The organism is Streptomyces sp. HSS9-12, from assembly GCF_054963655.1.
Map to the genome: position 1 here is coordinate 1 of NZ_JBUEGC010000038.1, position 55,635 is coordinate 55,635.

Consider the following 55,635-nt stretch of genomic DNA (forward strand, 5'->3'; position numbering starts at 1 on the left):
TGGTACAAGGTCGCCTCCTGGACCGACGCCGGTCCCGGGCCGCTCACCGACGCCCCTGTCCGCGGCTGTGCCAAGGCCAAGGGCGCCGAACCCGCGCGGGTGACCGTCTCCGTCGATGCCGCCGCGACGCCCACCGAACTCCCGGGCGTCTGGAACCGGATGATCGGCGCCGAGCATTTCTCGCTCCTGATCTGGGACGAGGAGGGGCCGGGCGGCGCGGACGTCGCGCAGGAGTATGCGGAGGCGCTGGGCATCATGCGCGACGAAATCGGCGTCCGCACCGTCCGTGCCCACGGCACGTTCCTGCCGGAGAACGTCTCCGTCCGCCCCGACGGCACCTTCGACTTCTCCGGCCTCGACAAGGTCTACGACCGCTTCCTCGCCACCGGCCTCAAGCCGGTCGTCGAGCTGTCGTTCATGCCGCGCGATCTGGCCGCGCAGCCGGAGGCCACGGTCTTCCAGTACAAGGGCATCATCTCCGTCCCCCAGGACTGGGACCGCTGGGGCGAGCTGTGCCGGGAGCTGACCGTGCACCTGCGAGAGCGCTACGGCGCGGACGAGGTGGCCGGCTGGGAGTTCGAGGTCTGGAACGAGGCCAATCTGGAGGTCTTCTGGACCGGCACTCAGGCCGACTACCACCGTTTGTACGAGGCCGCGGTCCGCGCCATCAAGAGCGTCGACCAGCGCATCCGGGTCGGTGGCCCGGGCTCCGCCGCGGCCAAGTGGGTCGGTCCGCTGCTGGAGTTCTGCCGCGAGCACGACGTGCCGGTCGACTTCGTCTCCACGCACACCTACGGCAACGCCCCGCTGGACTTCCGGCCGCAGACCCGCTCCTTCGCGGAGGCGACGGGCAAGCCGGAGCCGGAGATCCTGTGGACGGAGTGGGGTGTGACCCCGACCCACTTCCACCGGGTCAGCGACTCCGTCTTCGCGGGGCCCTTCGTGCTGCGCGGCATGAAGTCGGCCCTGGCGTCCGCCGATGCCCTCGCCTACTGGGTGGCCACCGACCACTTCGAGGAGCTGGGCTGGCCGCCGAAGCTCTTCCACGGCGGCTTCGGCCTGCTGACCGTCGGCAACCTGCGCAAGCCCCGCTTCTGGGCGCTGTATCTGCTGTCGCAGCTGGCCGGCGGGCGCATTCCGGCGCGGGTCGCGGGCGATGGCGCGGAGGCGCTGAGCGAGGTGCTGGCGACGCGTACGGAGGACGGGGCTGGCGTCGACGTCCTGGTCTGGAACGGCACCATCGACCAGACCAAGATCGATGGCGCGGCAGTGCTGGACCGTACGGCGGTCGTCGAGGTGACCGGGCTGGAGGCGGGGGCGTCGTACGGAGTCTCCGTGCGGCGCGTCGACGAGGGACACGGCAACATCAAGGCCGTCTGGGACGGCCTGGGCGGCGGGGCGTGGCCGGACGAGCAGCAGTGGGAGAAGCTGCGGGCGGCGGATGCGCTGCCGAGCGAGGAGCTCGCGCCGGTGATGGCCGACGCGGACGGCCGGGTGTCGCTCACCGTCGACCTGCCGATGCCGGGCATCCGCGCCCTGCGTCTGACCCGGGCGTGACATGTTCCGGGTGCGGCGGTGCCGCCGTGGGCGCGTGGGCCGGGTCGCGCCGCACCCGGGATACGCGGGCGGGGGCTTCGGGAAAGACACTACCTATCACGGGAGTTGGATCACCATGAAACGCCGTACTCTCCTCGCAGCCGGCGCGGCCTCGGCCGCCGCGCTCACCTTCGGGGGATCCCCGGCCGTGGCCGCCGCCGCGGTGCGCGGCCACGGCCGCGATGTCGAAGCGCTGCTGCGCGGCTGGTTCGCCGACACTTACCGGTCGCTCGAAGCGATGGTCGCGGACACCGGCCTCCCCGCCGACAACATCGATCTCAGCGGCGGCGGCGAGCCGGTCCGCACCGAGAACACCTCCGTCACCAACATCGGCTGCTGGATGTGGTCCACGGTGGCCGCCGCCGGCCTCGGTGTGATCACGGAGGCCGAGATGCACCGCCGGCTGGAGCGCACCGTGAGCACCATCGAGCGGATGGAGCGGCTCCACGGCTTCTGGTACAACTGGTACGAGACGTTCACCGGCAACGTCCTGGAGAAGTGGCCCGGCAGCGGTGATCCGGTCAATCATCTGCTGTCCACCGTGGACAACGGGTGGCTCGACGTCGGGCTGCGCATCGCCGAGGACGCCGACCCCCTCCTCCGCCCCCGCATCCGCGCGCTCCGCAAGGACATCGACTGGTCCTTCATGTACGCGCCGTACGACCCGGCCGACCCGGTCGCGGGCCCCGGCCACATGCGGACCGGATTCCGGGTCAAGGACAACGCCTTCACCCCGTACTTCTACGGCGCGCTCGTCTCCGAGACCCGGATCGCGGGCTATCTGGGCATCGCCGACGGCACCGTGCCCGGCGAGCACTACTGGCGGATGCTGCGCACCTTCGCCCCCGGGCAGAAGCAGGAAATGCCGCCCGCCGGCGAGTGGGTGACACGTGACGGCGCGCGTTACTTCAACGGGCATTACACCTACCGGGGCCGCAACCACACCCCCGGCTGGGGCGGTTCGATGTTCGGTGCGCTGATGCCGGAGCTGTTCGTGCCGTCCGCGCAGTGGTCGCCCCACTCCTGGAAGGTCAACCTCACCCACCACGTGCTCGCCCACCGCGACCACGGCCTCCTCGACGCCGAGTACGGCTACTGGGGCTTCTCCCCCGCCAATGTGCCCGAGGGCGGCTACCAGGAGTACGGCGTGCAGTGGCTCGGCATCTCCCCCGAGGGCTACTGCTCCAACACGGACCGCACCTACGTGCCGTACGGGGAGCCGATGCCGGATCCGTCGGCGTACACCAACGGGGTCGTCACCCCGCACGCCGCCTTCCTCTCCATGCTCATGGCCCCGCGGGCGGCGGTGACCAACCTGAAGAACATCGCCCGGGACTTCGACGCGTACGAAGAGGGCATGGGCTTCTACGACTCGGTGAACGTCCGCACCGGCAGGGTCAGCGACCGGATGCTGTCCCTGGACCAGGGGATGGTCGCCGCCGCGCTCGCCCAGGTGTTGCGGCCGGGGCTGCTGCAACGCCCCTTCCGTACAGGCGGTTTCGCCCGCAATCTCAAGCCGCTTCTCGCCAAGGAGGACTTCGGGCTGTGAGCCAGCGCGACCAACGCCCCAACATCGTTCTTTTCATGACGGACGACCACGCCACCCCGGCCATCGGCGCGTACGGCAGCGTGATCAACCGGACCCCGTCCGTGGACCGGCTCGCCGCGGAGGGCATGCGGTTCGACAACTCCTTCTGCACCAACTCCATCTGCTCCCCCGCCCGTGCCACCCTGCTGACCGGCGCGTACAGCCACGTCCACGGGATGACGACGCTGGAGCAGCCGGGGCAGAAGTTCGACGCGAGCCAGCCGAGCTTCCCGGAGATGCTGCAGGCCGTCGGCTACCAGACCGCGATCGTCGGCAAGTGGCATCTGGGGCACGGAGGGAGGAGCGACCCGCACGGCTTCGACTACTGGGAAATCCTGCCGGAGCACGGCGTCTACCGCGACCCGGTGCTCCTCACGGCGGACGGCGAGACACAGTACACCGGCTATGTCACCGACATCATCACCGACCTGGCGCTGAACTGGCTGGACAGGCGCGACCCTGACCGGCCGTTCGCACTGCTGATCCAGCACAAGGCCCCGCACCGGGCGTTCGAACCGGCGGAGCGGCACCGGCACCTGTACGAACAGGAGGACATCCCGGCCCCCGCCACCCTGCACGACGACTATGCCAACCGCTCGCGGGCCGCCGTCGAGGCCCGGATGCGGATGTCCGACCTCCAGCCGGAGGATCTGAAGGCGCCCGTGCCCGAGGGGCTGAGCGAGCGCGAGGAGCGGGAGTGGCGCTACCAGCGTTACATCAAGGAGTACCTGCGGGTCGTCGCCGCGCTGGACGAGAACGTCGGCCGGGTGCTGCACTACCTCGACGTCACCGGCCTCGCGGACGACACCGCCGTCACGTACACCTCGGACCACGGCTTCTACCTGGGTGAGCACGGGTGGTTCGACAAGCGCTTCATGTACGAGCCGTCGCTGCGCATCCCGCTCGTCGTCCGCTGGCCGGGGGTGGTGCCGGCCGGGTCGTCCTCCGACGAGCTGGTGATCAACGTCGACTTCGCGCAGACGCTGCTGGATATGGGCGGGGTGGCCCCGCACGAACGGATGCAGGGCCGCAGCCTGCTGCCGCTGCTGCGCGGCGAGGAGCCGGACGACTGGCGGCGGTCCGTGTATTACCGCTACTACGAGCACCTGGACGTCTGCCACAACGTGCAGGCCAGCTACGGCATCCGCACCCACACCCACAAGCTGATCCACTACCCGGGACACGGCTCGGGGCAGGTGGGGGCGCAGGACGAGACGCGGGAGCCGGAGTGGGAGCTGTTCGACCTGGAGCGCGACCCCGATGAGCTGCACAACCGCTACGACGACCCGGAGTACGCCGAGATCGTCAAGGACCTCAGGGAGCAGCTGACTGCCCTGCAACTGCACTACGAGGACACCACCGAGCATGTGAAGGTCTGACAGCACAGTTAGGGCTGGCCTGTTTCGAAAGCAGCGCCTTCCGCCCGAAGGGCGGGACCGGGGCGTCTGGTGCGTGCGACCGCAAGCGGAGGCTCGCCCTCGTACCGGGTGTACTTGGGCGATCCCGACAACGCAGCGAGCGTGCGTGCCAGGCGTCGCGGGGCATGCGGGACTTTCGGAACAGGCCCTACGGCCATGCCCCATGGTGGGGGCCGGCCCCGGGCCGGCCGCCGACTCACCCACACCCCCACAACACCGGAAGGGCTCCGCCCGCATGACGTCACAGCGCCCGGCCACCGAGTGGCTGGCCGAAGCCGTCCTCTATCAGATCTATCCGCAAAGCTTCGCCGACTCCAACGGAGACGGTATCGGCGACCTCGCCGGGATCGAGGAGAAGCTGGACCACCTCGAGTGGCTGGGCGTCAACGCCGTCTGGCTCAACCCCTGCTTCGCCTCGCCCTTCAACGACGCGGGCTACGACGTGGCGGACTACCTCACGGTCGCCCCGCGCTACGGCTCCAACGACGACTTGGCCAAGCTGGTCGACGCCGCCGGGCGGCGCGGCATCCGGGTCATGCTCGACCTGGTGGTCGGACACACCTCCGACCGGCACCCGTGGTTCACCGCGTCGGCCGACGACCCGTACGACCACCGCTTCATCTGGGCGGAGACGGACAAGCGGCCGGACGGCTTCGTTGCCTCGCCAGGCACCCGCGAGGGCTGGTACAAGCCGAACTTCTTCGAGAGTCAGCCCGCCCTCAACTTCGGCTACGCCCGCACCGCCCACCCCGCCGAGCCCTGGCGGCAGCCCGTCGACGCCGAGGGCCCGCGCGCCAACCGGCAGGCGCTGCGTGAAATCATGGACCACTGGCTGCGGCTGGGCCTGTCCGGCTTCCGCGTCGACATGGCGGGCTCGCTGGTCAAGGACGACCCAGGGCATGTGGAGACTGGCAGGCTGTGGCGCGAGATGCGCGGCTGGCTGGACCGTACGCATCCGCAGGCTGCGCTGCTGGCCGAGTGGGGCGACCCCGCGACATCGGTGCCGGCGGGCTTCCACGCGGACTTCTTCCTGCAGTTCGGCGGGCCCGACGACGGCCTGCCGCTGCGCTCGCTGTGGAACAACGGCACGGGCACGGTGCACGAGGCATGGGAGCCGCGCGACGCCTACTTCGACGCCGAGGGCAAGGGGTCGCCCAGGCTCTTCCTGGACGCTTGGCAGGCCGCGCAAGCCGTCATCGGCGGGTCAGCCGGTGCCATCGGCGGGTCAGCCAGTGCCATCGGCGGGTCAGCCGGTGCCATCGGCGGTGCCCCTGGTGCCGTCCGCGAGCCGGGCGCCAGGGGCGGGACCGGCACCACCAGCGGGGCCGGTTTCATCTCGTTGCCCAGCAGCAACCACGACTTCTCGCGGCTCGCCTGCGGCCCGCGTACCGCCGAGCAACTGCCCGCCGCCTTCGTCTTCCTGCTCACCTGGCCGACGCTGCCCGCCATCTACTACGGCGACGAGATCGGCATGCGCTACGTCCCCGACCTGCCCGACCACGAGGGCAGCCGCCTGGGCCCCCGCTACAACCGGGCCGGTTCCCGTACGCCCATGCAGTGGGACACCACCGAGAACGCCGGCTTCTCCACCGCCCCCGCCGAGCGCCACTACCTCCTCGTCGACCCGCACCCCCGCCGACCGACGGTCGCCGGTCAGCGGGCCGACGAGAGCTCTCTGCTGCACTTGGTGCGCCGCCTGATCGCGCTGCGCAAGGCCAGCCCGGAACTGGGTGCCGCGGGCGGCGTCGAGGTGCTGCACCCCGGGTATCCGCTGGTGTACGTGCGCGGCGGCCGCTACGTGGTCGTGGTCAACCCGCGGCGGGACGCGGCCGAGGCCGCCGCCCCGGCGGCGGTCACGGGCGTCCCCAGAGCACTGGAAGCCGCGGGCGTGACCGTCGAGGACTGCGGCCGGATCCGGGCCGACGGCTTCTCGTACGGGATCTTCGAGCTGAGGTGACGGGTGTCGTACGCCCGCCGTCGGATCAGCGGACAGCAGCCGCGATCCGACCATCTCCCGTACGGGGCCGGGAACTACGCAAGGAGATGACGATGAGCACCGGAGAGTCCTCCGAGCAGCCGGCGGCTTGCTGTGCCCCGAAACGCGGAAGCGGGGACGTGTCGCCGGGCCCGGCGGCATCCGCGGCACCCACCGCGCTCGCCGCGGCGACCGTTACGGCGGCCCCCGCGCCGCACGGGGGCTGGCGGGCGCTGGAGGGCGGGACCTTCCTGATGGGCTGCGAGGACAGCCCGTACCCGAAGGACGGCGAGGACCCGGTGCGCGAGGTGACGCTCAACCCGTTCGAGATCAGCGTCACGGCAGTCACGAATGCGGAGTTCGCGGCTTTCGTCGAGGCCACCGGCCACACGACGGACGCCGAGCGCTTCGGCTGGTCCTTCGTCTTCGCAGGCTTCCTGCCGCGCGGCTTCCCGCCGAACCGCGCTGCGGCGGCGGCCCCGTGGTGGCGCCAGGTGCACGGCGCCGACTGGCGGCACCCGGAAGGCCCGGGGTCGGGCCTTCGCAAGCGAGGGGATCACCCGGTGGTGCATGTCTCCCACGCGGACGCCCTCGCCTACTGCCGGTGGGCCGGGGCACGGCTGCCGACGGAGGCGGAGTGGGAGTACGCGGCCCGCGGCGGCCTGACCGGCAAGCCGTACCCCTGGGGCGACGAGCGCGAGCCGGGCGGCGAGCACCGCATGAACGTCTGGCAGGGCACCTTCCCGGATCACAATACCGCCGCCGACGGCTACACCGGCACCTGCCCGGTGGACGCGTTCCCGCCCAACGGCTACGGCCTGTTCAACATGACGGGCAATGTATGGGAGTGGTGCGCGGACTGGTTCAGCCCGGGCTTCCACAAGAAGGGGCCGCGGAACAATCCGACGGGGCCGCGGTTCGGCGAGGCCCGCGTCCTCAAGGGCGGCTCCCACATGTGCCACGAGTCGTACTGCTTCCGCTACCGCACCTCGGCCCGCATGGGCAACACCCCCGACAGCTCCAGCGGCAATACGGGCTTCCGCGTGGCCCGCTGACCGGCCGCCGGGGGCCGCGAGGCCGTCAGGCCTTCCGGACCGTGAACTCCCGGCGCCGTACGCGCAGCACCGTACGGCCGCCCTCGTACGAGGACTTGGCGCCTTCGCACCGTGCGCGGCCGTCGATCGCCACCGACCGCGGGATCGTCGCCGACCGCGGGATCGTCGCCGATCGCACGGAAGGTACCGCGGCGTCGCCCATGCCGCTGATCTCGGCGGTGGCGTACGCGATGTGCAGGCCGCCCGCCGCGAGCCCCAGCGGCAGCATCGCCGCGCTGCGGCCCGGCAGGTGGAGGGGCTCGCCGCCGAAGAGGGGCTTGCCACGTTCCGGGACGGTGGGTCGGGGCGGGCCATCAAGCGGCACCGGATGGAGATCCGGGGCGCGTTCGGCTTCCGTGAGTGCACGGAGGAGGACCAGGTCCAGCTCGCCGAGTGGCTGGCGGCCGAGCTGTGCGGGGTGGAGCTGAACCGGGACCGGCTCGCGGAGGCGGTGGTGGCCCGCTGCCGCAACGACCGGCTGGAGCCGCCGACGCCCGGGCGTATCGCCCGGCTGGTGGGCTCGGCGGTCAGCACCTTCGAGGAGCGGTTCTGCGCGGCCACCGTGGGCCGGCTGTCGGCGGCGACCCAGTCCCGACTGGACGACCTGATCGCCGAGGACGCCGGCACGGATGAGGAGAGCGCGGGCGGCGGGGGCACCTTCTTCACCGAGCTGAAGGCGGACCCTGGTGCACTGGGGCTGGACAGCCTGCTGGCGGAGGTGAACAAGCTCCAGCGGGTGCGGGCGCTGGAGTTGCCGCCGGAGCTGTTCGGGGACGTGTCGGAGAAGCTGGTGGCGGCCTGGCGGGCGCGGGCGGCCAAGGAGTACCCCTCGGACTTGCGGGCGGCGGCCGGGCCGGTGCGGTACACGCTGCTGGCCACGCTGTGGCACGTACGGGAGACGGAGATCACCGACTCACTGGTGGAGCTGTTCATCCAGCTCGTGCAGAAGATCAACACGCGGGTGGAGAAGAAGGTCGAGGGCGAGTTCAACAAGGAGCTCAAGAGGGTCCGCGGCAAGGAGTGCATCCTGCTGCGGCTGGCTGAGGCGGCGGTCGCGGAGCCGGGCGGCACGGCCCGCAAGGTGATCTATCCGGTGGCCGGGGAGTCCACGCTGAAGGCACTGGCGGCGCAGGCCGCGGCGAACGAGGCCCGCTACCGGGCGCGGGTGCGCACGGTCTTGCGCTCGTCGTACTCCAACCACTGGCGGCAGGTGCTCTCGCCGCTGCTGAATGCGCTGGATCTGAAGTGCAACAACACCGCCTACCGGCCGGTGATGGACGCCATCGACCTGCTCAAGCGGTATCTGGACCAGCCCATCGCCAAGGAGGGCGCGTTCTTCGACGAGGCGGAGAAGATCCCGCTGGCCGGGGTGGTGCGCGAGGAGTGGCGCAAGGCGGTCGTGGACGAGCGCGGCCGGGTCGAGCGCATCCCGTACGAGCTGTGCGTGCTGGTCAGCCTGCGGGACGCGTTGCGGCGGTGAACGCTCCGGCTATCTTCCGGCGCGGCCAGGGGGCAGGAAAACGCGCCCTGACAAAGATCTTCACTACTTCCCCATAGCCACTCTTGTCAAACGCCTTACAGACTGAAGTGATGGGCCGTTACTTTGTAAGTTCCAGTCACGTCACATTCAAGGGGGGACCACCGTTGGAGAAGATCAACCTGGAGCGCACGGACTACCCGGACGACAAGATCGTTTTCTTCGCCATGCCGTACGAGACCAAAACCGTAAGCGATGGGAGTCAACAGAACTTCAATGAGCTCTTCGACACCGTCTACGCTCCGGCGATGGTGGACCTGGAGCTCATCCCTGAGCGCGCCGACCGGATCTTTGGCACAAGCCAGGGCGTTCTAGAGGCCGCCTGGCGCGGGATCCAGCGTGCGGGGCTCGTCGTAGTCGATTTCTCCACGCGGTCCGCAGACGTGGCACTGGAGTTCGGTTGGGCGATGTGTCTGCACAAACGCGTGGTTGCCCTCGCCGAGAACATCGACGATGTACCGACAGACGTTCGGGGGCTCCTGCGCCCCATCACCTACTCGTTCTCATGGTCAGGCACATCCAAGATGCGCATGGAGCTCATGGACCGGGTGCGGCAGGCACTCAGCGAGCCCACCTCGGCTGAGATGACCTTCAAACCACTGGAAGGCCACGCGGAACCGAGTCGTGCCCAGATCGTGGCAGTCGACCCGGAGTGCGTAATCGTCCGCGATCTCCGCACACGCCGGTACGCCGAGCTCCGCAAGGACGATGTCGACTATCGACGCGAGATCCCGGGCGACATGACGGCCCGCTTCAAACAGGATCGAGAGATCGACGGAACGATCATCATTGAGTCAGATGGCCGCTGTCGGTTCTCGCAACGCGTGGGTCAGCGAAACCCTTGGCCCGAGTTGAAGGCTGGGTTTCCGCAGGGCCGCGTCTTTACAAGCCGCGTCGTGAACCGCACGCCCGGGGGCGTATTCGTCGCCGTTGCCCACGACGTCAACGGCTTCGTTCCCCGAGCAGACCTGCAGCTCGGCGCCGAAGTTGAAGTTGTCGTCATCAACGTGGACCCGGACCGGCAGAGGATCGTTCTCGCCCTGGCCCAGCAGCATGCCGTACCGGCCCCCATGGCCCCTCAGGACGCCTACCCGCAGCAGGGCGACCGCGGACCCGGTACGGTGCGTCGGATCGAGGTCTCACGCGGCTTTGTTCTCGTTGAGCTTGACGCGTATCCCGGCAAGAAGGGGCTCCTGCACTACAGCAACATGTCCCCGGAGCTATGGTCGGCGTTCCAGGTCGGCTCGGTTGCCGAGGGCCACAGGCTGACGGTCCAGGTACGGGATGTCCGCCCCAGCTCGAAGAATCCTGCATTCATGGAATTCGCATTGCAGGAGGTAGAACCGCCCGAGCCCGCCGCGGCGGACGCGACGGCTGTCGACGTCGTGGAAGCGGCCGACGAGCTAGTGGAAGCGGCTGTCGACGTCGTGGAAGCAGCCGTCGACGTCGTAGAAGCAGCCGTCGAAGGTGAGCCGACAGCGTGACCACATCGCCTGTAGTGCCAGGAGCCTCAACCGGCCCTTCGGGTCTCGCCGGGCGGCTGTGGAACAGTGCCGTCACCCCCCAGGACTACGCAACGGCGGGAGGGGAGAAGTATCAGGCGGCCGTGTTGGAGCAGTACAAGCTTTACGTCGAGATGGCGGACCGGGTCAGCGCACGTCGGAGTTTGACGAACACCTTCTTCCTGACCATCAACGCTGCCCTTCTCGCCGCAACGGGCGCCGTCAGCCGTTCGGTGCTGGGGGAAGTGCCTGCCTGGGGCCTTGCGCTAGTCACCCTGGTTGCTCTGTGTCAGTGCGCGGTGTGGTTCCTGCTGATCCGTTCCTACAAGCAACTCAACGGGGCAAAGTACAAGGTCGTTGGTGAGTTGGAGAAGCGACTGCCGGCGCTGCTGTACTCGGACGCCGAATGGGCTGAGCTCGGCGAGGGGAAGTCGTTCCGGGACTACGCACCCCTTACGCATGTTGAGCTGTGGGTACCCGTATTATTCGCGGCTCTCTACATCGTGGCGATGGGTGTCGTACTCATTGCAAGGTGACGTCGGCTGGTGGGCCGGTGCTGAGAGCTGGCCCGCCTGCCCAAGCACCTATGGTCGAGCAACAAGCGCCGTGACTTGATCTGGGGAAGGCGTAGGCAGAGTGAGCACAACAACTCGACGGGACCGGCTTCGCATCCAGATGTCACAAGATGTCCGAGCTGTCGCGCGGGAGATCATTACAAAGCAGGGGGTAGAAGCGCTCACTCTCGCCGAGATCGCGCGCAGGGTGGGAGTGACGCCAGCAGCGCTTTACCGGCACTTTATGGATTTGGCAGACATTGTCCGGCACACAGCCCGGGACATCACCGACGAAGTCACGCGTGAACTGCAGGCGGCAGTCGACGCCGAGAATGAAACCGACTTCGCCGCACGCATGATCGCGCCCACCCGTGTATTTCGCAGCTGGTCCCTTGCCCACCGGCAGGAGTTCAGTCTGCTGTTCGGGACGCCTACATCCGCTGCAGGCGATGCACAGGCCGAAATGACCAGCGAGTGGGTACGCAAGCTCGCCGGGGTGTGGGGGCCGGTGTTTGTACAGCTCTGGGCCACACGGCCCTATCCGATCTTCGAGGACGATGAGCTTGACCCGCGTCTGCGGCAGCAGATGACCGAGTACCGTGACGCCACCGGGGTGGAGATGCCGCTCGGCGCACTCGTCGTCATGCTCTCCTGCTGGCGCTCGATCTACGGCCAGGTCGCGCTGGAGGTCTTCGATCATTTCGCCCCCCTGATTACCGACCAGGAACCCATGTTCGAGCTGCTGATGCAGGAGTTGATGTCCAGGATGGGGCTCGCCGCGGAGTACCGGCCCCCCATCCGAACGGGCGTCACCCCGGTATCAGCCCAGTAGCGTGCCGGTGAGAACGCTGCTGCCAGCCGCAAACGACGGGTGTCACGTGCGGCGACGTGCGGCGGGGTCGCGTTCTTTACGACACGACGAAGCGATTCACCTTCATCCTCACCGAGCAGGCTGTCAGATGACCGCTTCTGCCACCTGCCGCGATGGCGTTGCAGATTGACCGGCTGGCTTCACTGACCCACCTGGCGAATGTGAAGCTCGGCGTGATCCCGATGGTCGGATACAAGCCGATGGCTCCGATGGACACGTTCACCGTCTACGACAACACCCTGGCCACCGTTGAGAACACCACCGGTGTCGTGATCCTGAGAGATCCGAGAGACATCGAAATGCATCTGGATTTGTTCTCTACACTGGAGGGCTATGCGCTTTTCGGCGAGGAAGCCAGGACCCTATTGGCATCATGGACGACTGCCTGCCGTTCATGATCTTTAGTCCATGACGGGAAAGAACTACACAGCCGCCGCTTTCCAGGTCAATCATTTCCCCCATGACAGCGACCGAGCGAAACGAAATGTGGGTACGCGTCGGCGTGGGCCGGGGGCTGGAGTACCGCCGGACGTTCGGCTCTGACGATGGCGGGCGCTCATGACGACCGTATGACTCTGCGGGTGTCACGTGATGGCGGCCGTACGTACGGCCCGGTGCGCACCGTGAAGGTGGCCCCGTGCAACGCGGTGATCTTAGGTGCGCCCACCAAGTACCCGCCTTGCGGTTGCGCTCACTGCACGGGGCGGCTGACCCCGCAGGAGTCGGCGTGATGTCCGGCTTAGGGCGGTGGGTACAACCCTTGCGCTCCAGTAGCTCCCGCACTCGCCCGCTGTCCCTTGCTTCCCGCCGGGCCCCGGCGGGAGTTCCCGAGAAGAGAGGTAGTCCGATGGTGGAAGAGAACACCGGTTCGGTGGCCCCCGAGCAGGGTGGCCTGCTCGTCGCGAAGCGGAAGATCGTGGCCGCGCGCACCCGCGCCGAGCAGGAGTCCGATGTCAGCAGTGGCCGTTCCGACGGCAACGACTGACGGGAGCGCCCACGGTGCTTGCAGCGCCTCGTGGGCGGGGCGTCTGGGCGGGGAGACGTTCCTCGCCCAGACGTACCACCGCTCTTACGCACACTTCCCCGGCGCCGCCGACGCGGCGGGCCTGTTCTCCTGGGGCCACCTGAACCGGATCATCGCTACGCAGCGGCTGGAGCCGCCCCGGCTGCGCCTGTCGGTCGACGGCGAGATGGTCCCGCTCCACCGCTACGCGATCCCGACCACGAACCGCCGCGCGGTCACCTGGTCCCGCATCCAACCGTCCGACTTCCACGCCCAACTCAGGGACGGAGCGTTGCTGGTCCTCGATGCGGTCGAAAAGATCCACCCCGCCGTGGGCGTGGCTGCCGAGGGCTGGAACGCTTCCTCGGGACTTCCGTGCAGGCCAACGTGTATGCGTCGTGGACCGAGCGGGAGGGCTTCGGCCGGCACTGGGACGACCATGATGTCGTCGTGGTCCAATTGCACGGCTCGAAGCGGTGGCGCTTGTACGGGATGACCCGTGAGGCTCCCACCTTCCGGGCCGTGGAGTCGCCGGAGGAACCGGAGGGCGACCCGGTGGCGGACCTCGTTCTGTCCCCGGGTGACGTGGTCTATCTGCCGCGCGGCTGGTGGCACGCGGTAACCGCTGACCAGGGGACAGAATCCCTTCACCTCACGTTCGGCATGGTCCCGCACACAGGGGCCGACCTGATGCTCTGGGCGTCGATCAACTCCGGGCGTCCCTCGCGCTGCGCAAGGACATCCCGCGCTTCGGTTCGCTGACAGAACAGTCGGACTTCATCGACGCCATGCGCAGTGAGGTGGCCGACATGATGGCTGACCGACGCCTCGTGGAGCGGTGGGCGGATTCGATCGACACGACCGATCTGGGCCACGCGATTCCCTCGTTGCCGTACGTGGACGGGCTCCCCGCACGGAGGGAGATCACGGTCAAGCTCACCGCTCCGAGGGGTTGCCTGACGCCGAACCGCGCACATGGCACGGTCACCTTCTCGGCGGCCGGTACTGCTTGGGACTTCGCCGAGTCCGCAGCCCCCGCGCTGGGAACACTGCTGACCAACCAGCCGACCACGCTTGGCGAGATGGCCGACTCCGCCGGGCTGGAGGTCAAGGACGTGGCCGAACTGGTCTCCGCCCTCATCGACGGCCATGCCGTCGCAGTCGTGGGGACCGCGCTGTGACGGCCGCGCTCTCTCTGGGGACATACCGCGTGCTGCCGTCAGCCAGGCGGCACGCACCGCCCTGGCTGACGGTAGCCCATGGGTGGACACCGCACCCAACTACGCACACGGCAGGGCGCACGAGGAGTTGCGCCCGATTCTCGGGGAGTACCCGACCGTTCGGGTAGCCACGAAGACGGGGTTCTTCAACGGAGGAACAAGGCCGCGCCGCCCTGGCTGAGGACGTGCTCGCCCAGAAGAGGCAGCCGGTAGGCACAGCCTTGAACTGGGCTTCGTCCGGTGGCAGACGGAGCGCTCGTTGGCCGTGGTCGGCCCCGTGGACCTGGTCTTCGTGCACAACCCCGAGCACCACAGGCACAACCTTGACCGTGCCCGGAGCTTCCGGCTGCACGACTGGCGGCAGCGCAAGATCCTCCGGGTGGTCCCACCATCTCCTCGTGAGAACCGGCTGCCACAGCCCGAGTGGCTGTTCGCGGACTGCTCGAGGAGGCTGCTGGCCGCGCGGCGGGTGCGGGTGATCAAGATGTCCCGCAGAACCTCACCGGCGGTGGACGCTGACGGCATAGCCGCCTCCGTCATAAGGATCAGCATCCCAGGTGGCGAAGCGGTCGACGAAGGTGAGGTCGGCCGCGGCGCAGCACTCGTCGTACTCTGGCAGGGTGATGCTGGGCGGCACCGGCAGGTGGGCCTCGTCCAGGCCGAAGCCGGCGACGATCAGACCGCCCGGGCGCAGAGCCGCGGCCAGGCGCTCGACCACTGTGGCCTCGGTGCCGGCAGCGAGCAGCGGGAAAACGTTGCCTGCCGCGACCACGAGATCGAAGTCGGCGGCGATGCCGAGCAGGTCCGGGTCGAACCCGGCCAAATCGACCTGGAACCAGGGCAATCCCGGCGCCACCTTCTGCGCCACCGCCAGCATCGACGCATCAAGATCCACCCCGACGCAGTCGTACCCCAGCTCCGCAAGCTGGATCATGACCCGTCCGGTACCGCACCCGGCGTCCAACACCCGCGCTCCGGCAGGCACGAGCGCCGCACAGAACCGCGCCTCACCGTGCATATCCTTCCCGCTACCGGCCAGGGCCGCGAACCGCGCAGCGTAGTCCTGCCCGGACGTTCCCCCGGTCAACTCCTCCCAACGGCTCATGACAGCAAGCATAGGCCGACCGTGTGCCGCCCGAAGATGCGACTCAGCTCGCGGCGCTGGAGGACGTCGCAGTGGTTCCGTATCCCACCCGCCCTGCCACATGCAACAATGCAGCGCTTGGTGAAGAGTGCACTGGTTCATGGGAACGCTGGCAGCTTTTCTCAGTCGGCGGCGCGGGCTGTGGCGAGGCCGGCGAGGAGTCGCTGTCCGTCAACGTCGTGCGGTCAGCCAATCACCTCGAACCGGGTGACGCTGCGCTCCGCCAGCTCGGGCAGGGCCTCGCCGAGGACGTAGGACTTGAAGGTCTCGGTCTCCCGGTGCTCCTCGTAACCGGACGCGTCGGTGTACTTCTCGTACAGCACGAAGGTGTCCGGATCCTCGACGCTCACGTGCGCCTCGAACTGCAGCATCTTCTCCTCGGCGCGATTGAGCGGCGCCACCGTCTCCAGGATCTTCCGGATGCGCGCGGCCCGGCCGGGCTTGGCCTTCCAGGTCGCGATGACCACGTGGGGCATGACTGTGTCCTTTCTCGTCAGAAGTGGGTGAAACCGACGGCGCGGAGCTGATCGCGGCCGTCTTCGCTGATGTCGGCCGGCCGCCACGCCGGCAGCCAGGACCACTCGATGTGGAAGTCCGGCACGAGAGGGGACTCCTCCAGGAGCACCGTGCGGATCTGGTCCCGCATCACCTGGGTCAGCGGGCAGGCGGCCGAGGTCAGGGTCATCGTGATGATCGCGTCACCGTTGGCGGCCACCTGGATGTCGCGGACGAAGCCCAGATCCACGATGTTGACACCGAGGTCCGGGTCGATCACCTCGTACAGGGCGTCACGGACCGCGGCGGCACGGATGTCGGGCGGACCGGCCGCCGACGGGGCGGGTGGCGCTTCCTCTCGCGGGGCCGGGTCCGCATCGACATCCTCGGGAAGACCGTGCAGCCCTGCCGGCCGCAGCTCGATCCGCACGTCGGAGGTGGGACTGCTGATCCAGTCAGCCTTGCCGTGTGCCTTGCGGCGGACCCGAACGATGTCCTCGGCCGTGTCCGCGGTGCCGCCGAGCACGACCAGCTGCTCGGCGCCGAGGCCGGCCCGCCCTGCCCGGGCGAGTGCCTTGTCGATCAGGCGTGCCACCGGTTCACAGGTCCGGCCGGGGCCGAGCCTCAGCTTCGCCACGGCCTGGACGGCCGTCAGCCCGCTGACCGATTCGAGCGCGGCGCGGGCGTCGGCCGCGGCGACCCGGGCCTGCCGCTCGTGGACTGTCAACACTCCGACACTGGTCATGATGGTTCCTTCTCCGGTCGTGGGATCAGACTCGGGCGGGCGGCCCCGCGGGTCCGCGGCACCAGCCGCTTGAGCGGGACCGACTCGTCCCGCAGCTGCTCGGCGTTCACCTGGTGCGGCTCGAACAGCAGGCGCCGCACCGCCAGCACGTCGCCGGGCCGGTTCAGCGAGATCACGCCCCGGATCCGGTCGCCGGACAAGGAGAAGGCGGAGAAGCTCCGCTCCGCCAGCGAGCCGCGGATCACCAGGCCGGCCGGATCCCGCGGCCGGCCTGCCGCCTGCAGGCTGTGCTCGTACTGGTCGGACCAGAACCAGTAGGTGTCGGCGTGCCCCTCGCTCGCGCCGGTCAGCGTGGCGGCGACGTTCGCGCCCTGGCGCAGCGCGTTGTCGTGGTGCTCGACGCGGATCCGGCTGCGGTAGACCGGGTGGTACTGGGCGGCGACGTCCCCGACCGCGTACACGCCGGGCGCCGTGGTCCGCCCGTACTCGTCGACCACGATCCCGTTGCCGGTGGCGAGCCCGGCCCGCACGGCGAGCTCCACATTGGGCTCGGATCCCACGCTCACCAGCACCAGATCGCATTCCACCCGCTCGCCGAGGTTGGTGGTCAGCAAGAGCCCGTCCCGGGTGCGCGTGAGCGAGGTGGCGTACTCGCCCGGTCGGACGTCCACGCCGTGCTCCCGGTGGACCTCCGTCAGAACGGTCCCGATCGCCGAACCGAGAGCCCGCTCCAGCGGAGTTCCGGCCGGCTCGAGCACGGTGACGTGCTTGCCGAGCCCGGCCGCGGTGGCGGCGACCTCGCAGCCCACGAAGCCCGCGCCGAGGACGACGAGGCGCTGCGACCACGCGAGTTCGGCATGCAGCCGCCTCGCGTCCGCGGCGGTGCGCAGATGGTGCACGCGTTCACCGTCGAACCCGGGCAGCTTCCGTGGCCGCAGGCCGGTGGCGAGCACCAACGCGTCGTAGCCCAGCCGCTCGCCGGTGGACAGCGTCACCGACCGCGCGCCCGGATCGAACGACGCGACCCGGGTGCCCAACCGGAGCTCGACCTCGTGCTCGCCGTACCACGCGGGTTCGCGGGCCTGCAGCTCGCCGAAGTCCGCGGCCCCTGCAAGGAACCCCTTCGACAGCAAAGGCCGCTCGTACGGCGGGTCCGGCTCTTCGCCGATCAGCACGATCTGCCCGTCGAACCCGCGCCGGCGCAGATGGGAGGCGGCCGACGCGGCCGCGACGCCGCCTCCCACGAGCAGGTAGCGCCGCGTGCTCATCCGACGTCCACCAGGATCATGCCGTCCTCGCTCACCCGACACGGGAAAGCGGTCAGCCGGCAATTGTCCGGATTGACGCCCCGGCCGTCGCGGGCGTCGAAGACCCACATGTGGCGCATGCAGGTGATCTCCCGTCCGTCGAAGTCGGCTTCGTCGAGCGCCCACGCCTGGTGCGGACACTTGTTCTCGTAGGCGCGGATCTCACCGTCCACGTTGACCAACAGGATCTTCTTGCCACCGATCTCGACGGGCTCCTTCTCGCCCTCCCAGAGGTCCTCGAGCGCCATGGCTTCCTGCCACTGACCGGTCATCGCGCTGCTCATCGCCATCCCTCGAACACCCTGGCGTGGAAGGCCTCGCGAGCGGCCCGGGCACCGGCGGCCACCTCCCCGGCGTCGCGACCGCGCTCCGGCCGGGACTGCAGGAGCCCGCCCAGCCCCGCGGCGGCTTCGTCGGCGATCGGGGTCCAGCGCCTAATCCAGCGCCGCAGCGCCTCCTCGTTGCCCGGCTGCTGCCCCACGCAGAACGACCCCAGTGCCGCGCTCCACCGGTTGCGCCGGTCGTTGTCCGCCTGCAGGAACGAGGCCAGCAGCCACGACAGTTGGTCGCCGTTGTCACGGGAGACCTCCCGGAACTGGCGGATCAGCACGTCGTCCAGGGTGGGCGCGAGCACCAGGTTGAGCGCCGTGAACGCCTCGCCCCAGTCATAGGCGATCAGCGCCTTCTCGATCGCCCGGCGGGCCGGTTGCCAGCTCTCGTCCGTCTCCCAGGCCCGCCGCTCACTCTCGCCGATCCCCGAGTCCGGGTGGGCGAGCTGCAACTCCCTGGTGCGGTACGCGGTGAGCGTGACCCGCCGCAGGAAGTCCGCGGCCGCGAACCCCGCGGCGTTCGTGATGTAGGACGTCGGCGCCATGTACCCGACGTAGGCCTCGATCTGCTGGCAACCGTGGACCAGGTACCGGGACGGGGTGTACAGAGAACCCAGCAGCGCCAGTTGCCCGGGCGAGAGTGCGCGGTCCGCCTCCGCCTCGGCGTACTCCTCGAGCACGCCGCCGGTCTTCGCCTCGGCGTCGGCCTGCATCGAGACGTAGGCGCGGTAGGTCAGCGAGTCCGGGTCGCGGAACTGCTCCCAGTCCTCGGCCCGGAGCGGCGAGTTCTCCCGGTAGGTGAGGAACCACAGGTTCGCCGGCGACGACGGGTTCTGCTCGAACGCGGCAAGCCGGTTCGACCGGGTCGTCCAGTTCTGGGCGTGGGTCATCACCTCGTACTCGCTCGGCATCCTCCGGACGTCGCCGAAGGCGCTGAACGTACGGCGGGGACGCGGCTTCTTCGCCGGAACGGTCATCGGTCACTCCCTTCCCGCCAGGGCGTCGCGGCGGGCGGACACCTTCTCCCAGGTGATCGAGTCGCTGGTGGTGATGATTCGGCCGTTGAACGAGGACATGATCGCCTCGAGCGAGCGGATCGCGTAGTCGGCGCCCAGGTAGGCGCGCAGGGTCTCCTGGGTGAGGGTGATGCGGTCCTCTGCCTGCACCCGGACGTAGGAGCCGCGGTCGATGACCTCGATCTCCTTTCCGGGGTTGTCGTCTTCGATCGCCGCGACGACCTTGTCGATCTCGTCCCCCATGCGCAGGATGGGGCCGACAGGATTCTTCACTTCGTTCCCTTCGGCAGGTCGTACTCCACGCGGACGTGGTCGTGCGGCTCGATTCCCGCCTCGGCCACCGTCATCTCCGGGGGCAGACGCCGGCCGCGGTGGAAGACCACCTTCTCGTAGGGCAGGGCCCGCACCCGCTTGCCCTCGACGTGGTGCGCGACCGCCGCGGCGACCTCCCGGACGGTGTTCGCGGTGGTGACCGGCACCAGGATCTGAACGAAATCGGTGGCGAAGATCGCGTTGAGCGGTACCAGCTGCGGTGGCCGGTCCTGCAAGTCGCGTTCGGCGGAGGCCTTGTCGGTCATGACTCCTCGCTCTCGGCCGAAGCCAGGGCCAGACCGGTCGCGGAGCGGCCGACGTAGTCCTTCGTCCAGGCGGCGTAGTCCGGGTCGTCGCCCATCACGTCCGGGGTCAGGCCCATGTAGCCGAGAATGCCGCCGACGTCCATGGGCTGGATCTGGCCGGCCAGGAACCGGTCGATCACCGTCTCGTGATTGACGTTGTCGCGGTCCTTCCACCAGATCTGCCGACAGGCGTTGGTGCAGAAGTGGTAGGTCCTGCCGTCGTACTTCAGCGACCAGTCACGTACGCGCCAGCTGCCGTCGCGCGACTGCGTCGCGTTGCACGCCGGCAGGTGGCACATGTTGCACAGCCAAGGCAGGGTCTCCGGCAGCGTCGCCTCGACGTTGTTGGCGTTGATGTTGTCGATGATGACGTCCCACTTGTCGCCGTAGACGCCCTCCCAGTTCGGGTACTTCTCGCGCAGCCACTCACGCTCGTCCTTGCTCACCCCGGCCTTCGGCCGCCACCAGATGGTCGGCCGCCAGAACCACAGGCCCATGTGCAGCGCGTGGTGCCAGGTGTCGAGGCCGCGCATGAACTCGTCCCAGAACCACGGCTTTTTCAGTCCGTAATCCTGGATGGTCCGGATGTACTGGTCGATGATCCACTCTTCCATGAACTCCCGGTAGGACTGCTTACGGTGCTCCAGCGGGGTGTAGTAGTCCATGGCCGGGCCGGTGAGCGCGGCGAACGCGCGGGCGGAGCCCCAGAAGCTCTTCTCGATGACCCACTGGGCGCGCACCGGGTCGTGCTCGACCAGGATCTCCAGCGTCGGGCCGCCCTGCTGGGAGTGGCGTGCCTCGTCGGTCTGGATCGAGGAGATCATGTTCGCGAAGTTGACGTCGCCGGACTGCAGCGCGTCCGCCGACAGGGCGACGAACTGGAGGTTGGTGAAGCCGGTCTCGAAGGTGAACGGCAGCTCGATCGCCAGGTCGACCACGTTCGGCGCGATCATCATGCCGTCGAACAGGTTCCGCAGCGAGATCGGCACCCAGCAGTTGGTGTGGAACGTCTTCTGTGTCCAGTCGTACTGCGGGTCCTTGCCGATGAACTCGTGGCCGAAGAAGGTGGTGATCTGCGAGTGCCGCAGTTCGTCCAGTTGCCCGAAGGTGGCCATGTTCCGCCAGGCGCCGTTGAGCCCGAAGCGGGCCATCTTCAGCTCACCCAGCATCGCGGCGTACTCGACGAGGGCGACCCCCCCGAAGTGCATCTTGGTGGAGGACTTCCAGCCCTCGTCGAGAGTGTCGAACGAACTGGACCGCTGCAGCGCCGCCTTCACCGCGTAGGCCGCGGACTCCTTCTCACGCTGGGTCGCTACGTATTCGGGGTAGGTGACCTTGTAGTCCTCCTCCCACTTCAGCCAGGCCTCCCGCGGCACCTTTCCGGTGCCGCTGTGCCATTCCGGATACACCGCCTCGTCGTCGACGTAGGAGAAGGTCCAGTCGACGTCGCGGACGAAGTGCTGCCACTCTTCTCGCTTCAGCAGGCTCATCTGGTGTCCCTCGGTTCCTTTCTCAGTCGACTTCGAGATGCCCGAGCTGGGTGTTGATGCCGGCGTTGTTCCAGTAGGCCTTCACCTTGTCGATGAGTCCCGACTCGTCGACGTGGAAGAGGAACAGGTGGGGTTCACGGAACTTCTTGCCCTGCGGGGCGGCCAGCGCCCACGCGATCTGCTGCGTACCCCCGATGTCGCAGGTCACCACGACGTCGCCGTGCTCGTTCGCATCGACGGTGTGCACCTCGTTGAACAGATCGGGGAAGGAGTTGATCAGCCCGGTCCAGATGACCTTGCCGATCGTCCGCACCTTGCCGTCCCCGCGCAGCACGCGCTGCTTTCCCCACAGTTCGAAGGGGACGTAGGAGAAGTCGGCGTTGTCCGTGCACTTCTCGACCATCGCCTCGACGTCGTGGCGCCGGTAGGCGTCGAAGAAATCGGAGACGACCTGGGCGGCGGTCCGGCTGCGACTCGTCATGTCCGTGGTTGTCATCTTCGTCCTCACACGATCGCGATCTGGTCGACCCGTTTGACGGCGAGGCGCCGGTAGAGCTGGCCCTGGCACCAGTACACGCCGACTGCTGTGATCCGCCCGGCGGCGACGGTGAACCGCCACGCCTGGTCGAGGTCGAGGTGCTTCTCCTGGTTGACCACCCCGAGGTAGTCGCGGGCCTGGGTCCCCTCGACCTTGAGCTCGACGGTGACCACGGAGCCCGTCGGGATGACGTTGAGCACGGTCACGCGCAGGTCGGGGAACGCGGCCACGATCTCGCCCAGGAGGCCGCGCAGGTCGTCGAACCCGCCCGCCCGCACGCCGAGCGGGAACACGTCGGCCTGTACTGAACCGTCCACTACCGACATCGCGGTCTCCACGTCACCGAGTTGGAACGCGGTGAGGAAGGCCTGCACGGTCTGTTCCGGTGTCATGTCCACTTTCTTCCGCTCCTGGGTGTCGGTCGGCCGGGGGCGACGCCTGAACACCCTCACCGGATGCCCAGGGCCTTCAGCACGGCATCGGCGGTCGCCTCGGTCGAGCCCGGGTTCTGGCCGGTGATCAGGTTGCGGTCGACCACGACGTGCGAGACCCACGCCGAAGGGGCGTCGTCGAACACGGCGCCGGCGTTCTTCAGCGCGGCGTCCAGATACCACTGCATACCGATCCGGCCCGGCGCCGTCTGGTCCTCCTCCTCGTCGGTGAAGCAGGTCATGCGGTAGCCGTCGAACAGCCACTGGCCGTCCTCCCGCTCCGGCGCGGACAGCAGCAGCGCCGGGCCGTGGCACAGCGTCGCGATCGGCGCGCCCTTGTCGTGCAGGATCTTCAAGAGCCGTCCGGCGTCCGGGTTGTCCGCGAGGTCGACCATCGGCCCGTGCCCGCCCGGGGCGAACACCGCGTCGAATTCGGCGAGTCGGGAGTCGCTCAGGCCTGCCAGCGAGACCGGGGCGCGAAAGCCGGGGATCGCGTCGAGCTTGCGCTTGCGCTCGGCCGACAGCGCACGGGCGTCCTCCTCGAGTTCGTCCACGGCCGCCTGGATCTCCGCCCGGGACAGTCCTCTGTCGAGTGCCTCGGTGACCATCACCTCGGGCAGTTGGCGATCCTCCCGCCACGCGATCTTCGCCGCCTTGCTGACGAGCGCGTGCGCGTCGGCGGAGGTGGCACCGCGTTCCCTGAGCCGCTCGGCGATGCGGCGGCCGGCGACCAGGCCCAGCTCCGTCGTGTGGTGCAGCGTGATCCAGATGTCGTCCGGGTCGTGGTGGAACGTACGGGTCACCGAGGCGAAGAAGTCCAGGTCCTGCTCGGGATAGTGGAAGAAGTACTCGAGCCCATAGGGGTCGGCCGTCGGCGGCCGGCCGTCCGGAGTGAGGACGACGACGTCGGCTCCGGCGGCGATGAACTTCTCGTAGGGCTTGATGGCCTCCTCGGCGAAGTAGCCGGTGGGATGGGTGGCGCCGTCGGCGAGAGCGATTTCACTCGCACTCGAGACGAGATAAGCAATACGGGGCATGGCAACTCCTGTCCAGCAGTGAGCGGCGACCGTTGAGGAACGGTATCCGCGCTGTCGCGTCCGCCGAATCAAAGATTCCTGCGGGAGTCGTGCGTATTCCGATACGGCGACGGCGGAGTGTGCGGGATCCGGCTGAGCTGTACCGGATTCCGGTTGAAGAAGCCCGTCCGGCGGCATTGTGCGGTTACCGTCGGTCCCGGTTACCTCATTCGGAACGAGGGACCTCCGAGCCATCCGAAGCAGAGAGGGCTTTTCATGACACGCGTACTTTTCGCCGTGTCCGGCGTGGACTATTGGACGCTCGCAGACGGCACCCGGCACCCGTGCGGCTTCTGGCCCGAGGAACTGGCCGTCCCGCACGAGATCTTCCGCCGGGCCGGCTTCGACCTCACGATCGCCACTCCCGGCGCGGCCATGCCCACAGCGGACGAGGCCGGCTTCTCGGCCGCGATGAACGCCGGTTCCGAGGAGCCGGGCCGGCGTTTCCGCGCCTACCTGGACAGCATCTCCGACGAACTCCGCGCGCCCGCGGACCTGGACCGGGTGGACGTGGCTGCTTTCGACTTCGTCTTCGTGCCCGGCGGGCACGGCCCGATGGAGGATCTGGCCGTGTCCGAGGCGTTCGGCACACTGCTACGCGGGTTCACCGAGGCGGGCAAGGGCGTCGCGGCGGTGTGCCACGGCCCCGCCGCCTTGCTGCCCGCCCGGGACCCGAGCGGGAACTGGCTGTTCGCCGGCCGACGGGTGACCGGTTTCAGCAATACGGAGGAGGCACAGGTGGGCCTGGCGGAGAAGGCCGCCTGGTGCCTGGAGGACCGGCTCCTGAGCTCCGGAGGCAGGTTCGAGCAGAGCGGTACGCCGTGGCAGCCGCACGTCGTGGTGGACGGAAACCTCTACACCGGACAGAACCCGGCGTCCTCCACTCCCCTCGCCGACCGGCTCGTCGCCGAGCACGCCGCGCTCGGCGCCGCTCGCTAGCAGCGCCGGGGTGCCCGTTCTCCGGGCACCCCGCGCGGCGCGCTCACGCTTTCCGCACGCGCAGGTCCCTCCTGAGCGAATCGAGGTCGCAGTACGCACGGGGGCTGGCGCCGAACCGGTCGCGGAACTCGTTGATGAAATGCGAAGTGCTCGAGTAGCCGACCGCGCGCGACACCTGCGTGACGCTCAGCTCGCCCTCGAGCAGCAGCTCCCGCGCACGGTTGAGCCGCATCTCCTTCACGAACCGGTACGGCGACTTCCCCGTCACGTCGCGGAACAGATGGGAGAACGCCGACGGACTCAGCGCCACCCGCTCCGCGAGGTCACTGACCGTCAGCGGCTCCGACATGTTCTCCTGCACGTAGGAGATGACCTCGCTGAGCGGATTGCTCGCCACCTCCATGGCCGCCACTTCCAGGAGCCGGGCATACTGCTCGGCCTGCAGTACCCGGTACACCATCTCCTGGAGGTACACCGGGGCCAGCACGCGCCGGTCCGCTCCGGAGTAGGTGGCGCGGAGGAACCGGACCATCGCGCCCACGAGGCTGCGGTCGAGCGGGGTGACGAACGCGCTCTCGGGTTTTCCCTGCGGTGGCCGGCCGAAGGTCGTCGTGCGCCGGTCGAAGATGTCGGCCGAGATGCGCCGCACCAGGTTGGGATCGATCTGCAGCACCAGCGACAGGAACGGCTTCGCCTGGGTGGCTTCGAGGACCTCGGCGGTGAAATTACGGCTGTTGCTCAGAACGAGGTAGTTGAATGCGTCGTAGACATACTCCTGGTCGTCGACCACGACGCACTTCCGGCCCTGCGCGACGATGCACAACGACAGCGACATCACCTCGTCCCAGTGAGGCGCGGTCGGCTGGGTGAACCGATAGAAGGTCAGCCCCGGCCATCCACCCGGGTTGCCGCCGATCTCCGGGGCCCGGGTGCGGATCTCCGCGAGCAGGTCTCCGGGTGTGTGGGTCTCGTCGAGCAGGTGAAGCGCATCAGTCACGGTCGCGTTCCTCCGACGTCATCGACGGGTACGATACCGGCCTCCAGGCGGGCGTTCGCGCTAGCCGTAACGGCAGGTGACTCAGAAGCTACGACAACGCGGCGGCTGTGACGATGCCGGTTACCGCTGAATTACTGCGGATTCCACCGGCGTTGCGCGACGCAGAACCAACCGCGAGCGAACACCCGGTCGGACGTCCCGCCCTGGTACCCCGCACCACCGGGACCGTCCGTCGCGGGCCCGCGCCGAGGTGTGTGCGAACACCGGGACGGCAGCGGCCGGCCGTCATTCAGCGGGTCGTGGTCGCGCGCTCGATGTCGAGCGCGCCCATCCGCGCTGCGACTCCTGCCCCACCTTGATGGCACCGAGGGAACCCCAGCACGGCGCCGGTGAGATTCCGGTCGACCGGAGATGGACACCCCCTGCGGAGGTCTCCCCGGTGTCGCCACGGGACGTCGTGGAGTATCCGCCCAGCATCTCCGCCGACACGCGTGTGACGAGCACGGAGTCGACCTGCGGCACGAAGAAGAGAAACGGCTTCTCGCGACATGCCCCGAAAATCTCCACCTGGAACTTCATTCCCTCGCTCAGCACGAGACAGTGGAACGGGGCGTAGTGACAGCCACGGCCCCCAACCCATTCGGATTTGTCGGGGCCGCCACGGGGTGCGCACCTGGCGATATCGGCGACCGGCTCTCCGCCCGGCCCGCGTTTCTCGCATCGAATGGGCACGTTCGCAGCAGGATTCCGCATAGCCGTGAAGCCGCCCGACGGCTAGTGTCCTTCTGCGGTAAGGGGCAGCCACCGTCTCGAGGTTGACCCGTATGCGGCTCCGGGAGATGAAGAGGTATCGATGAGCATCGAGAACCGCCCGAAGATCGAGGGCGTGCACCACTTTTCGCCGACCGTGACCGACATCGACCGCAGCCTCGAGTGGTATCAGCGCGTCTTCGGCCTCGAACGTGTTCCGGTCAAATTCCCGCATTACGAGGACGAGGACGCGGGATACGCCGTCCTGTTGACCGACCCGCACTCCAAATTGGCCATCGGGTTGCACCATCACGACGAGAACGCCGGCGAAGGCTTCGACGAGCGACGCACAGGGCTCGACCACATCGCGTTCTCCGTGGCGGGCCGGGACGAGCTGACCTCGTGGGTGAGCTGGCTGGACGAGCTGGGCGTCGATCACTCGCCCATCACCGACATGACCGAACCGTTCCATTATTCGGTCCTGGTGTTCCGAGACCCCGACGACATCCAGCTGGAGCTCTTCGCGCTGGGTTGACCACACCCACCCGGCAGCCGTCCGAGGCGCCGGGCGTCGTCCCGTTCGTCAACAGGTCAAGGTCGTCCCGTTCGTCAACAGGTCAAGGAGGCCATCCATGCGAGCCGATTTCGACGCCGGATTGGCTGCCCTGTCGTTCGAGCCACTGACCCCGACCGCATACCTCGACAGGGCGGCAGCCGCGCATGGTGATCGGGTCGCGGTGATCGACGGCGACCAGCGCTGGACGTACGCGCAGCTGCACCGTCGCTGCCGACAGTTGGCGGGCGCGCTCCACCCGCTCACCGGCGGCCGCCCGGTCGCCGTGCTCGCTCCCAACACCCACGTACTGCTCGAGGCGCATTTCGGCGTGCCCTGGGCGGGGGTACCACTGGTCGCGATGAACACCCGCCTGTCCGCGGGCGAAATCGGTTACATCCTCGGCCATTCGGAGGCCGCCGTACTCGTCTACGACCCGGCGCTCGAGCCCCTGGTCGGCCCTGCGCTCGCACGGGCGAACACGGCGCCGCTCACGATCAAGGCGGGGGCGGAGTACGAGGAGCTGCTCGCCGGCGCCACTCCTCGTCAGGCGAGGGCCGAAGACGAGCGGTCCCTGCTGTCCATCAACTACACCTCGGGCACCACCGGCATGCCGAAGGGCGTGATGTATCACCACCGTGGTGCCTACCTCCAGGCGCTGGCGATGGTGGGGCACACCGGGCTGTCGCCGTCGGCGGTGCATCTATGGACGCTGCCGATGTTCCACTGCAACGGCTGGTGCTTCCCGTGGGCGGTGACGGCGGCCGCTGCCACTCATGTGTGCCTGCCGAAACCGGAGCCCGCCGAGGTGTGGCGGCTGATCCACGAAGAGGGGGTCACCCACCTCAACGCCGCACCGACCGTCCTTTCCATGCTGGCCTACGCGCCGGAGGCCGAACCCGTCGGGACGACCGTGCGGGTGGCGACGGGAGGCTCACCGCCCAGCCCGGCAATACTGCGCCGGATGCGGGAACTCGGCTTCGAGGTGACGCATCTCTATGGGCTGACCGAGACGTTCGGCCCCGCGATGATCTGTGACTGGCGTCCGGAGTGGAACAACCTCGACGCGGGCGCGCAGGCCCGGCTCAAGGCGAGGCAGGGGGTCGGGAACATGATCTCGTGCCAGGCCCGCGTGGTGGCCGAAGACGGCTCGGAGGTTCCCGCCGACGGGCGGACCCTCGGCGAGATCACGCTGCGAGGGAACAACGTCATGCTCGGCTACTTCAAGGACGAGCCCGCCACCCGACGTGCCGTGCTGGACGGCTGGTTCCGGACGGGTGATCTCGGGGTGGTCCATTCCGACGGTTACGTCGAGCTGCGGGACCGGAGCAAGGACGTGATCATCTCCGGTGGAGAGAACATCGCCTCCGTCGAGGTGGAGCAGGTGATGGCCGAACATCCTGCGGTGCTCGAGGTGGCGGTCGTCGCCAGGCCCGACGAACGCTGGGGCGAGGTACCCGCGGCCTATGTGACGCTGCACGACGGGGCCGTCGTGACCGAGGGCGAGCTGATCGCGTTCGTCCGGGAACGGCTTGCCCGGTTCAAGGCGCCGAAAACGGTCGTCTTCGGTCCCCTGCCCAAGACCTCCACCGGCAAGATCCAGAAGTACCTGCTCCGGCAGGAATCCTGGGCGGGTTCGGCACAGCGGTTCCCTTGAACGACGGCTTGTGTGAGTCTCCCGGAGTTCGGTCGACCCCGGATGGGACACACCCCGCCCCAACTGCATACTTTCGATACGCCGATGCCAAGGCAGCGACGAAACGTTGACCGGAACATCGGCCACGCGGCAATGACCGGTATGAAACTGTGCAGACCGCGGTCGATCCAGCAAGAATCCAGCGATCGACGCTGCCCTTGCCGATGACCTCATCCGCCCCGGTGAGAGTCGGCAAGCGGTGATCCGTGGGACGTCGACCGCGTCGCCCAAGTCGGCGCTTCAGGCATCCTGCGCTGTGACCTCTGCAGTCGCCGCATGGAATCCTGCTGGTCGAACGGGCACCCCGCGTACCGCTGCCGCCACGGCCACACCACAGCCCACCAGCGCCAGCCCCACCGGCCTCGCAACGCCTTCGTCCGCGAAGACCGCATCCAGCCCCACCTCCCCGCACTCGCCCTCCGACTCACCGCCGCCCTCGGCCCGCCACCGCCCGATGCCACGCAGATCCCCCAGCTGCTCCGTACTGCTGGAATCACTCTCAGCTACGACCCGCACTCCAAGACCCTGACCGCCGACACACCCACCAGAGAAAGGATCTTCATCGGCTGACACGCCCCCGCCCGCGCCAGCAGAAAGGAGACCCCGATATGCCGAACGCCCGCCCTGGAGGCCAGGAACGGGCGACGATCTCTGCTGCCCGGAAACTGGGCAGCATGTACAAGATGTGTGTCCGAGGGGGGACTTGAACCCCCACGCCCGATAAAGGGCACTAGCACCTCAAGCTAGCGCGTCTGCCATTCCGCCACCCGGACCGGTGAGCCGCCCCGGTTTCCCGCGGCGACAGCAACAACGATACCAGGGGTTCGAAGCGCCTTTCACCTGCGTATCCGTGGCCGATGCCCTGCCAGTACTACGCCCAGTAACGATCCGGCACCGTACGCAACCCGCGGAGGGGGCCCGGGAGCGCACGGTGCCGGGGCGGTGGGGCGGCTCCGCCGGCCGCTACTCGGGCATCAGGTGGTACTCGGGGAAGTTCCCCGGCAGTCGCTCGTCCGCCGGGCCCTCCGTGACCGCCCGTACCAGCAGCTCGCCGCCGACGAAGGCGCCGCGCCAGGAGGCGCCGAAGCCGCCGAACAGCTCGTCGCGGTCACCGCGGGAGCGCGGCTTGCCCAGGCCCACCTTGAAGGCGCGGATCTCGGTCGCCAGGCGGTCGGCGGTCTCCTTGTCGTCGCAGGACAGGCTGGCGACGAGCGCCCCGTTGCTGGCATTCATGGCGGCCAGCAGCTCCGCCTCGGTGTCGACCAGAACGATGGTGTCGACCGGGCCGAACGGCTCGGCGTGGTGCAGCGGGGAGCTGGGCGGCGGGGCGAGCAGGGTGACCGGCGGCACATACGCGGAGGTGTCCTGGCCGGGGAGGAAGTGCCCGTCCGCGAGGTTGCCGCGGTGCAGCGGTACCGCGCCGCGGTCGATCGCCTCGGCGACGTGGTCGCTGAGCTCCTTGGCCTTGGCGGCGTTGATCAGCGGGCCGAAGTCCAGCTCGGGCAGGGGGTCGTCCGGGGCGGCGACGGCGAGCGGATGGCCGATGCGCACCGACCGTACGGCCGGCAGATACGCGGCGAGGAAGGCGTCGAAGAGGGAGCGCTGGACGACGAAACGCGGATAGGCCGTACAGCGCTGCTTGCCGTAGTCGAAGGTCTTGCGGATCTGGGCGGAGAGGGCGTCCCAGTCGGAGTAGTTCCAGATGCCCCAGCAGTTGAGGCCTTCCTGCTCCAGGATGTGCCGCTTGCCGAGGTCGGCGACGGCGGTGGCGACGCGGGCGCCGGTGTCGCGGCCGCCGACGAAGGACACGCAGCCGATCTCCGGGGAGCGCACCAGGGCCTCGGACAGTTCGCTGCCGCTGCCGCTGACCAGGGTTACGGGCACGCCCTCGCGGTGGATGAGCGCGCAGGCGAGGGTGAGGCAGGCGAGCCCCCCGTCGGTCGGGGTCTTGGCGATCACCGCGTTGCCCGCCAGCGCCTGGACGAGCATGGCGTGGACGAGCACGCTCATCGGGTAGTTCCAGCTGGCGATGTTGCTGACCGGGCCGTTGAGCGGAGTGCGGTCCCCGAGCATGTCCTCGATGCCGTCGACGTACCAGCGCACCCCGTCGATGGCGCGGTCCACATCGGCCTGTGCGAGCCGCCACGGCTTGCCGATCTCCCAGACCAGGAGCAGGGCGAGCAGCTCATGGTGTTCGGTGAGCGCGTCCAGGGCGGCGGCGATCCGGGCCCGGCGCTCCGGCAGCGGGAGCTGCCGCCAGGCGCGGTGCTGGTCGAGGGCGGCGCGTACGGCCTGCTGGGCGGTGGCGGAGTCCAGCCGCGGCGGGCCGGCGATGGGGCTGCCGTCGACGGGGGTCGTGGCGGGCAGGGCGCGGCCGTCGGCCTGCCACTGGCCGTTCCAGAGGTTCAGCACGCGGTCGTCCCGGAAGGCCTCGGGGGCGATGGCAAGACAGCGCTGCCAGGCGTCGGCCCAGGCGGTTCCGGGCTTCGAAGTGAGGGTGGATGCTGCCATCAGATGGTCTCCGCTCTCGTTGCACAGACGGGGGAGAAGAGGTGGCGCCTACCGAACGCTAGTGGTGTAGCGCGGTGCGGACATGCCTCCTCTCCAGGGTGAGGCCGATCTCACGCGGGCGCGATCAGAACCGAGAGCCTGGCGGACGGGCTCGGTCACGGTCGGTACAACGCTGACGCCTGCCGCCTCCCGTGCGGGCTTCTCGGCGGGGGCGGGGGCAGGGGCGGACATCCGGCAGGTACTCCCTTCCGTGACGGCCTTGCGCTCCTGGGCGAGGAAGATCGCCATGGGTTCAGCCTCCCTGCGTCGACGTGGCACGCACGACAGGTACCGGGCTGAGCCGGTTCGGCGGCGCTGCGGGCCGCCCCGTCCATGCTGTCGGCCTGGTGTACGGGCGGACCGGCGCGTTCGTTCAGGACCGCCCAGCGGGGACTGCGAGGGCCGCCTCCCTCACCGCACCCCGGTGACCCATGGCAACCTCTGCATCAGGGCTGCCGGCACGTACAGAAGCGAGAGGGAGCAGCGATGGGACGGGTCACCGAGCGACGGCGCCGAGCTGCCGGCCGCTCTCCCCGACCGGCTGCGGGCCGCAGCTCAGCCCTCGGGCTGCCGGCCGGCGTGGACGAGGCGCGCGAGGAGCTCGGTGAGCTGCTTGCGCTCCGCGGCGTCGAGCGGCGCCATGAGGGCGTCGTTGGCCCGGTCGCCCAGCTTCTCCAGGCGCTTGAGCCGCCGCTGCCCGGCTTTGGAGATGGCGATGGCGTTCTTGCGCCGGTCCTTGGGATCGGGCGTACGGGTCACCAGCCCCTCCTGCTGGAGGTCGTTGAGCACGGCGACCATGTCCTTGGGGTCGATACGGACCTTGCGGCCCAGCTCGGCCTGGGCGACCGGCCCGAGGGAGGCGACGGCGGACAGCACCGCATGGTGCGGCATCCGCACCCCTTCCTCGGCGAGCGCTTCGGCGACCAGCCGGTGCCCCTGCGCGGCGGCGCGGGCGAGGAGCCAGCTCGGCAGAGTCTGGATGCGCTCAAGGGGCGTCAACTCTTCAGCCATGACGGCACCTTACCGGTAAATCATTGGGCGACCCAATGAATCTCTCGCTATCGTTGGGGTGGCCAACGACCTGAGGGGGTGCCTGCCCATGCGCAGGGTCCGGTTTTACGAGCACGGCGGCCCGGAAGTGCTGCGGCTGGAAGAGGCGGAGCCGCCAGAGCCCGGCCCGGGAGAGATCCTGATCCGTACGCAGGCGATCGGCGTGAAGCTGCCGAGCCGCTCGCACCGTTCGGGCGCCTGGTGGTGTTCAGCTCCGGCGGAGGCACCATCGCGGCGCATGAGCTGCTGGCCGGGGCGAAGACGGTGGTCGGAATGTCGATGGCCCGCGTGTCGGCCGCTCATCCGGAACTGGTCGAGCAGCGCCGCCGGGAACTGTGGGAGCTGACCTTCGCCGGCCGGCTGCGTCCGGCCGTCCATGCCGAACTCCTCTTGGAACGCGCGGCGGAGGCGCACGCGATCATCGAGGCGCGCGCCAATCTGGGGAAGGTCGTACTGCGCACCGACTGAGTCGCGTTGCCGCGCCGTTTACCCGCCGCCGCCTTTGCCGGGTGGTCCCACGGGGAAAATTCCCGGTACGACGCCCCGGTCACGGCCGCGCGGGTGCTTGTGGGCGGGCTTCACCGGTCGTAACTTCGACGCACCGGGCAGGACATGGGACGTGGGATGTCCGGTTGTCGTGTGAAAGGACGTGTCATGGCGTCAGTTCTTCGTGCACGCGCAGGACGAGGGCGGCTCCGCGTATCGGCCTTACTCGCCGCCGTGGCGCTGCTCACCCTGACGGTTCCCCTGCGGGCCGTGGCCGCGGACAACGCCGCGGCCGCGGCGGGCAGCGAATTCGAGCAGCAGGTGCTGTTCAAGGCATCCCAGGATCCGGGCTATTCCTGTTTCCGGATTCCGGCGATCGTCAAGTCCACCCGGGGCACGCTGCTCGCCTTCGCCGAGGGCCGGGTGAACAACTGCGGTGATGCGGGGGACATAGACCTGGTCCTCAAGCGCTCCATCGACGGCGGCCGCACCTGGGGCCCGCTGCAGGTGATCGACAAGGGTAGCGGCGACACCCACGGCAACCCGGCGCCGATCGTGGACCGGCGTACCGGGCGGATCGTGCTCGCCACCACGTACAACAAGGGCCGCGACGACGCCAAGAGCTGTGATGTGCCCTGCGACCGGAAACCCCACTTCCAGTTCAGCGGCGACGACGGCGCCACCTGGTCGCAGCCGCAGGACCTGACCGAGTCGATCCGGCGGTCCACCTGGAACTCCTGGTACGCCACCGGCCCGGTGCACGGTATCCAGCTCACCCGCGGCCGGCACGCGGGACGGCTGGTGTTCGGAATAAACGCGGAGAGCCACAACGGGACCCGGATCACCGAGAACCACGCGGCGCTCATCCACAGCGACAACGGCGGGAAGAGCTGGCAGATCGGCGCGGTGGACAGCTGGCCGATAGCGGATGACGGAACATTCCGTCAAAAACCATCTGAAATGACCCTGCTGGAGCGGAGCGATGGCTCGATCTATGTGAACGGGCGGGAGCAGGACGGCACCGACCTCGGTCATCGCGACTACGCCATCAGCCGCGATGGCGGGGACAGCTTCGCCGCGCCGTTCCGGGCCATCCCCGACCTGTACACGCCGATGGTGCAGGGCGCGACGCTGCGCCTGCGCAGCTACGACACCGACGGCTACAGCCGGGTGCTGTTCTCCAGCCCCGCCGACCCGGACCGGCGCCGCACCATGACGATCCGCTCCTCGTACGACGAGGGTCGGACCTGGGAGAGCGTCGACCGCGGCAAGCGCGTGACGACGGACTGGTCCGGCTACTCCGACATGGTGGCGATCTCGCACGACGAGGTCGGCCTGATGTACGAGGGCGGGGCCGTCGACGCGCGGGACGAGATCCGCTTCGCCCGGTTCACCGAGGACTGGCTGGGCCCGCGCCGCAAGCCGGATCCGACGACGCCGGACTTCGCCCCGGGCGCCCGCGGCGGCACGGTGATCGGCGGCGCACAGCGTACGGACGGGCAGTTCGGCCGGGCCGTGGAGTTCGACGGCACGGACGACGCCGTACGGCTGCCCTGGCGCGACTCGCTGCAGCTGGGCAGCGGGGACTTCACCGCGAGCCTGTGGTTCCGCTACAGCGCGACGAGCGGCGACCAGCCATTCCTGTGGATGGGCGGCGTCGGCGCCCGCAACCCGCAGGTGTGGGTGCGGGGAGACCCGGCCCGGGGCCGGATCGTCGCGTTGATGACGGCCGTGAACGGCGCGGCGCCGGCCGCGACGGCCACGGTGAGCACCAGCGGGGCGTACAACGAGGGGCAGTGGCACCATCTGGCGCTGCTGCGCAGCGGCGGGCGGTTCACACTGTCCGTCGACGGCGCGCCGGTCTCGGTGCCGGATGTGCCGGGCACGGTCAGCCGGTCGTCGACGTTCGGTGTGCACCTGGGGCAGAAGGCGGACAGCCGGGGCTGGCTGACGGGGGCGCTGGATGAGGTCCGGGTTTACGACCGGGCGCTCAGCGACGACGAACTCGCCGCGGTGCGCAAGTCCAACGCCCCGATGATCCACCGCCCGGTCCTGTGGCTCCCCCTGGACCACGTCCTGCCCTGACCACCGGCGCTCCGCGCCGGGTTTCACTCCCGCCCGCCCCTGAATATCAGGGGCGGGCGGGGATGCTCTGGCCGCCGCGCGAGCGACCGAACGCTGTAAAGCGCCCGTGACAGCCCGCGGCGGATTCGGTGGAGATTACGGTGCCGTAGCTTTCTCAAAAGTCAGGATTGCCCCCACTGTGACCTCCAACACTGGCACATCCTCGCACTGACCAGTGCATATGCCGCGTTCGCCAAATGCGGAAGGGGCTCTTCAAGGGCTGCTTCCATCGGGTACCGTCGCGGCGCTGTGCCGAGCATGCGCCCCATAGGAGCAAGTCATTGCGCGAGTTCACGACCCCTGCCTTGGCGATGGAGCCCCCCATCGGTGGCCTGGCCGACGCCGTCTTCGACCATGCTGACGACGACCCCCACCGGGTGGCCCTCGGCCGCAAGATCGACGGCCAATGGCAAGACGTGACCGCGGCCGAGTTCCGGGACCAGGTGATGGCGGTCGCGAAGGGGCTGCTCGCCGAGGGCGTGCGGTTCAACGACCGGGTCGCGATCATGAGCCGTACGCGCTACGAGTGGACGCTCTTCGACTTCGCGCTCTGGTCGATCGGCGCCCAGTCGGTGCCGATCTACCCGACGGCCTCCGCCGAGCAGGTCTGGTGGACCCTGCACGACGCTGATGTGACCGCCTGCGTCGTCGAGCATGAGGATCACGTGATGACGGTCGGCTCGGTGGTCGACCGGCTGCCGCACCTGACCCGGCTGTGGCAGCTGGACAGCGATGCCGTCGGCGAGCTGACCGAGGCCGGCGCGCACCTGGACGACGAGGTGGTGCACCGGCACCGGCTGGCGGTCATGCCGGACTCGCCGGCCACGATCATCTACACCTCCGGCACCACCGGCCGCCCGAAGGGCTGCGTGATCACTCACGCCAACTTCATGTTCGAGGCCGACACGGTCGTCGCCCGCTATGAGCCGGTGTTCCACTCCAAGCGCGGTGATGAGGCCTCCACGCTGCTGTTCCTGCCGCTCGCGCACGTCTTCGGGCGGATGGTGGAGGTCGCGACGATCCGCGGCCGGGTGAAGCTCGGCCACCAGCCGAACCTGACCGCCACCGAGCTGCTGCCGGACCTGGCCGCCTTCCGCCCGACATTCATCCTGGCCGTGCCGTACATCTTCGAGAAGGTCTTCCACGCGGCACGCCGGAAGGCCGAGGCGGAGGGCAAACTGGGGCCGTTCGACAAGGCCGTCGATGTGGCGGTGCGCTATGCGGAAGCGTTTGAGCACAAGTCGTTCGGCACCGGTCCGGGACCCGGTCCGGGCGTGCGGATGCAGCACCAGCTCTTCGAGAAGCTCGTCTACAGCAAGGTGCGCGCGGCGATGGGCGGCCGGATCCGGCACGCCATGTCGGGCGGATCGGGGATGGAGCGGCGGCTCGGGCTGTTCTTCGCCGGCGCGGGCGTGCGGATCTTCGAGGGGTACGGGCTGACCGAGTCGACCGCCGCGGCCACCGCGAATCCCCCGGAGCGCACCCGTTACGGCACGGTCGGTGTGCCCATCCCGGGTACCACCGTGCACATCGCCGACGACGGCGAGGTGTGGCTGCGCGGCGGCCAGGTCTTCGCCGGCTATCTCAACGACCCGAAGTCGACGGAAGGGGCCCTGCGGGACGGCTGGCTGGCAACCGGGGACCTCGGGCAGCTCGACGAGGACGGCTATCTGACCATCACCGGCCGGAAGAAGGAGATCCTGGTCACCTCCGGCGGCAAGAGCGTCGCGCCCGCCCAGCTGGAGGAGCGGGTCCGCTCCCACCCGCTGGTCGCGCAGTGCATCGCCGTCGGCAACGACCGCCCGTACATCGCCGCGCTGGTCACCCTGGACCCGGACGCCGTGGCGCACTGGCTGCAGATCCGCGGCAAGCCGAAGCTCAACCCGGCCGACCTGGTGCGGGATCCGGATGTGGAGATGGAGATCCGGCGGGCTGTCGTCGCGGCGAACACGCTGGTGTCGCAGGCCGAGTCGATCCGTACGTTCCGGATTCTGGGTTCGCAGTTCTCCGAGGAGCAGGGCCTGCTCACGCCGTCGCTGAAGCTGAAGCGCAAGGCGATCGAGAAGGCGTACGCGAGCGAGGTCGACGCCTTGTACCGCCACGCCCGGGAGCCGAAGCGCTGAGGCGTCCGGCCCTCCTCGGGCGACACGGGGGGCCGCTGTTGATGGTCTGTTTTACGCCACCTTGAGTCATCTGGATCGTTTCGAAATCAACCGCATTGGGGCGGTTCATCGGATGGCTGAAACACCATCAGCCCTGCACGCTGAGTCAACGGGCAGACACGGTGCCTCAGCGGTGGGAACGTGGGTCCGGCACGTGCCGGAAGCAAGAGCGAACCTCTGTCCCCGTCGGAGGGATGCGCAATGCCTCAGGACCTGACCTTTCAGATCCCGTTCCGTTCACCGGTGAACCCGCACCAGGAGCGGGCGACCGCACTGCACCTCGAGTGGATCGTCCGCCGAGACCTCGTCCGCAGCGAGGCGGGGATGGCGGAGTACCTCACCTGGGATCTGCCGCAAGCCGCGGCACGGACGTATCCCTGCGCCTCGGCGGAGGACCTGGTCATGCTGATGAACTGGTTCTCCCTGGCCTTCCTGTTCGACGACCAGTTCGACGCGAACACCGCTGATCACGTCGACCGGGTCGCCGAGGTCTCCCGAGAAATGATCACCGTCCCGTTCCGGCCGGCTGGAACCCCGCCGGAGGTGGTGTGCCCGATCACGATGGCATGGGCGGAGGTGTGGTCGTGGCTCGCCGAAGGAATGACCGAAACCTGGTGCAACAGGTTTTCCGCCTCCTGGGCGCGATTCCTTGCCGCGCATGCGTGTGAGGTGCGGATCTCCGCCGACGGCACCGTCCTGGACTTCCCCGAGTACCTGGCGCTCAGACGCCGGACGGTCGGGATACACCACTCGATCGACGCCGCGGAGCGCAGTCGCCGCTTTGAGGTGCCCGCCCAGGTGCAGGCACATGAGCTGATGCGGGACATGCGGGTCGCCGCGGCGGACACGATCGCCTTCATGAACGACATACATTCTCTGGAACGCGAGGAGCGCCGGGGAGATCCGCACAACCTGGTGACGGTGCTCCGCAAGCACCTGGGCGGCTCTCGGCGGGAGGCGATCGACGCCGCGGTGGCCATGGCCAACCAGCATCTGCGGCTGTACCTGCGCTTGGAGACGCGGATACCCCAGATGTGCGCGGAGTTGGGGCTGAACTGCCGGCAACGCGACGCCGTGCACATGGGGGTGGAGGGCATCCGGCACTGGATACGCGGCAACTACGACTGGGCGCTGACGTCCGGGCGTTACGACGCCGACAAGGCCGGGCCGGTCGCGGTTGCCGAGAACAAGGGCCAGGGCGCGGTGGACGACCTGTTACGCCCGGCCACCGCGTTCTTGGCCGCTCAGGGGCTGCACAGCACGGCCGGACGGGGCCGGGTCGGCTTCCGGGGGGCCGCCGGCGCATCGTGATCCGGCGGCCGTGGGTGGTCAGTGATCCGGCGGCCCCGTGGGTGGTCGACCCCGCTCCTCCTATCGTCTGCGCGTCAGGCGCTTCAGCCATGTCCGCCAGGAGCGGCGGCTGTTGCGCCGGCCCATGGGCTGAGGCACGGGTTCCGGTTGGTGCGGCTGGAGCGTCGGCGGTGCCTCGGCGCTCGGCGGTGGCGGGGCCGGCAGCTCTACCGGACCGTCCGCTGTATGTGGAGCGCGGGGAGCGAATCGGACGGGCAGGGCGGTCAGATGCCGGGCCCAGGTGGAGGACCGCCAGCTGAGTTCGCTTTCGGGGACGGCCACGTCGAGGTCGGGCAGCCGGCTCAACAGGATGTCGATGCCGCCGTCGGCGATGGCACGGCCGATGTCCTGCCCGGGGCACTCGTGGGCTCCGGCGCTGAACGACATGTGCGCTCGGTTGTGGTGCACGGGAGCCGAGGCGTTCGGGCGGACGGTCCGATCGACGTTGGCGGCGGCAAGGCCCAGTATCAGCATGTCGCCCTCCCTGATCTCCTGGCCTCCCAACGTGGTGTCACCCGTGGCCCACCGACCGGGGCACACCATCAGCGGCGGCTCGTCCCACAGCACCTGCTCCACGGCTTCCGGCAGAGTCATCTGGCCACCTGCCAGAGACCCGCGGAAGCGGGGATCGGTCACGACCATGCGCAGGGTGTTGGCCATCAGATTGGCTGTCGTCTCGTAGCCCGCGAGCAGGATGAGGCGCAGGTGGTGCTGCACCTCGTCGTCGGTCAGCCCGGCAGAGTGGGCGATCAGCACGGAAGCGATGTCCGTCCCCGGTGCGAGGCGTTTGGTCGCCACGAGCTGCCGCAGGGTCTCCAGGACGTAGTCGTTGCTGGCGAGTGCGGTTTCGGAGCCTTTGATCAAGTCTCGGCAGGCCCTCACCAGTCGTGGGCCGTACTCATCGGGCATGCCGATCAGATGGGTCAGGACGAGCATCGGCAGGTGTTCGGCGAACTGGCCGACGAGCTCTGCCTCCCCCGCTTCGCAGAACTCGTCGATGAGCTGGTGCGAGAACCGGGTGATGTGGCGGCGGATTCCCCGCTGGTCGAACTGGTCGAGGCTGACCGCGACCGCACGGCGCAGCCGTTGGTGCTCCTCGCCGTCCGCCGATACGCAGTCGGGACGCCACCCGATCATCGGCACCAGCGGGGAGGCGGCGGGGTCGATCTCTCCGCTCTTCCAGCCGTGCCAGATCCGCGAGTCGCGGGAGAACTGGGTCGCCCGGCTGGCGACATCCCGGTTCTCGCGGTAGCCGAGGACGAGCCAGGCGCGTACGTCACCGTCCAGCAGGACGGGCGCGACCGGACCGTGGGTGGCGCGCAACTGCTCGTACAGGCCCATGGGATCGGCTTCGGCAGCGGGTCCGTAGAGGCGCGTCAATCCATCGCCGTGGTTCGCGGGATGAGCCGGGCAGCCGGGGGGAGGGGAGAGTGCCGCCTCGGCGCGTGAGTGATCGGCGGGCGGGACAGTCATCGGGACTCCTGGACGGCGGTGAGGGTGCGGAGGTAGCCGATCAGCTCGAGCAGGGCGTCGCGGCTGGAGGAGCGGACGCGTGCGTCGCACGCGACGATGGGCACCGATTCATGGAGGGCCAGAGCGGCCCGTAGCTCCGATACCGAGTATTTCGGGGAGTCGGGGAAGTTGTTGACGGCCACGACGAAGGGGACTCGGCGGTCTTCCAGGCGGGTGATCACTTCGAAGCAGACCTCGACGTCCCGGGTGTCAACGAGCACCACGGCTCCGAGGGCACCTTGGAAGAGGCCGTTCCACAGGAACCAGAAGCGCTCCTGGCCGGGGGTGCCGAAGAGATAGAGCACCAGTTGTTCGTTGATGCTGATGCGGCCGAAGTCCATGGCGACGGTCGTGGTGGTCTTGCCGTCCGCCCCGGGATCCCGGTCGATGCCGACACCGGCCTGCGTCATGGTCTCTTCGGTGGTCAGGGGCTTGATGTCGCTCACCGAGCCGACCATGGTCGTCTTGCCGACACCGAAACCGCCGACAATCACGATTTTGACGCCCCTGGCGGTGTGCGGCAGCACATCCTCATGACGAGGGCCGGCGGCCACCTCAGAGCTTACGTAGTCCATGGATCAACGCCTCAAGGAGATCGGTTTCGGGAACCTCAGCGACCGGAACCGGGTCACGGGTGTCGACGTGGCCCTTATGGGCGAGTTCGGAAAGCAGCACGGTGACCACGCTGAAGGGCAGGCTGAGGTGTGCGGAGATCTCAGCGACCGACAGCGGGTAGTCACACAGCGCGAGGATCGCCGCGGGTTCGGGCTGCATACCCGGTTCGGGTGCGGACCTGGAGACGACGAGGGTGACCAGGTCGAACGTGGACTGCTCGGACGGTCGTCGCCCACCGGAGATGACATAGAGCCGCTCAGGGATGCCTTCGTCCCAGTCCTTTGGCTCTAAGGTCACGTTGCCTGCCCGATGTCGCTCCGGGGCGGGCTGGTCAGATGCTCGCCGATCCGCTTCACCAGGTCCCGCATGCGCTGGCCCAGCAGCCGGGTGTCCACTCCGTCATCGGCCAGTACGGCGAGATAGGCATGTTCTCCGGCGGCCATGAGGGAGAAGTAGCCGCCGTCGACTTCGATCCCGACCATCCGCATGGAGCCGTCACCGTGCGGGAATCGCTGGGCGATCGCGATGGACAGGCTCTGCACCCCGGCGCAGGCGGCCGCGATGGTGTCGGCGATGTCCGGCAGGGTGCTTGCCTGTGCGATGCACAAGCCGTCCGAAGACAGCACGACCACGTGGCGCGTATCCGGGACGCTGGTCACCAGATCCTTGAGCATCCAGTCCATGTTGGGCAGTGGCGGCACTGTTACTCACCCTCATCTGTTGGATCACTGGTACGGCTGCTCGGGGTTGTCGGCCGGTCCATGGGCGGCCCGTCGTCCTGGAACGCCTCCCACATCAGGCCCGGTGGCCGGGCCGAGCCGGTGGCTGGTTTCGCGGCACCATCACGTTGGGTGCGGATGACGGGGGTTGGGGCAGGCGAGCCACGCCGGCGCCTGGGCAGTCCGTTGGCGGTGGGCCGAACCCCGGTGGGTTCCGGCACGGTGGATTCCGGCACGGTGGATTCCGCTACGGCGGGTTCTGCTACGGCATCGCCGGTCGTCGCCGGCCTCGGCCTCGGCACTGACGGGGCACCCATGGGCTTCTGGACGGGCTTTCGCACTGTGGTGACCAGTCGCCGGGGAACCAGCACGACGACGCGGACACCGCCGTATGCGGAGGGCCGCATATCGACGTCGAAGCCGTTCTCCCGTGCCAGTCTGCTGACGACGGGCAGGCCCAACTGCGGGTCCTCGCCAAGGTCGGCCAGGTTCAGGCCCGCTGACGCGTTCGCCATGACGCGCTCGTTGCGCTGTCGAGTCTCTTCGGTCAGGCCGATCCCGCGGTCCTCGATCTCGATGGCAACGCCGGACGGCACCTCGCTGGCCGTCAACTCCACCTTGGTGTGTGGCGGGGAATAGGAAGTGGCGTTGTCGAGCAGCTCGGCGAGTGCGTGGATGAGCGGCTCGACGGCCTCCCCGATCACCGCCACTTCCGCCACCGAGTGCAACTGAACACGCGGGTAGTCCACGATGCGTGACATCGCCCCGCGCAGCACGCTGTACAGCGCGATGTCCTTGGACCACTGACGTCCGGGGCGCGCATCGCCGAGCACCGCGATGCTGGCCGCAAGACGCCCGATCAGAGCGGTGCGATGGTCGACGTTCTGCAGATCGTGGGAAACCGCCGGGTTGTTGCCGTGACGGATCTGCATGTCGTCGAGCTCTTTGGCGAGCTGGTGGACGATCGCTTGAACTCGGCGGGCGAGGCTCACAAATGCCCGCTGCGCGGATTCCCGGATGTCTTCCTCGGCCTGGACCGCCTCGAGGACGGTACGCAGCACGGTGGTGTGTGCCTCGGCGAATTTGCGGTCGAGGTGTGGCGCCAGGCGTACCGAATTCAGGATCTCCGACGCGGTGCCACCCTGCAGCAAGCGGGCCACTGCCGCGGGCAGAAGTTCCTTGGCGAGCCACACCGTGGCGGCGTGCTGGTCGGACAGGCGGCGGTGCAAGTCGGCCTCGCGCGCCTTGTGTCTCTGCTCCATGGCTGCCAGCGCGTGCTTGTGGCGTGCCTCCTCCGCCGCTCGCCCCTGACGCACCGCCTGCGCCGATGCGAGAGCCACGAGAAGGAAGACGGCGGCGCCGGACCATGCGACGATCGGGCGTATCTCGGCAGAGGCGGCTATGAGCGCGATGACGCAGCTGCCTGCTATGACAGCGGGGGGTAGTAACCATGCTGGAGCTGCTGCACGAGGCAGGGCCCCGGGGGATGAACCTGCGCGAACCATGGGGTTCCTAAACCGTCTGAGGGGTCATGAGCACAATGCAGCACTGACACGCACGTCGGGGCACCTGTTTGCCGCAGGCAAAGGTCATGGTCTGCGCCCACGGCTGGTCCGAGAGCGCGACTGCGGCCGCGCCTTCCGGCGGCCGACCTCGTACGCACGCAACACAACGCCGGTTACTCGCTGTGATGGCAGCGCAACACGCGATGAGATCGTAGTCATTACAGGGTCACTTTGTGGCCAGGGGAAAAGTCCTGCCATTGATGATCGGACTCACTCCAAACCGAGCGCCTCAATGACCATTTCTGCCTCCCCTTGCACGCACGTGTTCACCCGCCGCGGGCGCCCTCTTGGGCGCGCTGACCTTCACCCCGTGGTGGCACGGGTGTGGGCGCGCGACAAGCCGGTTCGGGTGACAGTCCCGGTGGCCAAATCCGGGTGCCGGGACGGAGCGGGAATGCCTGGCCCGACAAGATCGTTGAAGTGGGAAGCACCTGACCGACGACCCTTAAGGATCGAGTGCTCGTGAGCAAGGTCCCCTTCATCACCTTGAACAACGGCGTCGCCATGCCGCAGCTGGGCTTCGGCGTCTGGCAGGTCCCGGACGCCCAAGCGGCCGAGATCGTGCGGACGGCGCTGGAGACCGGGTACCGCAGCATCGACACGGCGGCCGCCTACGAGAACGAGAACGGCACGGGCAAGGCCATCGCCGCCTCCGGCATCCCCCGCGAGGAACTCTTCATCACGACCAAGCTGTGGAACAGCGACCACGGCTACGACTCCACCCTGCGCGCTTTCGACGCCTCGCTGTCCCGGCTCGGGCTCGACTATGTGGACCTGTACCTGATCCACTGGCCCGTGCCCGCCCAGGACGCGTACGTCGAGACCTGGAAGGCGTTCGAGAAGATCTACGCGGAGGGCCGTGCCAAGGCCATCGGCGTGTCCAACTTCCTCCCCGCCCATCTGGAGCGGCTGATGGCCGAGACCTCGGTGGTCCCGGCGGTCAACCAGATCGAGCTGCACCCGCAGTTCCAGCAGGCCGAGGCCCGGGCCTTCCACGCGCGGCACGGCATCGCCACCGAGGCGTGGTCGCCGCTCGGCCAGGGCAAGGGCCTCCTCGACGACCCGACGATCGCGAAGATCGCCGAGCAGCACGGCCGTACGCCGGCGCAGGTCGTGCTCCGCTGGCATCTGCAGCTGGGCAACATCGTGATCCCCAAGTCCGTCACGCCCTCGCGGATCCGGGAGAACTTCGACGTCTTCGGCTTTGAGCTGGACGCCGACGACCTGGCCGCTTTCGCCGCCCTGGACTCGGGCCGGCGCCTCGGCCCCGACCCGGCGACGTTCAATCTCACCTGACCCTCGTACACGGTGCCGCCGCTCAATCACCCTGAGTGGCGGCACCGTTGTGTCCTCGGGTTGGTCCGTTTCCGCGCGGATGCGCTGTCACCGGCGGGCACACTAGCCTTGAGAAATGGAGATATTCCCACCGATTCCGCTGTCGGAATGGAAGGACTCCAAAGAGACGCTGCACCGGTTCGCTCAGATCGTCGGCAAAATCCGGCTGGCGAGCAGCGTGCGACGCAATCACTGGTGGAACGTTCCGTACCACCTCACCGGCACCGGCATCACCACGCGCCCCATGGGGCTGGTCGACGGAAATCCGATTTTCACGATCGAGTTCGACTTCGTGCACCACCGGTTGACCGCTCGCGCCCTGGACGGCCACGCGGCCGCGTTCTCGCTCATCGGGCAGTCCGTCTCGTCCTTCTACCGCAACACCCTGGATGCCCTGCACGCGATCGGGGCGGAGGTGTCCATCGAACACCCCCACCCGTACGGCTTGCCCGAAGGGACACGGCCGTTCGAGAAGGACACCGAGCACGCCACCTACGATCCGTTGTGGGTCAACCGGTACTGGCAGGTGCTGAGCCAGGTGAACCTGGTGCTGGAGGAGTTCTCCGGAGGCTTCTCCGGCAAAATCAGCCCCGTGCACCACTTCTGGCACACCTTCGACATCGCCGTCACACGGTTCTCCTACCGTGCGATCGACGAGTCCGCACAGATCGACCCGGTGACGCGCGAGGCCTACTCCCGGGAGGTCATCAGCGCGGGCTTCTGGTTCGGCGACGACGACGTTCCACGGCCGACCTTCTACTCCTACGCCGCGCCGGAGCCCGAGGGGCTGACCGACCAGCGGCTGCAGCCCGAGGCGGCGCGGTGGGTCGACCGTGGTGGCAGTCACCTGGCCATGCTGGATTACGACGATGTACGTGGCAGCGAGAAGGCCAGGGGTACGGTCCTCGACTTCTACGACAGCGTTTACCAGTCGGCGGCGCGGCTGGACGGCTGGGACGTCGACCGTCTCGCCTCTCCCGGAGGCATCACCGACCCGCAGGTCGTCCGGCCGATGACACGCTGAGGGACCGGGTGCGCCCGGATCCCGGGCCGCGGGCCCCGCGGCGCGTATCTTTCCCGCTCTTTCCCGTCGCACCCGGCACCCGTGCCTGGACCCGGCCCTGACCAGCGCATGCCGCGCGTAACTTTCCCCGCGAACGGCCCCGCCCGCGCCCTGCCCCGCCGGGGCAGCCGCGGCCATCGGCGCGTCAGCGGATGTCGTCCGGCTTGACGACCAGCCACCGCTTGTCGGCCGTCACCGGCTGGCCGAGTTCGCGCTGACGGGCCGCCTTGGACCGCTGCATGTCCTGGATCTGCTGGAAGTACTTGTCCTTGCGGTTGACCCAGATCCGCGCGCCGCCGTGCTTCACGTCCGTGGCGTGGAAGAGCATCGGGTCGTCGCTGCCCGGGGTGTCGCCGGCGACGAGGATCGGCTTACGCCACTCGTCGATGTATGTCTGGATCGCCGCCGGGTTCGCTGTCGCAATGACGGGCGATGCTAGCCGGGAAACCTGATCAAGTCGCCTGGAGGCGCGCTGATTTGGCTACCGCGAACGTGCGGTGTGGACGGTCTGTGCGCTCAGCAGGAAGACATCCGGGCGCTGTAGCAAACCTTCCGGGTCTTCGGGGTCCAGCAGCCGGTCGATGGTGGCCCGGTCGGTGGCGTCGATGCGCTCGCCGAGCATGTCGCGCATCCGCTCCAGGTCGGCACACAGATGCCGGCGGACCTGCTCCGTCACCGGCGCTGACAGGTCGAGCAGGAACGTACGGCTGCCAGTGGGCGCAAGGCCTGCCTCCGCGAGGATCCTGGGCCAGTCCTCGATCACCGGCCGGGCATCGGGAAGGTCTGCGCGCATGTCCGTGAACCAGTCCTCGGCGGCGGCATCGAGCCGGGACTGCAGACCGGGACGGCCGATGCCGATGTCGCGGGGCAGGTAGCGCCTGGGGAGACCGCCCTCGCCGACGGCGAGCAGACCGCCGGGGCGCAGGCGGCGGGCAAGCTGTCGCACGGCCCGGCGCTGGTCGCCGATGTGGTGGAGCGCCTTGCTGGACCAGATGAGATCCGCCGTGCCGACGTCCTCGAAGCCGCCTCTGAAGTCGGCCAGATGGGTGTGAACCCGATCGGCCAGACCGAGCCGGGCGGCGCGGTCCCGGGCGCGGGCGAGCAGGGCTTCCGCACCGTCCACGGCGACGACTTCCGCTTCGGGGACAGCGCGTGCGAACAGGCACGCGATCACGCCTGGTCCGCTGCCGATGTCGAGGATGCGCAGGCCGGGGCCGCCGGCGCCGGTGCGGGTGGCCTTGAGCAGCCCGCGCAGCCACGAGGCGGCCTGTTCGAAGACGGGCGTCTGGACCTCGGCGTTCCGCTCGAGGAACGGCCCGAGGACGTCCCAGTCGATCTGGGTGCTGTCGTGGTCCTGCCGGTCGTGATGGTGGTGGTGGGGCATGGGGCCTACTGCGGGACCACGTTCTGAGCGCGCAGCTCGCCGCCGGAGCCCCTGGTCAGCTCGTACCAGACGTGCTGGCCCTTCTCCAGGGAGTCGCTGACCTTGAGGGCGCTGGAGTCCACCGAGACGTCCGGGCTGCCGTCGTCCGGAACGACGTATCCGAAGCCTCTGTCGGCGTCGTAGAACTTCACGGTTCCTGTCGGCATCGCGCCACTCCTCCGCGCTCGGGACCGGGGCCGGCTCAGTTCGCGGTCAGGTCCACGCCGTGCTCTCGGGCGATCTCCTGGATGCGGTGGGCCAGCTTCACGTCCAGCTCCGTGACCTTGCCACCCACGCTGTGGGTGTTCACCGACACATGCAGCTTGTTGTAGCTCAGCGTCAGATCAGCATGATGCCCCAGCGCCTCCTGAACGCGCGCGATCTGTCCGACCATGGCCGCGGCCGCAAGATGCCCCTTGAAGGCGTACGTGCGCTCGATCCGGTCGTCGGTGACCGACCAGCCCGGGAGCTCGGCCAGCTCTTCTTCGATCTGCGCGCGGGTGAGCGGTTCGGGTGCGGGTGCCATGGGTCCGTCCTGCCTTCCGTCTGCGTACCGCCGGCCTGCGGGCGCGGGGCCCGGCCTGGTATCTCCCAGCCTGACACGGGACGGGGTCTGTTTCGCGCCGATGTGCTTGCCGCTGTTACGCACTGGTAGCAGGTGTGTCCGTACCGGCTGCGGTAGAAACGCAGACACCGGCTTGGAAGGTGGTGTGGCACATGGCCCTCGGGCACGACCGCTACTGCGAGGAGGTCATCACCCAGACCGGCCTGCTCAGGGACCTGCTGAGGGGCGCCGACCTGTCCTCGGAGGTTCCGACCTGCCCTCGGTGGACGCTGGAGCAGCTCGCCCGGCACATCGGCGGCAACCTGCACACGGTCGAGACGGCCGTACGGACCGGGACGCCGGTGGACGACCCGCGGCGGCAGGCTCCCGACGCGGCGGGACCGGAGGGTGCCGACCCGGCGGCACTGGACGCCTGGCTGGCCGATGCGGCCACGAGGTTCGCCGGCACTCTGCGGGAGGCGGGGCCTGAGGAGACGGCGCAGGTCTGGGGGTTCCGGCAGAGCACGGGCTTCTGGTCTCGCCGCGCGGCGCATGATGTGGTGGTCCACCGGGCCGACGCGGCCGGCACCGTGGGCGCCGACTACACCGTCGCTCCGGAGCTTGCGGCCGATGCCATCGACGAGTTGCTGGAGCTGGTGGGGCAGCTGCGGGCGGCGGGTGCCGCGCCGCGCCTGGCGGAACTGCGCGGTCCCGGCAAGAGCATCCATCTCCACGCGACCGACACCGGCCCCGAGACGGAGGCCGAGTGGCTGATCGAGCTGGACGCCTACGGCTTCACCTGGCGGCGCGGCCACGAGAAGGCCACCGTCGCGCTGCGCGGCCCGCTCACCGATGTGCTGCGGGTCTTCTACCGGCGGCTGCCCGCGGCGAGCGAGCGGGTGGAGGTGCTGGGCGATTCCGCGCTGCTGGACTTCTGGCTGGAGCGGGTCTCCCTGGAGTGAGCCCCGGCTCACTCCCGCCGCTTCAACTCCGGGTCTCCCCACCGCCCGCGCGCTACGCTCACGCCCGACAGCGAACTGTCGACCAGCATCCCGCTCTCGAAGGGAACAGACGCCACTATGCGCGCCGACATCGTCTGGTGGGACCTGTCCGCTTCCGGCCGGACCATCGAGTCCCTGCGCGAGTACCTGCGCGAGGAGTCTGTCTCCGCCTTCTCCGACGTGCCCGGGCTCCGCTTCAAGATGTGGCTCTCCGATCCCGACACCAACAGGTGGGGGGCCGTCCTGCTGTGGGAGTCGGACGAGGCATCTCGACAGTCGCTGCCAAGCCGGGCGCTTGAGCTCATCGGCTATCCTCCGACGGTCGCGCACTCCTTCGACGTGGAGGCCACTGCCGAGGGCCGCTATGAGACGGAGCAGCTCGCGCTGCGCGGCCTGGCCTTCGCCGGGGCCGCCGAGGCGGCACAGCAGTGATCAGCGGGCACGTCGTGTCCGCCCGACGCGGCGGGGCATTCCGGGAGTAGATCCACCGCCTCAGCGGGTGCCGGCGCGCGCCGTGCGGGCGGCCATCCAGGCGTAGACCAGGACACCGGCGAAGAGGAACAGCACGCCCTGGTACACGGCGGCGTACCCCGCGCCGGCCACGAGCCAGAGGGAGAACCCGAAGGCGGCCAGCGCCAGTACGGCGTCACGCACCAGTCGGCCGGTGCTGACACGGTCGCGCTGTCCTGAGGCGAGGAAGTACAACTGGGCCGCCGTCGCCAGCAGGTAGGGAACCGTCGCCGTGAAGGTGGTGATCAGGACGAGGACTTCGAAGAGACCGGTGGTCCCTGCCGCGTAGTTGTAGACGGTGAGCAGCGAGGAGAGGGCCACGGCGACGATCACGCCGAAGACCGGCACACCGCGCCTCTTCCGCGCGAAGGCGGCGGGGAAGAGCCCGTCCTGTGCGGCCGCGTACGGGGTCTGGGCGCTGAGCAGGGTCCAGCCGTTGAGGGCGCCGACCATCGAGACGAGCGCCGCGCAGGCCACCGCGGCACCGCCCCAGGTGCCGCCGAACATCGCGTTGACGGCGTCGGTGAAGGGAGCGGTGGACTTCAGCAGCTTGTCGTGGGCGACGGTGCCGAAGACGGCGAGGGTGCCGAGCAGATAGACCAGCGCGGCGCCGATCGTCCCGAGGACGGAGGCGCGCCCGACGTTGCGGCGCGGGTCGCGTACCTCGCCGGCGCTGACCGCGGCCGACTCCACACCGAGGTAGCTGAAGAGCAGGATGGCGGCGGACGCGGAGACCGCGCCGAGGGCGCCCCCGCCGCTTGCCCGGAACGGTCCAAGGTTGGCCGGGTCGAAGAAGAACAGCCCGCCGACGGCGACCAGCAGCAGGGGCAGGAACTTCAGCACGGTGGAGACCAGCTGGACGGCGCCGACGTAGCGGGTGCCGGCCAGATTGGCGAGTGCGGGCAGCCACTGCAGCAGGAGCGCTGCGGCCAGGGTCTGCCAGGTGCCGTGCACGGGCAGCAGCACGTCGAGGTAGCCGACGGCGGCGACGGCGAGCGCCGCGTTGCTCACCCAGGTGGTGATCCAGTACGACCAGGCGGCCAGGAAGCCCGCGAAGTCGCCGAAGGCCTCGCGGGCGTAGACGTACGGGCCGCCGGTACGCGGATTGCGATCGGCGAGCCGCCCGAAGACGAGCGCGAGCGCGATGGCGCCGAGCGTGAGCGCACCGAAGGCGATAAGGCTGATGGTGCCGTACGGGGCGACGGAGGCGGGGAGCAGGAAGATGCCGCCGCCGATGATGTTGCCCATGACCAGCGCGGTCGCGGCGGGGAGCCCGAAGCGGCGGGCGTGACGGCTGGTGGCCTCCGCGGCGGGAGCGGACGCCTGAGCGGGGACCGCGGTCGCGGGCGGGGTGTGAGCCTCGCCCTGGGCCGGAGCCGACGGGGGGACGGTTCCGGTGTCGTGCATGGAGTGGTGCGCCTTTCGTCGTGCTGGGTGCGCCCCGACCGCGCGTCGCGAGCGGCCCGGACGCGCAGTGCCCCGCCGACGATGGCGCGCACGCGTCCGCCTGTTCGGAGCGGGGGGTACGCTCCATGGTCCACTATTCGGACAGCAGAGACCAAATGACCTTCGATTGTCCGGCTTGATGCTCAACACGTCCGAAAATCGGACGGTTGTCACCCCGTGCCACCGGGCTTTCTCCTGTGCGGCACCGGGCCGGATTCCTCCCCCCGAAGCGTTCAGTCACCGGGCAGGCGTCGCCGAAGCTCAGCGCCCCGGGCGGAGCTCGGCGCGAAGCGCCGGGCCCTCGCCGGCACCGGCACCTGGGGGCCGTTCACCTCGCTCAGCCAGCGGCGCAGCACCTGGTGGATCCGCTCCGCGCCGATCAGCTCCTCGTCCTCGGCCGCCGGCGGGCCCAGCGCCACGGGCCAGAGCAGAAACGCCCGCCCCTGGCAGCCGCCCAGCCCGCCGTGCGAGCCGATCTGCTCCTCGAAGGCGTACACCTCGCCCGTCTTCGGGTCGTAAGCGGAGTTGACCATGATGTCGGCGGTATGCGGAAAGCCCGCCGTGCGCCATACGGCCTCCTCCGCGCCGGGCCCGAAGACGGCCAGCGGGTTCTCCCCGGTCAGCTCCCCGGTCTCCAGCCGCAGCTCGGCGCCGCCCGCGCCCAGGACCACCGGGCCGTGCTCCTCGCTGGTGACGAGGAGGAAGCCCACACCCGGGTGCTCCGCCAGCGTCCGCAACAGCGCCGGGTGTCTGCGATCGATCTCCTCCCGGCTCACCCGGCCGGGCTGGTCGGGGAAGCTGACGAGCGCGAGGTTGCCCGAGCCGAGGACGATGGGGTCCGACTTCCGGGGCCGCCGCTGCGGCTGGACGCCGGCGGGCTTCTCCGGCCGGTGCAGGGCGGCGCGCGCGGCGGCCCGCGCCTCCGACCCGCTCGCCGAGCGCCCGGCCCGCCGGGACACCGGCAGCCCGCACCCGGCCCGCACCAGGTCGTGGAGGGAGAGGCCGTAGGTGCCGGCGAAGGTGGCCCCCGGGCTCTGGCCGTGGTCGGACAGCAGCACGATCCGGTACGGGCGCGGCGCGTGCTCGGCGACCTTGGCGATCAGGGCGATGCTCCGGTCGATGCGCGCCAGGACGCGCCCGGCGTCCCGGCTGCGCGGGCCCGAGTGATGCGCCACCTCGTCGTAGCCGACCAGATCGGCGTAGACGACCGTACGCCCCGCGAGCATGTCGCCCATCACCGCCGCGACGACGACATCCCGCTCCACGACGGTCGCGAACGCCCGCACGAACGGATACAGCCCGCCGCGCCGGACGCGCGGCTGCTCGCGCCGCACCAGCGCCCGCGTCGACTGGCCGATCTCACGGCAGACCTCGGCGACGTACGAGACGGCCGTACGGGTCGCGTTCGCCGGGTCGGAGAAATACGTGAAGTAGCCCGCGCGGGAGCGGTTCTCCTTGCCGCGCCGGGCGGCCACCGCCAGGACCAGCGCCAGCTGCTCGGCGCCGCCGCTGAAGAGGTTGCCGCGACTGGCCCCGCCCGCGGCGAGCAGCCCGGCGTACCCGGTGCGCTGGACCGCCCGCCGCTGGAGCTCGGCGACGGTGCTGGGCCGGCTGCACACCATCACCTCGCCCGTCTCCTTCTCGTACCAGCGGAAGGCGGGCACGTCGTGGTTGGTGCCGTGCAGGATGGCGAGCTGGCTGGCGCCGGTCTGGCTGGACCAGTCGGTGCGCCAGGGGGTGAGCCGGTGGCTGCCGGAGCCGTACCAGGCGCCCGCGGTTTCCAGCAGCGGCGGCTTCGACCGGCCCCCGGGGCACTCGCGTTCGCGCAGCGCGTCGGCCAGCACGTCGTACCCGACCCCGTCGAGCTGGAGGAACACCGTGCCGGGGGCCGTCCACCGTCTGCTGCCGGGGTAGCCGCGCCGCCTGCGCCGGTCGGCGAGCCGGTACAGCCGCCGGCGGTACGCGGCATCGTCGCGTACGGCGAGGGCCGTGCTCGTCGCCGAGGCGACGGCGGACATGACGGCAGCCACGAGCACGGCCGTCTCGGGCGCCATGGCACCGCGCTGGTCCGGCACCAGCCAGAAGGCGACCAGGAGAAGGGTGCCGTTGAGGAAGAACACCAGCAGTCCGAGCACGAACGCCGGCACCAGCAGCAGGGCCCGGACGACCGCCGGCCAGACCAGGGCGCTGAGCAGACCGAACGCGCCGGCACCGAGGGCGGCGGTGAGGGCGATCCGAGTGGTGCTGTCGCCGTTCGCCGACTCCAGCCGGAAGTCGGGGAGGGCGCCGGCGAGGAGCAGCATCGTCAGGGTGCTCACCCCCCAGACGACGAGCACTCGCAGGACGGTGCCCCCCGCGGCCCGCCACTTTCCTTCGCTCACGCCGCTCCCCGCCTCGTACGTCCCCCCGCGTCCCCTGCGCGGACTTCGTCCCCCGTTGTCCAGCGTGGCACAGGGCACCGGGCCACCGAGGCGGATTTACCCACCCCTGCCGAAGCGGCGGGGTGCTCTCCTGGCGGGAATCACCGCAGCAACTCGCCGACTACCGTGCGGCCTCCCCGTGCGCGCCGGCCCGCAGCTCCGCCACCACCAGCGCGGTGACCGGCGCCGGGACGCCGTGCGCCTGTGCCGCGCGGAGCACCGCTCCGCCGATCGCGTCGAGTTCGAGCGGACGGCCGGCTTCGGCGTCGCGCAGCATGGAGGACTTCAACTCCGCGGGCGCCAGCTCGAACATCGCCAGCACATGGTCGGCGTCGACCGGCGCTCCGGCGGCACGCGCCACGGCGGTGACCTCACCGAGGACGGCGAGCAGTTCGGACCGCCGCTCGCTGCGGATGACACCGACCGTCGTGCCGTAGCGGGTGGTGAGCAGGGCCATCGGAGCGAGGAAGGCGAGCTTGTCCCAGAGCATGGCGGTCTCGTCCTCCCGCACGTACATGCCGAACCCGGCGTCCTTCAGGAGCGCTGCGACACGGTCGAGGCGGGCGCGGGATTCCGGTGCGGCGGGGGCGGCGAGTTCGATGGCGGCGAAGGGGCTGGTGTGCTCGATACGGCCGGGCGCGGCGCGCGTCGACTCGACCTTGATGGTGGCGGCGACCACCTGCTCGGCGGGGTAGCGGTCGCGCAGCAGGGTGAGGTGGTCGAGTCCGTTGAGGAGCGGTACGACCAAGCCGGCGCCGAGGACCTCGGGGCTGACGCGGGCGAGGGCCGCCTCAAGGGCCGTCTCCTTCACGGTGACGAGGCAGACGTCGACCGGTTCCCGCAGCTCGGTGTCGGCCTCGACCGGGACGGTGAAGTCGCCGTACTGCCCGCTGCGCACCTCGAGGCCGTCCTTGCGCAGCGTCTGAACGGTGTCCGGTCCGGCCAGGCACACCACGCGGTGTCCGGCGCGGGCCAGCAGGGCGGCGGCCAGGCCTCCGACGCCGCCGGGGCCGAGCACCGCCACGGTCGACGGGTTCGCGTTCACATGTCCTCCTGGACTCGACGGCTGGGAAGGGAGATCGCGGACTGTACATGCCGGTGGGTACGGGGAACAGAAGCGGAGGTTACGGAGCGCGCCCGGGTGCGTTCTCCCAGTGTGGGGTGGTGTGACAACGGCCCCGCACCGCGCAGCCGCGGAGGGCCTAGGCTCGACCCTGCGTGCGCGCGGGGCGGCCCTGTGGCGGGTGCGGGCGTGGGGCACGCGGACGGTGCGAGCGGTCGTGGGAGGTAGGGACGCGTGGCGGTCGAGATCACCTGGTGGGGCCACGCCACCACGACGGTGGCGGACTCCGGGGTGCGCGTCCTCACCGACCCCGTCTTCGTACCGCGGCTGGGCCATCTGCGGCGGCGCAGAGGCGCGCTGCCCCCGCCCGAGGCGGCCCGTGCGGACGTCGCGGTCGTCTCGCATCTGCACGCCGACCACCTGCATCTGCGGTCCCTGGCACAGCTGCGAACCGGCACCCGGCTGCTCGTGCCCCGCGGCGCGCCGGCGGCCGTACCGGGGCTGCGGCGGCTTGCCGCCGGCGGGCTGCGGATCACCGAGGTCGCACCCGGTGACGAGATCCCCGTACGCGATGTGGTGATCCGTGCCGTACGGGCCGCACACGACGGGCGGCGCCTGCCGTACGGGCCGCGCCGTACACCGGCCCTCGGCTATGTGGTGCGCGGTGCGGCCTCGACGTACTTCGCGGGCGACACCGGGCTGTTCGCGGACATGCCGGTTGAGGTGGGGCCGTGCGATGTGGCGCTGCTGCCGGTGGGCGGCTGGGGCCCGTTTCTGGGTCCCGGGCATCTGGACGCCCGGCGGGCGGCGCAGGCCGTGGCCCGGCTGTCCCCGGCCAGCGCCGTCCCGGTGCACTACGGCACGTACTGGCCGATCGGGCTGGACGCCGTCCGGCCGCATGAATTCCACTCGCCGGGCGATGAGTTCGTACGCCACGCGGCGCGCCTCGCACCGTGGGTCGCGGTGCACCGGCTGGGGCACGGTGAGAGCGTACGGCCGGGGGTGGCACGGTGATCAGCGAGCTGGCCGCCGAGGCGGCGCGGGGAGTCATGGGCCTGCTGCCGCCGGAGCCGACGCAGCGTGCGGTGGCCTACCCGTCGCTGTTCCTGCTGGTGGCGCTCGGGTCGCTGGTACCGGTCGTGCCGACGGGTGCGCTGGTGAGCACGGCCGCGGTGGTGGCCTTCCACCAGACCATGCCGCTGTCGTTGCTGCTGGTGTTCGTGGTGGCGGCGCTCGCCGCGTTCCTGGGGGATCTGGGCCTGTACTGGCTGGGGCAGCGCGGGGTCGGGTCGAAGAACGGCTCGCGCTGGCTGGAGCGGCTGCGTGAGCGGACCGCTCCGGACCGGCTGGAGATGGCGCAGCGGAAGCTGGACGAGCACAAGGTGACGGTGCTGGTGCTGTCCCGGCTGACGCCGGCGGGCCGGATCCCGGTGATGCTGGCGTGCCTGCTCGGGCGGATGCCGATGCGGCGGTTTGTCCAGGGCGATGTGCCGGCGTGCCTGGCGTGGGCGGCGGCGTATCAGCTGATCGGGATCCTGGGCGGCTCACTGTTTCCGGAGCCGTGGGAGGGCGTGCTGGCGGCGGTGGCGCTGACGCTCCTGATCAGCGCGGTGCCCTCGCTCTGGCGACGGCTCCGCCCCAGCCGCGCGGACGGCTGACCCGCCCGCGGCGGGCGTCAGCCGGGGCCGAATTCCGGCGGCGAGGCCAGTTGGGGGCTGAGCACCCGCGAGGCCCCGACCGGGAGGTCCCACAGGTCGTCGCGAGGGCGGCCCGCCGCCTCCCAGGCCGCGCGCACGCGGGTGAGCGGCTCCAGCGGAGGCTCGGCCGAGAGCAGAAAGGTCCCCCAGTGCATGGGCGCCATGACGCTCGCCCCGAGGTCGGCACACGCCTGGACGGCCTCCTCCGGATCGGTGTGCACCGAGCCGAGCATCCAGCGCGGGTCGTACGCACCGATCGGCAGCAGCGCCAGATCGATGCCGGGGAACCGGTGGCCGATCTCCGCGAAACAGTGCCCGTAACCCGTATCCCCGGCGAAGTACACGCGCTGCCCCGACGGGTCGGTGAGCACCCAGCCGCCCCACAGCGAGCGGCAGGTGTCGGTGAGCGTGCGCTTGCTCCAGTGGTGCGCGGGAACGAAGTCGAAGCGGACGCCGCCCAGTTCGGCCGCCTCCCACCAGTCGAGTTCGGTGACGCGCGCGAAGCGGCGGCGACGGCAC

The 55,635-nt window shown here is 69.4% G+C and carries 54 protein-coding genes, 1 tRNA gene and 1 pseudogene (1 of these 56 only partly in view); 26 read left to right on the forward strand and 30 right to left on the reverse strand.

Features of this window, described 5'->3' with window-relative positions; all coding sequences use genetic code 11:
• The 5 genes from ACY34J_RS19965 to ACY34J_RS19985 all read left to right on the forward strand — a co-directional run.
• Positions 1 to 1,557 (forward strand): GH39 family glycosyl hydrolase (locus tag ACY34J_RS19965; protein ID WP_462727852.1); only part of this gene is annotated, 1,557 nt, incomplete at its 5' end.
• Between the two features lie 115 nt (positions 1,558 to 1,672).
• On the forward strand, positions 1,673 to 3,145 hold the full coding sequence (locus ACY34J_RS19970; RefSeq protein ID WP_462727853.1) for a glucoamylase family protein: 1,473 nt from the start codon (positions 1,673 to 1,675) through the stop codon (positions 3,143 to 3,145).
• Positions 3,142 to 4,563: a sulfatase family protein gene (locus ACY34J_RS19975; RefSeq protein ID WP_462727854.1), complete on the forward strand. Its 1,422-nt coding sequence runs from the start codon at positions 3,142 to 3,144 to the stop codon at positions 4,561 to 4,563. The genes ACY34J_RS19970 and ACY34J_RS19975 overlap by 4 nt, the downstream gene beginning before the upstream one ends.
• A gap of 274 nt (positions 4,564 to 4,837) precedes the next feature.
• Complete coding sequence (locus ACY34J_RS19980) at positions 4,838 to 6,559, forward strand: alpha-amylase family glycosyl hydrolase (RefSeq protein ID WP_462727855.1); 1,722 nt, start codon at positions 4,838 to 4,840, stop codon at positions 6,557 to 6,559.
• Between the two features lie 92 nt (positions 6,560 to 6,651).
• Positions 6,652 to 7,632, forward strand: a complete 981-nt coding sequence (locus tag ACY34J_RS19985) for a formylglycine-generating enzyme family protein (RefSeq protein ID WP_462727856.1) — start codon at positions 6,652 to 6,654, stop codon at positions 7,630 to 7,632.
• A 25-nt stretch (positions 7,633 to 7,657) separates the two neighbouring features.
• Here the strand turns inward: ACY34J_RS19985 and ACY34J_RS19990 are convergent, their stop codons facing one another.
• A complete protein-coding gene (locus ACY34J_RS19990; RefSeq protein WP_462727857.1) occupies positions 7,658 to 7,996 on the reverse strand; it encodes a hypothetical protein in 339 nt (112 codons plus the stop codon).
• Positions 7,997 to 7,999: 3 nt separating this feature from the next.
• Here ACY34J_RS19990 and ACY34J_RS19995 point away from each other — a divergent pair, with 3 nt between their 5' ends.
• The 7 genes and pseudogenes from ACY34J_RS19995 to ACY34J_RS20025 all read left to right on the forward strand — a co-directional run bounded on the left by ACY34J_RS19995 (position 8,000) and on the right by ACY34J_RS20025 (position 14,319).
• A complete protein-coding gene (locus tag ACY34J_RS19995; protein ID WP_462727858.1) occupies positions 8,000 to 9,151 on the forward strand; it encodes a DUF4158 domain-containing protein in 1,152 nt (383 codons plus the stop codon).
• A gap of 164 nt (positions 9,152 to 9,315) precedes the next feature.
• Entirely contained in the window at positions 9,316 to 10,692 is a 1,377-nt protein-coding gene (locus ACY34J_RS20000) for a S1 RNA-binding domain-containing protein (RefSeq protein ID WP_462727859.1), read from the forward strand.
• Entirely contained in the window at positions 10,689 to 11,246 is a 558-nt protein-coding gene (locus ACY34J_RS20005; protein ID WP_462727860.1) for a RipA family octameric membrane protein, read from the forward strand. The genes ACY34J_RS20000 and ACY34J_RS20005 overlap by 4 nt, the downstream gene beginning before the upstream one ends.
• A 100-nt stretch (positions 11,247 to 11,346) precedes the next feature.
• Positions 11,347 to 12,096, forward strand: a complete 750-nt coding sequence (locus ACY34J_RS20010; protein ID WP_462727861.1) for a TetR/AcrR family transcriptional regulator — start codon at positions 11,347 to 11,349, stop codon at positions 12,094 to 12,096.
• A gap of 152 nt (positions 12,097 to 12,248) precedes the next feature.
• Positions 12,249 to 12,533 (forward strand): Scr1 family TA system antitoxin-like transcriptional regulator, encoded by a 285-nt coding sequence (locus ACY34J_RS20015; protein WP_462727862.1) that lies wholly within the window; start codon positions 12,249 to 12,251, stop codon positions 12,531 to 12,533.
• Positions 12,534 to 12,982: 449 nt separating this feature from the next.
• Entirely contained in the window at positions 12,983 to 13,120 is a 138-nt protein-coding gene (locus ACY34J_RS20020) for a hypothetical protein (RefSeq protein WP_462727863.1), read from the forward strand.
• Positions 13,086 to 14,319: pseudogene (locus ACY34J_RS20025) on the forward strand (cupin domain-containing protein). The gene ACY34J_RS20020 and the pseudogene ACY34J_RS20025 overlap by 35 nt, the downstream one beginning before the upstream one ends.
• A gap of 538 nt (positions 14,320 to 14,857) precedes the next feature.
• On the opposite strand, the gene ACY34J_RS20030 reads toward ACY34J_RS20025, so the two are convergent.
• The 12 genes from ACY34J_RS20030 to ACY34J_RS20085 all read right to left on the reverse strand — a co-directional run bounded on the left by ACY34J_RS20030 (position 14,858) and on the right by ACY34J_RS20085 (position 23,507).
• The gene (locus ACY34J_RS20030) at positions 14,858 to 15,463 is read right to left on the reverse strand and encodes a class I SAM-dependent methyltransferase (RefSeq protein ID WP_462727864.1); all 606 of its coding nucleotides are present in this window, start codon (positions 15,461 to 15,463) and stop codon (positions 14,858 to 14,860) included.
• A 224-nt stretch (positions 15,464 to 15,687) separates the two neighbouring features.
• Positions 15,688 to 15,978, reverse strand: coding sequence for a putative quinol monooxygenase (locus ACY34J_RS20035; RefSeq protein ID WP_055495371.1), 291 nt, complete (start codon positions 15,976 to 15,978; stop codon positions 15,688 to 15,690).
• 17 nt (positions 15,979 to 15,995) lie between these two features.
• On the reverse strand, positions 15,996 to 16,742 hold the full coding sequence (locus ACY34J_RS20040) for an iron-sulfur cluster assembly protein (protein ID WP_462727865.1): 747 nt from the start codon (positions 16,740 to 16,742) through the stop codon (positions 15,996 to 15,998).
• Positions 16,739 to 18,010, reverse strand: coding sequence for an NAD(P)/FAD-dependent oxidoreductase (locus ACY34J_RS20045; RefSeq protein ID WP_462727866.1), 1,272 nt, complete (start codon positions 18,008 to 18,010; stop codon positions 16,739 to 16,741). Before ACY34J_RS20045 ends, ACY34J_RS20040 begins: the two co-directional genes overlap by 4 nt.
• Positions 18,007 to 18,339, reverse strand: coding sequence for a Rieske (2Fe-2S) protein (locus tag ACY34J_RS20050; protein ID WP_462727867.1), 333 nt, complete (start codon positions 18,337 to 18,339; stop codon positions 18,007 to 18,009). Before ACY34J_RS20050 ends, ACY34J_RS20045 begins: the two co-directional genes overlap by 4 nt.
• Positions 18,330 to 19,355 carry a ferritin family protein gene (locus ACY34J_RS20055; RefSeq protein ID WP_462727868.1) on the reverse strand — a complete coding sequence of 342 codons (1,026 nt, stop codon included), beginning with the start codon at positions 19,353 to 19,355 and terminating at the stop codon, positions 18,330 to 18,332. The genes ACY34J_RS20050 and ACY34J_RS20055 overlap by 10 nt, the downstream gene beginning before the upstream one ends.
• Positions 19,356 to 19,358: 3 nt before the next feature.
• Positions 19,359 to 19,667, reverse strand: coding sequence for an MmoB/DmpM family protein (locus tag ACY34J_RS20060; protein ID WP_462727869.1), 309 nt, complete (start codon positions 19,665 to 19,667; stop codon positions 19,359 to 19,361).
• Complete coding sequence (locus tag ACY34J_RS20065) at positions 19,664 to 19,972, reverse strand: toluene-4-monooxygenase system B family protein (RefSeq protein ID WP_462727870.1); 309 nt, start codon at positions 19,970 to 19,972, stop codon at positions 19,664 to 19,666. Before ACY34J_RS20065 ends, ACY34J_RS20060 begins: the two co-directional genes overlap by 4 nt.
• Positions 19,969 to 21,501, reverse strand: coding sequence for a ferritin family protein (locus ACY34J_RS20070; RefSeq protein ID WP_462727871.1), 1,533 nt, complete (start codon positions 21,499 to 21,501; stop codon positions 19,969 to 19,971). The genes ACY34J_RS20065 and ACY34J_RS20070 overlap by 4 nt, the downstream gene beginning before the upstream one ends.
• A 22-nt stretch (positions 21,502 to 21,523) precedes the next feature.
• Complete coding sequence (locus tag ACY34J_RS20075) at positions 21,524 to 21,982, reverse strand: nuclear transport factor 2 family protein (protein ID WP_364842224.1); 459 nt, start codon at positions 21,980 to 21,982, stop codon at positions 21,524 to 21,526.
• A gap of 23 nt (positions 21,983 to 22,005) precedes the next feature.
• Positions 22,006 to 22,431 carry a nuclear transport factor 2 family protein gene (locus ACY34J_RS20080; RefSeq protein ID WP_462727872.1) on the reverse strand — a complete coding sequence of 142 codons (426 nt, stop codon included), beginning with the start codon at positions 22,429 to 22,431 and terminating at the stop codon, positions 22,006 to 22,008.
• A gap of 56 nt (positions 22,432 to 22,487) precedes the next feature.
• Positions 22,488 to 23,507 carry a DJ-1/PfpI family protein gene (locus ACY34J_RS20085; protein WP_462727873.1) on the reverse strand — a complete coding sequence of 340 codons (1,020 nt, stop codon included), beginning with the start codon at positions 23,505 to 23,507 and terminating at the stop codon, positions 22,488 to 22,490.
• 255 nt (positions 23,508 to 23,762) lie between these two features.
• Between ACY34J_RS20085 and ACY34J_RS20090 the strand changes: the two genes are divergently transcribed.
• Positions 23,763 to 24,485: a type 1 glutamine amidotransferase domain-containing protein gene (locus tag ACY34J_RS20090; protein WP_462727874.1), complete on the forward strand. Its 723-nt coding sequence runs from the start codon at positions 23,763 to 23,765 to the stop codon at positions 24,483 to 24,485.
• 43 nt (positions 24,486 to 24,528) lie between these two features.
• Here ACY34J_RS20090 and ACY34J_RS20095 read toward each other — a convergent pair whose 3' ends face one another.
• A complete protein-coding gene (locus ACY34J_RS20095) occupies positions 24,529 to 25,482 on the reverse strand; it encodes an AraC family transcriptional regulator (protein ID WP_462727875.1) in 954 nt (317 codons plus the stop codon).
• An 853-nt stretch (positions 25,483 to 26,335) separates the two neighbouring features.
• Between ACY34J_RS20095 and ACY34J_RS20100 the strand changes: the two genes are divergently transcribed.
• From ACY34J_RS20100 to ACY34J_RS20110, 3 genes are all read left to right on the forward strand, one after another.
• A complete protein-coding gene (locus ACY34J_RS20100; RefSeq protein WP_462727876.1) occupies positions 26,336 to 26,767 on the forward strand; it encodes a VOC family protein in 432 nt (143 codons plus the stop codon).
• A gap of 97 nt (positions 26,768 to 26,864) precedes the next feature.
• Complete coding sequence (locus ACY34J_RS20105; protein WP_462727877.1) at positions 26,865 to 28,442, forward strand: AMP-binding protein; 1,578 nt, start codon at positions 26,865 to 26,867, stop codon at positions 28,440 to 28,442.
• Positions 28,443 to 28,757: 315 nt separating this feature from the next.
• The gene (locus tag ACY34J_RS20110) at positions 28,758 to 29,051 is read left to right on the forward strand and encodes a hypothetical protein (RefSeq protein WP_462727878.1); all 294 of its coding nucleotides are present in this window, start codon (positions 28,758 to 28,760) and stop codon (positions 29,049 to 29,051) included.
• Positions 29,052 to 29,169: 118 nt separating this feature from the next.
• Here the strand turns inward: ACY34J_RS20110 and ACY34J_RS20115 are convergent.
• From ACY34J_RS20115 to ACY34J_RS20125, 3 genes are all read right to left on the reverse strand, one after another.
• A tRNA-Leu gene (locus ACY34J_RS20115) sits at positions 29,170 to 29,254 on the reverse strand.
• A gap of 190 nt (positions 29,255 to 29,444) precedes the next feature.
• Entirely contained in the window at positions 29,445 to 30,992 is a 1,548-nt protein-coding gene (locus tag ACY34J_RS20120; protein ID WP_462727879.1) for an aldehyde dehydrogenase family protein, read from the reverse strand.
• Between the two features lie 594 nt (positions 30,993 to 31,586).
• The gene (locus ACY34J_RS20125; protein ID WP_462727880.1) at positions 31,587 to 32,042 is read right to left on the reverse strand and encodes a MarR family winged helix-turn-helix transcriptional regulator; all 456 of its coding nucleotides are present in this window, start codon (positions 32,040 to 32,042) and stop codon (positions 31,587 to 31,589) included.
• A 240-nt stretch (positions 32,043 to 32,282) separates the two neighbouring features.
• Between ACY34J_RS20125 and ACY34J_RS20130 the strand changes: the two genes are divergently transcribed.
• From ACY34J_RS20130 to ACY34J_RS20145, 4 genes are all read left to right on the forward strand, one after another.
• Positions 32,283 to 32,549, forward strand: coding sequence for a zinc-binding dehydrogenase (locus tag ACY34J_RS20130; RefSeq protein WP_462727881.1), 267 nt, complete (start codon positions 32,283 to 32,285; stop codon positions 32,547 to 32,549).
• A gap of 186 nt (positions 32,550 to 32,735) precedes the next feature.
• Entirely contained in the window at positions 32,736 to 34,652 is a 1,917-nt protein-coding gene (locus ACY34J_RS20135) for an exo-alpha-sialidase (protein WP_462727882.1), read from the forward strand.
• Between the two features lie 320 nt (positions 34,653 to 34,972).
• Positions 34,973 to 36,814 (forward strand): AMP-dependent synthetase/ligase, encoded by a 1,842-nt coding sequence (locus ACY34J_RS20140; protein ID WP_462727883.1) that lies wholly within the window; start codon positions 34,973 to 34,975, stop codon positions 36,812 to 36,814.
• Positions 36,815 to 37,054: 240 nt separating this feature from the next.
• A complete protein-coding gene (locus ACY34J_RS20145) occupies positions 37,055 to 38,164 on the forward strand; it encodes a terpene synthase family protein (protein ID WP_462727884.1) in 1,110 nt (369 codons plus the stop codon).
• A gap of 60 nt (positions 38,165 to 38,224) precedes the next feature.
• Here the strand turns inward: ACY34J_RS20145 and ACY34J_RS20150 are convergent, their stop codons facing one another.
• The 5 genes from ACY34J_RS20150 to ACY34J_RS20170 are packed head-to-tail and all read right to left on the reverse strand — an operon-like array spanning position 38,225 to position 42,311.
• A complete protein-coding gene (locus tag ACY34J_RS20150; protein ID WP_462727885.1) occupies positions 38,225 to 39,676 on the reverse strand; it encodes a cytochrome P450 in 1,452 nt (483 codons plus the stop codon).
• Positions 39,673 to 40,290, reverse strand: a complete 618-nt coding sequence (locus ACY34J_RS20155; RefSeq protein WP_462727886.1) for a GTP-binding protein — start codon at positions 40,288 to 40,290, stop codon at positions 39,673 to 39,675. The genes ACY34J_RS20150 and ACY34J_RS20155 overlap by 4 nt, the downstream gene beginning before the upstream one ends.
• Positions 40,271 to 40,627: a DUF742 domain-containing protein gene (locus ACY34J_RS20160; RefSeq protein ID WP_462727887.1), complete on the reverse strand. Its 357-nt coding sequence runs from the start codon at positions 40,625 to 40,627 to the stop codon at positions 40,271 to 40,273. Before ACY34J_RS20160 ends, ACY34J_RS20155 begins: the two co-directional genes overlap by 20 nt.
• The gene (locus tag ACY34J_RS20165; RefSeq protein ID WP_462727916.1) at positions 40,624 to 41,013 is read right to left on the reverse strand and encodes a roadblock/LC7 domain-containing protein; all 390 of its coding nucleotides are present in this window, start codon (positions 41,011 to 41,013) and stop codon (positions 40,624 to 40,626) included. The genes ACY34J_RS20160 and ACY34J_RS20165 overlap by 4 nt, the downstream gene beginning before the upstream one ends.
• 20 nt (positions 41,014 to 41,033) lie before the next feature.
• Positions 41,034 to 42,311, reverse strand: coding sequence for an ATP-binding protein (locus ACY34J_RS20170; protein WP_462727888.1), 1,278 nt, complete (start codon positions 42,309 to 42,311; stop codon positions 41,034 to 41,036).
• Positions 42,312 to 43,076: 765 nt separating this feature from the next.
• Between ACY34J_RS20170 and ACY34J_RS20175 the strand changes: the two genes are divergently transcribed.
• Together ACY34J_RS20175 and ACY34J_RS20180 are read left to right on the forward strand one after the other, a co-directional pair.
• On the forward strand, positions 43,077 to 43,910 hold the full coding sequence (locus ACY34J_RS20175) for an aldo/keto reductase (RefSeq protein WP_462727889.1): 834 nt from the start codon (positions 43,077 to 43,079) through the stop codon (positions 43,908 to 43,910).
• Between the two features lie 115 nt (positions 43,911 to 44,025).
• On the forward strand, positions 44,026 to 44,973 hold the full coding sequence (locus ACY34J_RS20180; RefSeq protein WP_462727890.1) for a DUF5996 family protein: 948 nt from the start codon (positions 44,026 to 44,028) through the stop codon (positions 44,971 to 44,973).
• A gap of 184 nt (positions 44,974 to 45,157) precedes the next feature.
• Here the strand turns inward: ACY34J_RS20180 and ACY34J_RS20185 are convergent, their stop codons facing one another.
• The 4 genes from ACY34J_RS20185 to ACY34J_RS20200 all read right to left on the reverse strand — a co-directional run bounded on the left by ACY34J_RS20185 (position 45,158) and on the right by ACY34J_RS20200 (position 46,961).
• Positions 45,158 to 45,340, reverse strand: coding sequence for a hypothetical protein (locus ACY34J_RS20185; RefSeq protein ID WP_462727891.1), 183 nt, complete (start codon positions 45,338 to 45,340; stop codon positions 45,158 to 45,160).
• 153 nt (positions 45,341 to 45,493) lie between these two features.
• On the reverse strand, positions 45,494 to 46,396 hold the full coding sequence (locus tag ACY34J_RS20190) for a class I SAM-dependent methyltransferase (RefSeq protein ID WP_462727892.1): 903 nt from the start codon (positions 46,394 to 46,396) through the stop codon (positions 45,494 to 45,496).
• A 5-nt stretch (positions 46,397 to 46,401) separates the two neighbouring features.
• On the reverse strand, positions 46,402 to 46,602 hold the full coding sequence (locus ACY34J_RS20195; RefSeq protein WP_462727893.1) for a cold-shock protein: 201 nt from the start codon (positions 46,600 to 46,602) through the stop codon (positions 46,402 to 46,404).
• A 35-nt stretch (positions 46,603 to 46,637) separates the two neighbouring features.
• Positions 46,638 to 46,961 carry a 4a-hydroxytetrahydrobiopterin dehydratase gene (locus tag ACY34J_RS20200; RefSeq protein WP_462727894.1) on the reverse strand — a complete coding sequence of 108 codons (324 nt, stop codon included), beginning with the start codon at positions 46,959 to 46,961 and terminating at the stop codon, positions 46,638 to 46,640.
• 191 nt (positions 46,962 to 47,152) lie between these two features.
• Here ACY34J_RS20200 and ACY34J_RS20205 point away from each other — a divergent pair, with 191 nt between their 5' ends.
• Entirely contained in the window at positions 47,153 to 47,941 is a 789-nt protein-coding gene (locus ACY34J_RS20205) for a maleylpyruvate isomerase family mycothiol-dependent enzyme (RefSeq protein WP_462727895.1), read from the forward strand.
• Positions 47,942 to 48,058: 117 nt separating this feature from the next.
• Positions 48,059 to 48,412 (forward strand): hypothetical protein, encoded by a 354-nt coding sequence (locus ACY34J_RS20210; RefSeq protein WP_462727896.1) that lies wholly within the window; start codon positions 48,059 to 48,061, stop codon positions 48,410 to 48,412.
• 60 nt (positions 48,413 to 48,472) lie between these two features.
• On the opposite strand, the gene ACY34J_RS20215 is transcribed toward ACY34J_RS20210, so the two are convergent.
• The 3 genes from ACY34J_RS20215 to ACY34J_RS20225 all read right to left on the reverse strand — a co-directional run bounded on the left by ACY34J_RS20215 (position 48,473) and on the right by ACY34J_RS20225 (position 53,401).
• Complete coding sequence (locus tag ACY34J_RS20215) at positions 48,473 to 49,897, reverse strand: amino acid permease (RefSeq protein WP_462727897.1); 1,425 nt, start codon at positions 49,895 to 49,897, stop codon at positions 48,473 to 48,475.
• A 272-nt stretch (positions 49,898 to 50,169) separates the two neighbouring features.
• The gene (locus ACY34J_RS20220) at positions 50,170 to 52,317 is read right to left on the reverse strand and encodes an alkaline phosphatase family protein (protein ID WP_462727898.1); all 2,148 of its coding nucleotides are present in this window, start codon (positions 52,315 to 52,317) and stop codon (positions 50,170 to 50,172) included.
• Between the two features lie 160 nt (positions 52,318 to 52,477).
• Positions 52,478 to 53,401, reverse strand: a complete 924-nt coding sequence (locus ACY34J_RS20225) for a ketopantoate reductase family protein (protein ID WP_462727899.1) — start codon at positions 53,399 to 53,401, stop codon at positions 52,478 to 52,480.
• A gap of 252 nt (positions 53,402 to 53,653) precedes the next feature.
• Here ACY34J_RS20225 and ACY34J_RS20230 point away from each other — a divergent pair, with 252 nt between their 5' ends.
• Together ACY34J_RS20230 and ACY34J_RS20235 are read left to right on the forward strand one after the other, a co-directional pair.
• Complete coding sequence (locus tag ACY34J_RS20230) at positions 53,654 to 54,433, forward strand: MBL fold metallo-hydrolase (RefSeq protein WP_462727900.1); 780 nt, start codon at positions 53,654 to 53,656, stop codon at positions 54,431 to 54,433.
• A gap of 35 nt (positions 54,434 to 54,468) precedes the next feature.
• On the forward strand, positions 54,469 to 55,077 hold the full coding sequence (locus ACY34J_RS20235) for a DedA family protein (RefSeq protein WP_462727917.1): 609 nt from the start codon (positions 54,469 to 54,471) through the stop codon (positions 55,075 to 55,077).
• Positions 55,078 to 55,094: 17 nt separating this feature from the next.
• On the opposite strand, the gene ACY34J_RS20240 is transcribed toward ACY34J_RS20235, so the two are convergent.
• Positions 55,095 to 55,635, reverse strand: the 3' portion of a protein-coding gene (locus ACY34J_RS20240; protein WP_462727901.1) for an MBL fold metallo-hydrolase. The gene runs 482 nt beyond the window's last position; the window shows 541 of its 1,023 coding nt (coding positions 483-1,023); the start codon falls outside the window, past its right edge; the stop codon is at positions 55,095 to 55,097.

Excerpts from the sequence above, each read along its gene's own strand:
- ACY34J_RS19970 (WP_462727853.1), top strand. The coding sequence starts at position 1,673 with ATGAAACGCCGTACTCTCCTCGCAGCCGGCGCGGCCTCGGCCGCCGCG.
- ACY34J_RS19980 (WP_462727855.1), top strand. The coding sequence starts at position 4,838 with ATGACGTCACAGCGCCCGGCCACCGAGTGGCTGGCCGAAGCCGTCCTC.
- ACY34J_RS19985 (WP_462727856.1), top strand. The coding sequence starts at position 6,652 with ATGAGCACCGGAGAGTCCTCCGAGCAGCCGGCGGCTTGCTGTGCCCCG.
- ACY34J_RS19995 (WP_462727858.1), top strand. The coding sequence starts at position 8,000 with ATGGAGATCCGGGGCGCGTTCGGCTTCCGTGAGTGCACGGAGGAGGAC.
- ACY34J_RS20015 (WP_462727862.1), top strand. The coding sequence starts at position 12,249 with ATGGCGTTGCAGATTGACCGGCTGGCTTCACTGACCCACCTGGCGAAT.
- ACY34J_RS20020 (WP_462727863.1), top strand. The coding sequence starts at position 12,983 with ATGGTGGAAGAGAACACCGGTTCGGTGGCCCCCGAGCAGGGTGGCCTG.
- ACY34J_RS20030 (WP_462727864.1), bottom strand. The coding sequence starts at position 15,463 with ATGAGCCGTTGGGAGGAGTTGACCGGGGGAACGTCCGGGCAGGACTAC.
- ACY34J_RS20035 (WP_055495371.1), bottom strand. The coding sequence starts at position 15,978 with ATGCCCCACGTGGTCATCGCGACCTGGAAGGCCAAGCCCGGCCGGGCC.
- ACY34J_RS20040 (WP_462727865.1), bottom strand. The coding sequence starts at position 16,742 with ATGACCAGTGTCGGAGTGTTGACAGTCCACGAGCGGCAGGCCCGGGTC.
- ACY34J_RS20045 (WP_462727866.1), bottom strand. The coding sequence starts at position 18,010 with ATGAGCACGCGGCGCTACCTGCTCGTGGGAGGCGGCGTCGCGGCCGCG.
- ACY34J_RS20050 (WP_462727867.1), bottom strand. The coding sequence starts at position 18,339 with ATGGCGATGAGCAGCGCGATGACCGGTCAGTGGCAGGAAGCCATGGCG.
- ACY34J_RS20055 (WP_462727868.1), bottom strand. The coding sequence starts at position 19,355 with ATGACCGTTCCGGCGAAGAAGCCGCGTCCCCGCCGTACGTTCAGCGCC.
- ACY34J_RS20065 (WP_462727870.1), bottom strand. The coding sequence starts at position 19,972 with ATGACCGACAAGGCCTCCGCCGAACGCGACTTGCAGGACCGGCCACCG.
- ACY34J_RS20070 (WP_462727871.1), bottom strand. The coding sequence starts at position 21,501 with ATGAGCCTGCTGAAGCGAGAAGAGTGGCAGCACTTCGTCCGCGACGTC.
- ACY34J_RS20075 (WP_364842224.1), bottom strand. The coding sequence starts at position 21,982 with ATGACGAGTCGCAGCCGGACCGCCGCCCAGGTCGTCTCCGATTTCTTC.
- ACY34J_RS20080 (WP_462727872.1), bottom strand. The coding sequence starts at position 22,431 with ATGACACCGGAACAGACCGTGCAGGCCTTCCTCACCGCGTTCCAACTC.
- ACY34J_RS20085 (WP_462727873.1), bottom strand. The coding sequence starts at position 23,507 with ATGCCCCGTATTGCTTATCTCGTCTCGAGTGCGAGTGAAATCGCTCTC.
- ACY34J_RS20090 (WP_462727874.1), top strand. The coding sequence starts at position 23,763 with ATGACACGCGTACTTTTCGCCGTGTCCGGCGTGGACTATTGGACGCTC.
- ACY34J_RS20100 (WP_462727876.1), top strand. The coding sequence starts at position 26,336 with ATGAGCATCGAGAACCGCCCGAAGATCGAGGGCGTGCACCACTTTTCG.
- ACY34J_RS20105 (WP_462727877.1), top strand. The coding sequence starts at position 26,865 with ATGCGAGCCGATTTCGACGCCGGATTGGCTGCCCTGTCGTTCGAGCCA.
- ACY34J_RS20110 (WP_462727878.1), top strand. The coding sequence starts at position 28,758 with ATGGAATCCTGCTGGTCGAACGGGCACCCCGCGTACCGCTGCCGCCAC.
- ACY34J_RS20120 (WP_462727879.1), bottom strand. The coding sequence starts at position 30,992 with ATGGCAGCATCCACCCTCACTTCGAAGCCCGGAACCGCCTGGGCCGAC.
- ACY34J_RS20125 (WP_462727880.1), bottom strand. The coding sequence starts at position 32,042 with ATGGCTGAAGAGTTGACGCCCCTTGAGCGCATCCAGACTCTGCCGAGC.
- ACY34J_RS20135 (WP_462727882.1), top strand. The coding sequence starts at position 32,736 with ATGGCGTCAGTTCTTCGTGCACGCGCAGGACGAGGGCGGCTCCGCGTA.
- ACY34J_RS20145 (WP_462727884.1), top strand. The coding sequence starts at position 37,055 with ATGCCTCAGGACCTGACCTTTCAGATCCCGTTCCGTTCACCGGTGAAC.
- ACY34J_RS20150 (WP_462727885.1), bottom strand. The coding sequence starts at position 39,676 with ATGACTGTCCCGCCCGCCGATCACTCACGCGCCGAGGCGGCACTCTCC.
- ACY34J_RS20155 (WP_462727886.1), bottom strand. The coding sequence starts at position 40,290 with ATGGACTACGTAAGCTCTGAGGTGGCCGCCGGCCCTCGTCATGAGGAT.
- ACY34J_RS20165 (WP_462727916.1), bottom strand. The coding sequence starts at position 41,013 with ATGGACTGGATGCTCAAGGATCTGGTGACCAGCGTCCCGGATACGCGC.
- ACY34J_RS20170 (WP_462727888.1), bottom strand. The coding sequence starts at position 42,311 with ATGGAGCAGAGACACAAGGCGCGCGAGGCCGACTTGCACCGCCGCCTG.
- ACY34J_RS20180 (WP_462727890.1), top strand. The coding sequence starts at position 44,026 with ATGGAGATATTCCCACCGATTCCGCTGTCGGAATGGAAGGACTCCAAA.
- ACY34J_RS20185 (WP_462727891.1), bottom strand. The coding sequence starts at position 45,340 with ATGCTCTTCCACGCCACGGACGTGAAGCACGGCGGCGCGCGGATCTGG.
- ACY34J_RS20190 (WP_462727892.1), bottom strand. The coding sequence starts at position 46,396 with ATGCCCCACCACCACCATCACGACCGGCAGGACCACGACAGCACCCAG.
- ACY34J_RS20195 (WP_462727893.1), bottom strand. The coding sequence starts at position 46,602 with ATGCCGACAGGAACCGTGAAGTTCTACGACGCCGACAGAGGCTTCGGA.
- ACY34J_RS20200 (WP_462727894.1), bottom strand. The coding sequence starts at position 46,961 with ATGGCACCCGCACCCGAACCGCTCACCCGCGCGCAGATCGAAGAAGAG.
- ACY34J_RS20205 (WP_462727895.1), top strand. The coding sequence starts at position 47,153 with ATGGCCCTCGGGCACGACCGCTACTGCGAGGAGGTCATCACCCAGACC.
- ACY34J_RS20210 (WP_462727896.1), top strand. The coding sequence starts at position 48,059 with ATGCGCGCCGACATCGTCTGGTGGGACCTGTCCGCTTCCGGCCGGACC.
- ACY34J_RS20215 (WP_462727897.1), bottom strand. The coding sequence starts at position 49,897 with ATGCACGACACCGGAACCGTCCCCCCGTCGGCTCCGGCCCAGGGCGAG.
- ACY34J_RS20235 (WP_462727917.1), top strand. The coding sequence starts at position 54,469 with ATGGGCCTGCTGCCGCCGGAGCCGACGCAGCGTGCGGTGGCCTACCCG.